We start from the raw sequence: 57,671 nt of genomic DNA, 5'->3' as shown, positions 1-57,671 counted from the left end.
CAGCCGGCGGAAGCGAGGGTCGACCAGCGGGCGAACGAGGTCGCCGAGGCGGGGCAGGGGACTCGTCCCGGAGTTACGCGTCGAACGGCTTGCAGCGCGCGGCTCGGCCACGCGAGCGAGCGGCAACGTGGCGAGCGCGCTCAACGCGGCGCCAAACGATGCGCACGCCGCGTAAGACTTCCACAGCAGTTCCGGCCGACCAATCGCCGTGCAGTGCCGCTGCCACGCCCAAGTAATCGCCGCCGCCGCGAATCCGCCGGCGACGAGTCCCGCGGTAAGCCACGCCTCGCGCCTCCCGACAAATCGCCCGCGCACCGCCGCGGGAACCAAATCTCCGAACCACGACCAGAGCGCGACAACGCCGATGAACTCCAGCGTCTGCGCGACGCTCCATGCGGAGCCGAGCGCCGCAAGCGACCAAGCAGAATCGCCGAATCTCCCAGGCGCCGCGACAAACGGTAACGCCGCGAGCGTCGCCGCACTCGCCAAAAACATCGCCACGCAAAATCGCCGCCGGCTCGCCACGCGATGCAACCACCACGGCGTACCAAGCCGCAACAGTCCCGCCAGCGACGGCGCCGCCAAAATCCAAGCGATCGCGGTTCCGCCGGCGTGGAGTTCTCGCGCGAAGTAAGCGATCAGCGAGACGCTCGCCAACCCGCTGCCGCCGCCCCACAGCGCGCCGTTCGCGTAAGCGAGCTTGAGTGATTTTCGCAGCGACGAAGCAGCGGGGCGTCCCATGCCGCCACGTTAGGCAGGCGCCAGCACCGTCGCAAGCAAATTCACACCCACCGACTCCGCATTCCGAAACTTCGCAACCATCTGGCGTTCGCCGCCGCGCCGCGGAATAATGTACAAATGTTTCATTGGGACCGAGGCCTGTTCTACAATCGCCCGCGACTGGCGCTCGACGTCTGCCGTCGGCAGCCGCATGGGTTCGTCTCGCACGCCCATGCCGACCACATTGGTCCGCACGAAGTTGCCTACTGCACGCCGGAGACGGGCCGTCTCTACAAGCTGCGGATGGGCGCCATGCGGCGCGTCGTGGAAGTTCCGTACCGCCGGCCATTCGAGTTCGGCGACGTCCGCCTAACGACGTACCCCGCGGGCCACTGTCTCGGCTCCGCGATGGCCCTCATTGAAAGCGACGAAGGCTCGCTTCTCTACACGGGCGACTTCAAGCTCGGTGAGTCGGCGACGGCGGAGCGCTGCGAACTACCGCGAGCCGACGTGCTGGTGATGGAATCGACCTTCGGCAAGCCGCGCTACCGCATGCCGCCGCGAAGCGAAACGGTCGAGCGGTTGCTCACGCTCGTGCGTGAGGCGATCGCCGACGGCGCCACGCCGGTGCTGCACGCCTATCCGCTCGGCAAGTCGCAGGAAGCAACCCGCATCCTCACCGCCGCCGGCATCCCGGTACTGCAGCATCCGACGATCTACGCCGTGAGCGAAGTCTACCGCCAGTGCGGCGTCGACCTCGGCGATATGCGACTCTACGACCCGGCGCTGCTGCCGGGCCGCGCCGTGATGACGCTACCGCAAGGCGCGCGCGACTTCCGCCTCGCCGGCATCCGCCGGCCGGTGAGCATCGCCATCACCGGCTGGGCGATCGACCCCGGCACGAAATACCGCTGGGGCGTCGACCACGCACTGCCGCTTTCCGATCACGCCGACTTCGACGAGTTGATGGAGACGGCCGAACGCGTCGGCGCTCGGGAGATCTACTGTACGCATGGGCCCGCGGAATTTGTGGGCCATCTGCAAGCGGCCGGCTTCAACGCGCTGCCAGTGAAGGGGAGTTACCAGAAGCGGCTGTTTTGAGCCCCTGCAGAGAAATGCCTGCCAACTGCTAATTGGGGCGATTGATCTAACCGCCAAATAGCGGTGCAGCCCCCCGCCCGAGGATGGTGAAACTTTGCCGTCTTTAACGCTGCTATCAGCGGCGAACCGTACCCGCGGGCCGCGCTTTTGCTGTCACCTGCGGTCGGCAACAGTCGAATTTTAGTTCCAGCAGAGGGGCGCGCAGGATGCGCGCTGGCGCCGGCTCCACGCCGGCACTTAGCCAGGGATGGGCGTACATGATCGAGGGTGACCTCCAACGCGTTGGGCGATGGCCGCGGCAAGCGTGCGCACTGGCGCTGTTGGCCGCGATCGGCTGCGGCGATGCTGGCGTCGAACGCGCCGAGCAATCGGGCGCAGCCGCTGCTGGCGCCTTCGCTCGCACTCCCCGACAGGCCGAAGTCGCCTGGGCTCGCCCGCTGCTGCCGCCAACGGCTGACAGCGTAGCACCGGCCGGCATGATGTCGCTGCCCGGCGAGCCGCGTCTGCAAACGCCGGCCGAGCCAGAGCTCACGCCGCTCCCGACCATCGAAGCGGAAGAAGCCGAGCAAGTGGTCGCGGCGCCGAGCGCAACCGCGGAACTCGACGCCGTCGAAATGCCCGCCGCCGGGCCGACGCTGCTGCCGCCGCAACCGCTCGAAGCAGGTTTTACCGAATGGCATGACGCCTCCGGAGCCACGCCCCTCGACGCGAGCACACCAGCTGACCAGTCGACTGAGTCTTCACTCGTCGCCACCGAGCCGCTAACCAACTACGAAATTCTACCGACGCCTGACGCCCCGAGCGCAGAAGCGTCGCTCGCACTCCCGCCGCGACTCAGTGATACCACGAGCACCCTCGGCGGCCCGCTCTCGCAAGAGGCGGAAGAACTGTTGGCCGACGCTGGCCCCACGGTTACCGGCCACATGACCGGCGCCATGGTCAGCGAGCAGGCTCTCGCCAAAATCCGCCGCGGCTACAAGCTCGCTCAGCGGGGCGCTTACTTCGCAGCTCGCGAACAGTTCATCGAAGTCTTGCGGATGATTGCCGAAGCGAAGGATCAAAAGCGCGGCGTGTCGCGGCGTTCGGTCGCGCTTGCCAACGGCTTGCGAGCCCTGGAAGAAGCAGCCGACTTCACGCCCCGCGGACCCGGCATCGACAATCGCCTCGACTTCGCCGTGATCATCGCCTCACACCGTACGCCGGTTGCGAAGAGTGGCGCCGGCGACCTAATGCCGCAGCAACTGGCCGATCTATACTACCGTTACGCCCAATTGCAACTTGGCGCCTCGGTCGCCGGCGAACCGGCCGGCTCGATGGCGCTCCACGCGCTCGGCAAGCTCTACAGCCAGATCGGCCGCGCTGAACCAGGGCGGATCGTGCAGGTCGAACGTCGCGCGTTCTCGCTGCAGCAAGCGGCGTTGCTAGCTCGCGAAGACAACCATCTCGCGGCCCACGAGCTCGGCGTGCTGCTAGCGGAAGCTGGGCACTACGTCGATTCCGAATACATCCTCGCCCAGGTGGCGGCCCGCGAACCTCACCCGGTCGTTTATCGCAACTTGGCCCGCATTCAACGGAAGCTCGGCCGCGAAGACTTGGCGACGGTTAGCGAGTCGCAAGCGCATCACTTGGCCGCGCAGGGGATGAGCAGCGTGAGCGGCGTGCAGTGGGTTGATCCGCAAACGCTGGCACGCACGGGCGATCCGCTGGCGCCGACAGCGCCGGCCCCGCAGGTCGCCTCCGGCCCGCCAATTCCGCAGCCTCGCCCCGCCGCAACCGCAACGAACCAAGCCCCGGCGCCAGCTCCTAGCGAGCCGGTTCACAACATCACTCGGCTGCCCGGAGGCTACTTCCGATGATCCTTCGCTGGCAACCGATGGCACTGAAGAAGCTGGCAGTCGCCGCCGTGGCGCTCACTGTCCTCACGTCGCTGACCGATCGCTCAACGCCGCGGCAGGTCGTTCCGTCCGCCACGGCCGAACGCGTGCGCGAGCGAATGGTGAAGCTCGCCACCGCGGAAGAGTTCGTGCTCTGCCAAGCGCTCAGCCCCGCAGCCCCATACCCGATCTGGGGCGTTGATAGCACCGTGAGCGCCGGCCAAGGCGAAGTCACCTGGGACGCCCGCGGCCCAGTCGATTGGCAAGCCTACGCTCAAGGCGAGTACATCGGCCACGCCCGCCTCGCGCACGTGCCGGAGTACCGCATCCGCGTCGACGATCGCATCATCTTCGTTTTCCGCCTGACGCGGGAGATGACGAGCTACCCATACGAATTGCAAGTTGGCGATAAGATCCGCGTTGAGTCGCTGACCGGCGACTCGGCCGCTGGCGGTATCGGCGGGACGCAGGACGACGTCCGCCGCGAGTTGGTGATTCAGCCAGACGGCACGATCACGCTGCCGCTGCTCGGCCAGGTTCGTGCCGCGAACATGACCGTCGACGGCCTGCGGCTCCACCTCGAAGAACGGTATACGAAGTACTACAAAGTGCCGGCGATCACCGTGACGCCGGTGGAAGTGAACACTCGCCTGCAGGACCTCATCAACGCGGTCGTCGCCCGCCAAGGCAACGGCGGCCAGCAACTCGAATCGACGGTGAATCCTGACGGCCGGCTCTTCCTGCCGGCCCTCGGCCCGATTTGCGCTCAAGGCCTCACCGTCGACGAGCTGAAGGTTGAAGTCGACGCCCGCTACGACGCCGCCATCCCCGGCGTCGACATCACGCCGGTCCTCACGCAACGGGCGCCGCGGTACGTCTTCATCGGCGGCGAAGTGCGGCAGCCAGGCCGGTTTGTGCTTGAAGGACCTACGACGCTGATGCAAGCCGTCACCATGGCCGGCGGCCATCTGAACGGCGGCAACCTCCGCCAAGTGGTCGTCTTCCGCCGCGGCGACGACTGGCGGCTGATGGCGTCGATGTTCGACATCCAAGGCGGCCTCTACGGCAAGCGCCCGACGCCCGCCGACGAGATCTGGCTGAACGACTCCGACATCGTCATCGTGCCGAAGACCCCGATCCGCGTCGCCGACGAATGGATCAGCGAGTTCTTCACGAACGGCCTCTACGCGATGTTCCCACAGTTCGCGTTCGGCAATTTGAACTTCAACAACTTCCGGTCGATTAGCAACTGATGCGACCGTCTTCTAGCCCCGGGCTCCGCCCGGGGGTCGGCATCCACGCCGATCGGCGTCGTCTAGCGTTGTGCGACCCCCGGGCGGAGCCCGGGGCTAGGACGTCTGCTCAGCTAGCCACTGCAAGTACGCCGCACTCCCCGCCACAATCGGCGTGGCGATAATCTCGGGGCACTCATACGAGTGCAACTCCCGAATCGCCGCTTCGACGGCGGCGTAGTGCTGTCGCGTCGTCTTGATCTGGCAGAGCCACTCCTCGCTACAGTCGACCTGCCCCTGCCAGCGATAAACGCTCTGCACTGGACCGACAATCTGCACGCAAGCCGCCAGGCGGCGCTCTACGAGCGCCGTGGCAATCGCGTCGGCTTCCTCGCGGCTGCCAGCGGTGGTGGTGACTTGTAAGTGCTCGTGCATGAGGTGCCTGCTAGCAATCGTTCACTGCGAGTAAAAATGCTCCGCCACGAGTTCGCAATGCAGCGGCAGCCAATGGCTGCGCGTATACGGCGCGTGCCCCAGGATATGCCGCCAGGGCATGCGGTGGGGGTCGTCGTAGTCGACCAGCAGCGTCGTTCCTTCGTCGTGGACGCGGACGCCCTGCTTGAGCCGCGAGCGGAGCCAGCCGCCGAGGTTCCGCTGCAGCAGGTTGCCGAGCCGCCAGTCGGCGAGGAACGTCCGTAGCGCGATCGGCAGCGGCGGGAGGTTCGTCCCCGCGATGCCAGCGTGCTGGATGTAGTCGCCATGCTCGGCCGCCAACACGTGATGCGGCCAGGGCGGGTAGGGGGCGCGGTGCTTGTGATGCTTCGAGTAGGGCCGGTGATTGATCACATGCAGCAAGTTGTGATAGGCGCCGGCGTCCCAGCCGTAGCGAACCGGCGTACCGTAGGTGATCACGTCGAGCTTTAACCGCCGCACGGGATGCTGCGGGTCGGCGAGAATCTGCTCGACTCGCTCCCAGACCGGCAGGTCGGGCTCAGCGGCGATCCATGGGCGGAAGAAGGTGCGCGAGGCGTGGAAGAACTCGTGCCGAGTCGCTTCGTCGGCGCCGAGGAGGTTCGTCAGCAGGGCGAAGACGTTGCCGCCGTGGCTGTGAGCCCAGAGCTGGACGCGAGGGTTATCCTGTGAGCTTGGCAGCTGTTCGCCAAACGTCGCCAGTTCACCCAGCAACCGCACCGCGCCATCAGCACGGCCGATGTGATGATTGAGACTCGACCAATGAAACAGTCGCACCGGCACGGGGCGCGGGGCGCTCGCGCTCAGCGCCGATTGCATCCGCTCAGCGAACGCCGGCGTGTAGTTCCCCGTCTCGCCAATGACGGCGTCGATCGCCCGCTTGCTCCAGCGGCGCAGCGGGCGGGCAACGCCTGGCGCCCAGCCCTCCAGCTCGGTAAACAACCCCAGAACGTCGTCGCCGCAGAACGTACCGTGAACGCAGTAGATCGCCGCGACGCCCGCTTGCGAGAACCGCGCGCCGGCCGCCGCCATCCGCTCGTCGAACTCAGCGGACGAAGGCTCCGTCGGCCGCCCGGACGTGAGTAGGCGGAAGGGCGAAATGGGGGGCTCGGATCGGTACGCTTGGTGTCGAAATCGGTTGTGGCGAGGCATCGCTCTTCATTCCCGAATCGACGCGCATCGTCACGCTTGCCAGCGGTGAGATGCCGAGCGTGCCCGACCAGGTTTCGTAAGGCCGGCCGCGGCGTTCGTCGTCTTTGAAAAAGGCCAGGTATGTCAGGGCGTCGGCGGCGATGAACTCTTGCTCATGCGGGGCGAAGCGAGTCTGCTCGTAAACCCGCCGCCACGTGCCGCTGTTAAAGTACGCCTGATTCAAGACATACCCTTCCGCGAAGCTCGCGTCCAGCGGCACCGTCTCGTGCGCGTGGGTGTGGCCGTACACAATATGCTTGGCCCGGCGGTTCCGGAAGTCTTGCTCCGAGAGAGCGTGCTGGTAATACGAGCTGTTGTCGGCCCCGCGGAGCTGCCACATCCATTGGGCAATCCAGCTGGCCCAACCGACGGAAAGCCGGCGGCTGAATTTAAGCGCCTTCTGCAGTCCGTCGACGATGTCGACTGGGCACCAGGTGTCGCGGTGCCGGACGAACGGGTGGTCGAGGAACTCGTCGGCCAGCTGATCCCACACCTTCTTCACCTGCTTGCGCACAGCGGGGTGGGGGCAGCTGCGCTCCAGCAAACCGTCGATCCAGACCGGCACGAGCAGCAGCGGACGGATGTTGTCGATCTCGCGGAGGCCCGAAAGGACCGTCTCGGGCAGATCGTTGGCCAGTTCCTTCTGCACCTGCACGCCGAAACGATTGAGCAGTTCGATAACGATCACGTCGCCCAGGCTGCTGGCGTTGCGGTCTCCCTCGTAGTTGAAGGGATCGTACACGTCGCCGTGACGAGCGAAGACCTTGTGCCGCCGCATCGTCTGCAGCAATTCGTTGCATTCCCACGCTTCGTGCGGGAATGGTGAATCCGGATTCGTGGCGAGGCCCATGTGCAGGGCGATCTGCCGCCGCAGACGCGAGTAGTTCTCGCCGGGCAGGTGGTAGAACCAGTCGTGGTTCCCCACCATGTAATGCGTGTGAACGGGAATCGGCAGCAGCTGGCGATCAGCCGGCCGGCCGTCGCGCGTCGCGGCGGGGATAGCGATCCCTTGCTGCGCGAGCTTGCGGAACTCGCCGAGCGCTTCTTCGTTGCGACGCAGAATGTCGGTAGTGATCTGCGAGACCATCTCGAAGAACGCTGGCGATTGCGGATCGTCCCACGGCCGAGCGCGGCCTGTCAGCCAGCGGCTCGAACGGATGACGTCGAGCACATCACCGAGCAGGAGTAAGTCGATCCGATCGATCGGCCGATAACTGCCATCGCGGCGCTGCGAGGCTCCCATCGCGAGATCGGCAATCCGTTCTCCCAACAGCTGAAAGGCGCCGGGCGAGATCGTCGATCCGCTCGTTCCATCCGTCAGGTGCAGGTCGCTGATGATGACCAACATGGGCGTCGCAGCATTTAACGGCAGGCGTCGTGCGGCAGTGCGCAGACTCATCGGGCAGTAAAGGAAAACTCCTTATGGGCTTCATCGGTAGGAATTGCGTGTTGCATGAGGATTCTTCCGTGCACGACGACTTCGCTTGAAGTGCTAGCAAGCCTAATGGGGTGCCACTGGCATCCTGCCAGTGCTGAAGCGGGAACACGCTCGGCACATCGCACTCGCCGCGGCGAGTGGCACACAAATGCTCCACCAATCGTCAGCGCATAAATAAGCCGCCTGTCAGCGTGTGCTGACAGGCGGCATGATGTCGTTCGCCACCCGCACAGTTCCTGGCGAGACGACCACATTCTTCATGTGCGAATTAGGCTGCGACGTTCGGCGCCGCACCGGATCGGGTTAGTAGCCGAAGCCGCCGATGCCGATCGAGATGCCAGGGCCGTAGAACCCACGACCGCCGTAGTAGCCTCCGCCGTAGAAGCCACCGCCGCCGTAAACGACGGGGCGATAGGCTGGGTACAGCACGGGACCGACCACCGGGCGAGCCACGGCGGCACGGGCGACGGGATAGGGTGGATAGGCGACGCGGCGAACCGGAGCGACCCGGCGGACGAAGATCCCGGCGTCTGCCTGAGGGGCGACGGCGAGCGTAGTTCCCGCGACAACGGCGACAGCTAACAGGATGCGCTTCAACATGACTGACTCCCTCTGAAACGATGTTCCTCGTTACGCGGCGGCTAGGTGGATGACACTCTTCCTGCGTTTTCCGCTGCTTGATGGAACTCAATTACGCAGCCGGCGTGCCAGTTGGGCCACGATTGCTGCAAGTTATTACGAAATATCCACTTAAGGCACCGCCGCCGCAGCTAGCGGGATTCGGCAGCTGACGATCTGCCGTCACTTTGACGCCAGCACGCTCAATCCGATACGGGCCGCTGCGGCCTGGAACCCGCATTGGACTGGCCGCTAAAGCGGCCAGTCCGAAGTGCTGGTAGACGCTGCTTAGAAGCCGAACGACACGCTCACGCCGCCGCGGCGATAGCTGGGGCCGTAGCAGCGCCCGCCGTATCCGTAGCCGCCGTAACCGCCATAGCCGCTAGTCGGGACGCGGTAGTAACTCTGATACGCCGGTCCGTAAATACTCCGAACTTGCGTCGGCCCGCTGTAGCCGAACCCATATCCGTAACCGCCGCGATAGCCGCTTTGGTAGTGGTGATGATGGTGGTCGTAGTGATCGTGATGTCCGCCATGATGACCGCCGCCGTGACCATGATCGGCTTGCGCGGTCGACGCGACGCCGAGGCCCAATCCCAAGGCCGCCACCGCGGCCAACGACAAACAGCACTTGCGTAACATGATGCTCTCCCTGGCCCGTGGCGGGCCCGATACAGATTCCACCGTTCGGGTTGCACCGGCGAAGAGCCGAGCGTCCGAAGCGTTCTGCAGGAGTAGGAGGCATCCGCTGTGCCAATCACGGCGCAGCGCGAAATAACGGCCATTTCAGGCCGATTTTGAAGCTCCGAGTTGCAATCGAACCGCTACGCAGCAGTTGCAATCTCGTCGAATCGACGGCAGTTGTCATCGAATCTGCAGCGCTGTGATGCGCGTGCTCTCGGTACAAGCGTCGGCCACTCGCCGATGCAACCGGAATTTTCAAACCTGCGGAAGCTGCTACCCTTCACCCAGCTTCTGCTTAATCGCCACCAACTGCTCGCGCTCCGGAATTCGCTTGTAGTACTCATCCAGCGGATAGCAGCCCGAAATAAGCCCATGCCGCGGCGCAGTAGTGCAGTCGCTGAACGTCCGGCACACCAGCTTCCGCTTCAACTTGCCGTCGACGAGACAATCGTGCGGCAACTCGGGGTAACTAAGCACCATCCGGCCGAGGCCGACGAAGTCGACCCAACCGTCGCGCACGGCGCCCTGCGCCGCGTGGGGGAGGTAGTCCTGCAGGTACGAGTAGCCGCTGCCGACGAGCGGCACGTCCGGCAGCGCCGCCTTGCATTGCCGCACCGCGTCGAGTTGCCGCCAGACGCCCACGAGCGGATCTTCCGGCGGCTGGTAGCCGTCGCTCGGCGGGAAGATCGCCGGCCGTTGGATGTGGGGGACGTAGTAAGGACTGCCGCAGGTGATGTTGATCATCGCCACGCCATGCGCGACGAGTCGCCGCATCAGCTCGATCGGCTCGGCCAAATCGAAGCGCAGCGGATCGCGCTCGTCGACGCCGAAGCCCCAGCCGTAGGGGAGCAGCTGCGCGTAGTCCATCGGTTGGCCGGCCTCGCGACTCGTGCGATACGGCACGGTGTCGAACACGCTGAGCCGCACGCCGATCATCAAGCTCGGTAGCTCGCTGCGAATGCGATCGATGATGGTGAACAACACGCGAGAGCGGCCGTCGAGGTCGCCGCCGAACCGCCCGGGGCGCGTCCGCGCGCTGAGGAACTCGTGCAGCAAGTAGCCGTGGCACGCCTTCACGTCGACGAACTGGTAGCCGACGTCGGCGGCTAGATGCGCCGCGGCGACGTAGTCGTCGATCAACTTTTCCAACTCGTCGTCGGTCAGCACGCAGGCGTCGTCGGCGGGATCGATCTTGAACTTCTCATCGAGCAACGGGTGATGGTACGCGATCCGCGGCGCCCACTTGGCGTGATCTGCCGGCTTGCAGAAGCGGCCCGAGTGGGTGAGCTGCAAACCGACGAGCAAGCCGTCGAGCGAACCGCACTGCTCGCGATGCCCGGCGTGGCACTCTTCGAGCAGCTGGGCAAGCCCGCGCTTGTTGTCTGCCGTGGCGAGCGTTTGGTTCGGATTCGCGCGGCCGTCGGGCTGCACCGCGGCCGCCTCGCCGCCCCAAATGAGCTTGGCGCCGCTGCGGCCGAAGTTCCGCCACCGCCGCAGCGTGTAGTCGCTCGGCGAGCCGTCGCGATGGGCGTCCCACCCTTCCATCGGATGAATGCACCACCGATTGCCGACGCGGAAGCCACCAACGTCGATCTGCTGCGCGAGCGGCGAACCGGCCGCGGCCGTTTGGATCTCGTCGCCGAGCGGTAGCGTGGCGTTCAGTTCCGCCAGCCGTGCACGCAGCGCGTCGACGCTCTTCAGTTGGGCGATCTTCGGGTACTTGTCGGCTTCGGTCGGCATAGTTGCGAATCAGCGAATGGAGACGGAAACTCGAAGCGGCCCAGTATCTCATATCTCGCGCAGCAGGTCAGCGGCAGGCGCGGCATCGGCCGGGCTGCTTATTCGGCAATGGCTTCTAGCGATTCGCGATCAGTGCCCGGAGGTAACCTTCAAACCGATCACCGCCACCAGCAGCATCGCGAGGAAGAACAGTCGGCTGAGCGTGACCGCTTCTCCCAATAGCACGATGCCAAGCGTCGCGGCGCCCGCGACGCCGATGCCGGTCCACACGGCGTAGGCAGTGCCGATGGGGATCGTCCGCGCGGCAAGCGAGAGCAAGACCATGCTGCCGACGATCGCCGCGGCGGTGAGCACGCTCGCGAGGGGCTTGGTAAAACCGTCGGTGTACTTCAGGCCGATGGCCCAACCGACTTCGAGCAATCCGGCAACGAGCAAATACCACCAATGCATGACGACGCCTCCTGAACGAGTGAGAAAGTTCGGAGCGTCGTCTTCGCGTGACCGGGTACGGCGCGTCTCGTCCGGGGCAGCAGTTGCCGGTTGAATGATAGCCGTTGAGGCGGGGATTTCAACTCTCGCTTGGGGCTGGGGATTGAACCGCCAAGGACGCCAAGAGCGCCAAGGAAATGCGGGGGAGGGACCGCGAATCACGCGAATTTGCGCGAATGGGAAGAGATCGATGGCCCTCTGTTTTATTCGCGCAGATTCGCGGTTAGTGCTTTCTTCTGCGCGGGTTGTTCGACGGGCATGTCGAAGCGTTGGCTCAGCGGTGAATCGCGATAGTCGAGCGTCCGTTCGATCGCTTGGCCTTCGATCATGCGATGGGCGGCGGTGATGCCCGACTGGCAGCCGGCGAGCACCATCGCGACAGCGAAAAGGAAAAGGGCTCGGCAAGTGGGTGCGAGGCGGCGACGCATCCGGCAGTTTGTACTCGTGTTGCGGCATTGGAGCTAGTTCATCTGACGCGATGCCAGCATTGCCTGCGGCGAGGTTCAAGCTTTGCCAAGCGCCGCGCGAAGCTTCTGCTCAAGCGTCTCGGCCTCGAGCAGCTTGGTAGTCCGTTCCGCGTAGGAGCCGCCCTTCTTCACGAAGGCGAATTTGGTTTTGAGGCAGTCGAGGGCTTCGATGAGCTGCTCGATTTCGTCGGAAGTGAGGTCGAGGGACATGAGTGATGCGGCGGTGGGTGTTTTGGTGAGTAGGTGTTTAAGTGAGTAAGTGAGTAGATGGCGCTGCGTCGTCGTGCGATGGCGGGTATGTGGCGCGCTGTGGGGCGCTGTGCGGTGAACTGAGTGTTCACGTTAGCAAAACAGGTGGCCCAGTTTCGACAACAAAGTTTGCGGAATTGTTGGGGCGGCGAGGGAAGGGGGCGGGGACGCTGCGCCCCCCCCCGGTTTGAAGAACCGGGGGCTAAGACGAAACCGATGCGTGGCCGATATGCGGAAGTTGGCTGTGCGCCGCGATATACTGGCCGCTCTATTCCGAACTCTTTTCAATGGCCTCGCAACCATGCCGGGCTCTAACGGGGAACGCGGCGATGATGATTCGCTTGATACCAAAAGTCTTCTTCGATCGGATGGAGGAGGGGCTCGATTTGTTCGTCGATGGATTGGGGTTTACGGTGCTGCATCACGACGGCGATTTGGCCGTCGTTGGCCGCGACGGCGCCAAGGCGTACGTCGTCGCGAGCGCGGAGTATGCCGCGAAGGATCGGCCGGAGATTTCGATCGAGACCGATACGATCGAAGAGATCCATCGCGAGGTCTCCGCAAAGCGGCCCGATTTGCTCCACCCGAACCTTCCGCGCGTGACGCAGAGGCCGTGGGGAGCGCTCGAATTCGCACTGCTCGACAAGACGGGCGTGTGCGTCGTCTTTCGGCAGTGGCCGGAGTAGTGGTCGGGAGCGCGAAGCACCTAGGGGTGCCTGTGGTCCCAAAGCCCGGGCCGCGGAGGGTTTCGCCGGATCACGCGAACGAGCGCCCACGCAGCCAAGCCCATCAGCCCAACCACTGCCAGGGCGAACACGATCATAACAACTAAAAAAATTGCCGGAATGTAGCTTTCCATCGATCGACCATCGGCGGAGATGAAAGTGGAGTTCCCCGCATTCTAACCGTCGGCGTGGAAATGCAATCTGGAAACGACCGGAAATTGGCAGTGTATCCCAAACCCGAGATGGAGGAGCCTCACCCCAGCCCATTGGTTCGCCGCATGCTCCTGTCGCGGCGGGCGATTTTCTTCGCGGCAGGGCAGGGCGAGAGGAAGTCGTGAAAGGCGGGTGCGAGTGCCCAGCCTACTTCATGATCTCGGCGACAGCGGCCTGCTCCGCGGCGAGGTTCACGGTTCCGCAGTTCATGCAGACCAGGGCGCGGACCTTGACCGAGCTAAACAGTGACAGAAACCGGCGAGATTCAGGCACGAAGCGAACTTGGTGATAGCCCCACAACTTTCCGGGCTGAAGTTCGGCGCTGCTGCAGCGGACGCAAGTGTTTGGATTCATGCCGGTATTCTAAAACGCTTTGTCACGGTTTGCGAGATTCGTCACTGCACTTCCCAAGCGGCGACCTGCGCAACGCCGGCGGCCGCGAGGACAAGCGAGCAGACGAGCACGATCCATCCCGAGACGCGGCCGGGGCCAAACCGCGCGGCCAGGCCGTCGAGAATCCAACCGAGAATGATGTCTTCGCCAAACATGCGATCTTATTCGCTGCTGAACGCCAATCTTGGCGATCAAAGCCCGGTCATCTTGGAAAACGGGCCCGTTACTTGGTGCGGGCGGCGATGCAGATGAAGGGGACGGCAGTAGAGTGCGGCACGCGATGGCGTCGCCGGAGATCAGACGCCCCACCCCAGCATGTAGAATAGTGCCAACGCCACGGTGCTGGCTAGCATCATCCAGTCGCCAGTGGTTAAGCGGTGCTTGTTCATCGCTTTGGATTATAGGCATCGACGTTGATCGGCATGCGTCGGTGACATGCTGCTCGCGAACTAGCCACCCGACTCTTGGCATCACGAAACATTCCCGCCTGAGATCAGCGGCGCTCCAGCATCTCGGCGGCAACTCGAAGCACGAGCTTGCGGCCTTCCGTCTGCACAACGACCGTCACGGGCAGCAGCATGCTGTGCTGCTTGGGGTTCACGGCGCCGACGACGTCGTGGGCTGACGTCGGGCTGGCGACGACGCCGTCGAGTCCGGCAAAGTCACCCGCTTTAATCCGCACCTGCTCGCCGACCTTGAAGATGGTGTAGCCCATCGCCCTAGTGTGGACGTGGTTTACCACGGATGCCATAGGACTTCATGGCATTTGTCTGACAAGTTTCTCTCCGGACGAGGGTTCAGCTGTCACGACCGTACTCCCCCAAAAGGGGCGTTAAGTCGTCATGAAGTCCCCTAACGATTCAGACTCCCGACCCGGCGCTGCGTTAGTCGCGGGCGTTCATCGCCAGAACAAGCAGCCACGCCCAGAGCGGCAGACTGAGCAGCCCCACCCCAAATGTTACCCCGCTAACCCATCCAGGTTGCCGGTGCTTAACGGCTGAGTGGATGAGGTTTAATGCAAGGGCCATATAGGCAAGCATAGCGAGAAGTCCCATGCCCCGCATTTTACCCGCCGGCGCGGGAATGCAAACGGCGATTAGCTAGGCAAGGCGTTCCGCGAGTCGACGGCGGCTACTGATGCGGCGCCATGTCGAATAGACTGCGGCGACAACAGACCATACGATGACGATCTCCAGAAGCCCGGGGCGTAGCATCGATCCGAGGAACGCGCCGCTGGCTAACGCGGCGAGCAACCAGTAAGGGAAAGACTGCATCGGATACTCCCAGAAGAGATGGTTCCGCAGCATTGTAGCTGAGGATCTTCAGGCCGCCATGCTTACTCGCGCCCCTCAGACTCCCGAGCAGGGTCAGCGGCGGGAGCATGGCTATCCAAGATCGTGATTTCCGACCACAAGCCCTTGAGCCCGAAGCGGGCGACAAAGTGGCTGAAATCTACGAAATTCCCTTTGCTGCTGATCTCGCTCGGCGACGACCAAACGGCATCGCATTCATCGCACAACCAGATGGCCAAGCCGTTCGCGTTGATACGAGCGGGGCGAATGACGCCTTGACCATCGCAGCGAGGGCATTTCATACCCGCATTCTAACTACCGGCGCCGGAATGCAATCTGGCGACGGGTGAAGTCAGCGATACTCTTCCCGATCGTCCTCGCGAACGAAACTCCAGAGGATCACGCCGACGAGCAGCACCAAGGGAGCTAATGCCCTGGCGCGGACGCTTACCGTCGCGGCGAGAAGAAGCGCTGGAACGACGATCCAGCAACCCACAACGAGCATTTGGCGGTATGTCATGGGGCGTCTTTTACGAAACGCCGCATCTCCGCACCAGTCAATTTGGGCAAGCTGCTCCACTCGCAGGGCAGGAACGGCACGCTTACTGGCCCCAATCTCACTCAGCCCCCAGACTCACGGCTGGGGTCAGGGGCGTTGCTTATGCGTCAGATATTGGGCGATCGCTATCCCAATGACTAATGCGACGCTCAAGAGGTAGATGGCAATCGCAACATAGGGCGACCATCCGAGAAGGGCCCCGATCCCCGCGATGGGCATGTAGACCGCAATCGCGAGCACGGGGTGGACTAGTACAACGGTGAATAAGGAGGGCCTGCTCATGCCCGCATTCTAACCGCCGGCGCGGTCGGGATCTGGGGCATCATTCCCAACGGGCATGAGCGAGGGGATCGGCCTCAGCGGAGATAGCTCCCCCCAGTCGAGCCCGAACAGGTGACTCCCGGCGCATCCTGCCAGCAGGCCAACCAGCGTGCTAAGTAGCAGCGTCTTTCGCATAGCGAACTTCTACGGATTTCCAGCGCCCTCAACAACGTCATCCAGCCGCCACACATAACCCCGCCCCCGGCCGGGGTCAGCAAGTGAATCGCCAAACAAAAACGAGGAGTGCTGCCAGCGCAGCCAAGATGAGGATCGCGCCGGCAGGAGCCGGCCCCGCTGCCGCGAGAGATCCCCCGATCGCCGCACCTAAGATAGCGGCTCCGCCAACCGCTTGGAGCGTCCTCTTCAGAAAGGGGTCAAGCTGTGGCATGCCCCGCATTCTAACCGGCGGCGTGGGAATGCAATCTCGGTGGCCAGAATGGTGCTCGCCGGACGAAGAAGTTGGTATGGAAGCCGACATCGCGCAAATGATCGCCGTGCCAATCATCTACCTTGTGGCCACGCCCTTCATTCTCGTCACCGCCCCGTTCCGACAGAGCGGCGTCCGAGGCGGCTATGCCGCTATTCACCGGTGGCTGTCGGAAGTGTTGCGCTGACCCGCCTTCTCTTTCGTGGGTCGCGCACTTACGGCCCCACTAGCCCGCACGCGAACTCCTGGCCGGGGTATGTAGAATGAGGCGATGAGAGAATTCGCTCACTGGTCGATCGGCCTGCCAATCGCCGCATCCACGCTCCCTGTGATGAGGCCGACGCCGGGGTTCATCGGATTTGCCTTGGTCGCGTGGGTTCTCTGGATAGTCTCGCGAGTACGTCGAGGCAGGATATCGCGTACAGGACGAGCGTTTGTCATCGGTGGGGGGATCCTGTCTGCACTGACGATTGCGTCCGCAATCACAGACGCCATGTCTCCCATCGGATCTCGTAGCATCTGGCCGATCGTCGGACTAGTTACTGGCGCGTCCGCGATGCTCGTTGGCTTTCTCTTCGTTGCCCCGCCGAGCGAATAGCCCCCGCCTAGAAGGGTCCCATATTACCTCCTCGTTCTCGCACTCCGCGTGGGAACGAGAGCTACGAGGTCACGCAGCGCGGCGGCTGCGGGCGGCTCGTTTTTTGGCGGCTTTGGCCTTCTTCGCCGCGGCGCGTTGCTGGCGGCGCTCGTTGCGGCGCTGACGGTCGAGGCCAGCGCCGGGCAATTGCAGTCGCTCGCGCGGGTCTTGCGCGGCGGGATGATCGACTTCTTCCGTATGGCGCCGCGCGTCGGGACATTCGTCGTCGCCCCTCCGCTTGAACGTCGCAACGACATGCTCCATGCGATCGGAGTTCGTCGAACTGGCCGCAGCGGGCTCTTTTGTCGCGTCGCATTCTGTCGCGTTGCATTTTGTCGTTTTTGCGATTTTTGGCGACACAATTCCCACGGGAGGCCGCTCGTCGCACGCTTGCTGACGGCGCTCTTCCGCGAGACGATCCCCTAGTTCCGCACGCTGCGCTTCCCGCGCGGCCTCCCGAGCCGGACTGGCGGCGACCTCCGCCGGAGCGATCGGCGGCGGCGCGATGACGTCGCCCTGTTCGTCGCGGTCGTGCACGACGCGGACGTGCTTGCGACACTCGACGTCGGCCAGCGGCGTCTCACAGGGAATTTTTTTCACCCGCGGATTGCCCCCCGGGCCGAGCAGCGGGAAGCAGCAGTCGACCGACTTTTCGATCGCGGCTTGCGTTTGCTGGTAGAGCGCCGCGCGGCACTCCTCGGGAACGGCCGCGAGCGCCGTCTCTTGGAGATAGTCGAACGCCGCGGCGACGAGTTTGAAGCTCGTCATGTTCGCCGGCTTGCGGGCGAACTCCTCAGGCTTCGTCCGCTCGAGCAGCCAGGCCGCGGCCCGCCAGTGCGTTCGCGCCGCTTCCACCATCAGCTTCCTCGGATTGGGTTTCTGTTGGAGGGCGAGCCGCAGTTCATCGTCGAAATCTTCATTGTGGCGGCGTTCGCGCTGCACGGTCCGTAGCGAGACGTCGAGCGACTCGGCCGCTTCTTCGACGCTGTAACTTTCCTTCGCAACGAGCTCGCAGAGGCGCGCCTGCTTCGCCTCGTCGAGCACCCGCCGCCGGCCGCGGAGGTGATTTTGCATGATCATGCTTTTCTCCTTTAGTTGAATTAATCGCGCTGGCGGCGCTCTTTCGCGCGCATGGAGTGATCTTTTGTTCACGTTAGCAGATTCGGTGGCCCAGTTTCTACAACGAAATTTGGCCGCGTGAGAAAATGGCGTCACGCCACGGGGTCGGGGACCTTTTGCCACTGGGGACCGTCAATTCAGTGGAACGCCGCCAGTGGCAAAAGGTCCCCGACCCCGTGGCGTGACGCATCGCACCCGGTTTGAAGAACCGGGGGCTAAGGAGAAAAAAGATGCGTGGCTGAAAATTGGGGCTTGCTGCGGTGCGGCGCGATTAACTCCTCGCCGCGGTGAGATGGGTTGCTGCCCTTAGCCCCAGACTCCCGGCCGGGGTCAGGAGGCTGGCCGGGGGCTGCGCTGCCACGGCGAATTCTCGTCTCTACGCCACGCAATCCATCCCGGTGGCAAGTCTGCAATCGCGAGAACAGTCGGGTCGCGCTCGGAAATTTCACTGAGAAGTACAACGGCGGCATCTTCAAACTCAGGCGTGCCACCGTCTAAGAACTGCCAAGCGTGATCGTCTTCGTCATGGGAGACGTAAAGAATTGGAACGTCGCCGAATACGATGGATCGCAGCGTAAGAGTGGCGCAATTAGGCGGTTGATCAAAGGGCCAAGCTTCGTTAGTCATGCCCCGCATTCTAACCGCCGGCACGGGAATGCAATCCGGCCGCGGTCAGGGCGCTATCGGTCCGCCGAGATTCTCCAGCCCGTCAACCGGAGAACCAGCGACTGAAATGCAACCGTAAGAAGGACCATCGCGAACATCTTCATGGCGAAGCTGTCGGTGTCGAGCCGCGACGCGAAGAGATAGGCAGTGAAGCCCCCGAGGAGTGTCGAGACGAAAATCTTGGCGTTGGTTTCCATGTCCCGCATTCTAACCGCCAGCGCAGTGCAATCACGAGCGGGCCTCGCTCCGCTTCCACTCGGAATTCACGGCGGCGCGTCGTGCAATCCAGCCCGGCGGCAAGTCAGCAACTTCGCGGAGGGTCGGATCATGGGCGACGACCGTGCCCAGCGAAACAACTGCGCCGTCTTCCTCTGGGAAATCTCCGCCCGGGAAAAATAGCCATCGATGGTCTTCCCTCCTGTGGCAGACCAGGAGAACTGGCACCCTCTCCAAAAGAATGGAGAGCATGGTGACTGAACGAGAGTTGGGTGGCTGGTCGAAAGGCCAAGGCAAGTCATTCATCGACGCATTTTAACCCCCACTTCGCGGGGCTGCACACTTACGACTTCACGACCCGCTCAGCCCCCAGGCTCCCGGCGGAGGTCAGCTCATGAGTGCAATGAGCCAAACGAGATAGAGCGCGAACGTGGCAACCATCACGGGAGCCGCCACGGCCCACGCTGGAAGTCGTGGGCAGCCCAACCATTCAGCCACTTTAACGCCGCCGAACAGAATGCCCCCGATGACGGCGCCATCCCTGAGCGGATACAGAATGTCGTAACTGTAGAGACTGCGAAACGCCAGTAATGCGGCGACTGCTGCTCCGGTGACTGAAAGTAGCGGCCTCATGCCCCGCATTCTAACCGCCGGCGCGGGAATGCAATCGGCCGGCTATGACTAAGGGCATGAAGACCCCTCGTGATCCCGCTCCCCTTTGTGCCGAAGTGAGTAGACGCTTGCTCTTGGTCTTCAAATACGACGACGACCTCGCCGAGGCCGAGCGATTGCTGGTTCATGAGTGCGGAAGAAATCTGCCCCACTCTGAGAATGCTTCCCCCGAAGATTTAGAGAGAGTGAGAGTTGCGGCCCTAAAACTTTCGGGAGGCAACATCGAATCACTCCGTAAGGCTATAGACTTAGCAAAGAGTGACTTTCGCGACCTACTTATGGCGGCCGGCTTTGCCTTCTCGATAACTGCCCATCTAGAGTGGTTGCCGCCCTACAAATCGCCCAAAGACCGTGCGTCACTTTCCTTCACCCCTCCGCTGGGGGTCGCACACTTGCGAACCCACGACCTTTAGAATTGGCGGCATGATGCTCGCAACTATGGTCTGGGACTGGAAGACTGACATCGGCCTAGTGCTCGGCGCGGCTGCCGTAATCTTCCTCGTTGCATGGGGATGTTGGTTGCTCCTAGATAATCGACCGCCCAAATAGCTCTTCCGCCGCCGCTTTCAGCCCGCCACACATAATCCCGCACCACCCAAGAAGGGGTGTCGGAGGTTTTGGCACGCTGGTTGCATTTAGTAGCTCGCCAAAGCCACCCAAGCATGCGGCTGTTAGTCGTGCCGGAACGCGACTAACCGGGGCCGAAACAGAGAAGAGTTTGCAAGGGGCCGGCAAAGAGAGGCAAGCGACGAGGCTCGTAAACGGTTAAGAGGCAAGAGTTTGCGGCGACTGGCAACCCTCCCTGCCAGAAGCCGCGGGAACGCCGAACGAGCCCCACAACAGGCGAGTCTGGGAAGCACTTCACAAGGCATCCCAGGCTCGCCTGTTCTTTTTGAGTGTTGCATAATTGAACAAGTGAGGCTTTTTGCAACAAGAGGGTTCGGGGGGGAGGGTTCGGGGTTCAGGCGGGGGGAAAAGGCTGCTACCGAGGGGTGACCGGGAGGTTGGTGGATAGTCTCTCGAGGGGCGGCGCGACCCCCGGGCGGAGCCCGGGGGTCTAGGGGGATCAGCAGGATTACTGGGCGATTGGCGGTGCGGATGCCAGGGTTCCACCCCTCCGCAACCCTCCCCTCAAGGGGGAGGGAGCCACACCATCTGCGTGGCAGCCGAGCAACTGACAACTGACGACGGACCACTGACGCTCCCGTTTCTTTGGTTGTTGGGCGTTGTCGCTTAGAATGAATCATTGAGCCGCGAGGCGCGGCGTTTCGACTCTCTTCTGATTCGCATTGAGGGCTTCATGACGGTGGCCCGTTTCGTTCATACCCTGGCCTGTCGGCGATGGCTCTGCGGATGCGGAGTCGCGGGGATGCTCTTCTTGTTGTCGGCGATCGTGCTGCCGACGCATGCCGCTGAGAAGCTCAATGTGGGCGATGCCGCAGACGCGGCTGACGCCAGCGCGAAGGCGGCAAGCGGCGGCGGCAAGGGCGAAGGCGAAAAGTTTCTGGCGGCGCCGGAGGCGGACGTTGTCGTCGCGCGGATCGATGCATTGCTGCGCGAGGGTTGGAAGGCTCACAACGTGCGGCCGTCGCGGGCGGCTTCAGATGGCGAGTGGTGCCGGCGGGTTTATCTTGATTTGCTGGGGCGGACGCCGACGGTGGCGGAGCTGGATGCGTATCTCGCACGGCGGAGCAAGACGAAGCGGGCGGAGCTCGTGAACCGGTTGCTGGGGCCCGAGTATGCAGACGACTTTGCCCGCAATTGGACGACCGTGTGGACCAACGTGCTCATCGGCCGCACCGGGGGGACGGATCGGCAGTCGATTACCAGCCGGGCGGGGATGAAGGCGTATCTGAGCGAGTGCTTTGCGGAGAATCGCCCCTACAACCAAATGGTGCGGGAGCTGATCACGGCGAGCGGCGATGCGCGGCCGGAGATGCCGGAGTTCAACGGCGCCGTCAATTTCCTGATCGAAAAGCTCGACGAGGGGGGCGTGCAGGCGGCGGCAAAGTCGGCGCAGATCTTTCTGGGGATGAGCGTGCAGTGCACGCAGTGCCACAACCATCCGTTCAACGAACATCGGCAAAATCAGTTCTGGGAGCTGAACGCCTTCTTTCGGCAGGCGCGGGTCGACGTCGAGCGGCCGGACGACGATGATCCGCGGCGGCTGGCGACGCTCAGCGACGCCGACATTGCCGGCGAAGGGAAGATGCTCGGCCGCGACAATCGCAGCGGCATTTACCTGGAGATGAAAGATGGCAAGCTGGTCGATCGCGATCAGGGGGAGCTGTACTCGGCGCCGTTGTTTTACGAGCTGCGGAACGGGCAATTGCAGGTCGCTTATCCGGCGTTCGTCGATGGGCGGTCGCTGGCGGAGATGTTTAACGAGCAGGGGCCGGAGTTTGGCAACAGCGGGCGGCTCGCGCAGGTGAATCGGCGGGCCGAGCTGGCGAAGCTGATGCTCGCGGCGCCGGAGCTGGAGCGGGCGGCGGTGAATCGGCTGTGGGCCCACTTCATGGGGTACGGATTCACGAAGCCGATCGACGACATGGGTTCGCACAATCCGGCCTCGCATCCGGAGCTGCTGGAGGAGCTGGCGAACGACTTCCGCGCTTCGGGCTTCGACATGAAGCAGCTGATGCGGTGGATCGCGCTGAGCGAGGCGTACGGGCTGAGCAGCGAGATTGGCGCCGGCAACAATGAGGACGATCCGGAGCAGGGCCGGCCGCCGCAGTTCAGCCGGTTTTACACGCGGCAAATGGGGCCGGAGCAGTTGTACGAGTCGCTGCTGACCGCGACGCGGGCCGACGCGGGGCTGAAGAAGGGGGAGCGCGAGCGGCTCAAGGAGCAGTGGCTCGAGCAGTTCAACACGGCGAGCGGCAACGACGAGGGGACCGAGACGACGAGTTTCAATGGTTCGATCCCGCAGGCGCTGACGATGATGAACGGCGAGCTAGTGCGGCGGGCGTGCAGTGCGGACAGCGGCGGGTTCCTGGCGACCGTGGCGAACAACGCCGAGCTGTCGGATCGCGAGAAGATTAACTACCTCTACCGGGCGGCGCTGGGGCGGCTGCCGGGGAAGGATGAGACGAACGTTTGCAACGAGCTGCTGGCTGCGCGGTATGGCAACGTCGTGGAGACGCTGCAGGATGTGTGGTGGGCGGTGTTGAATAGTAATGAGTTTATTTTGAATCACTAGAGACTTGCGAGAACCTTGTCATTCCGAGGTACTCCGAGGAATCCGGTTGGCGGGCCGGACCCCTCGGAGTACCTCGGGGTGACAGGGTTTAGGCGACTAAATCTGGATCCATCGACATGAATTTCACCACTCCCCACGGCATGTCTCGGCGGCACTTTATGCAGCACCTGGCGGGGGCTTCGGCGCTCGCGGGGCCGGCGCTGGCGCTCACGCATTCGTTGCGGGCGAACGCGGCGGAGCTGAAGCGGAATCATAAATCGTGCATTCTGCTGTGGATGGGGGGCGGGCCGCCGACGATTGACATGTGGGACATGAAGCCGGGGGCGGCGACCGGCGGGAAGTTCAAGGCGATCTCGACCGCAGGCGAGGGGCAGATCAACGAGCTGTTGCCGCAGGTCGCGCAGCAGATGAAGCATCTGTCGATCGTGCGGTCGATGAGCACCCGCGAGGCGGACCACACGCGCGGGACGTACTACCTGCACACGGGGTTCGTGCCGAATCCGAACGTGATTCATCCCGGCTACGGATCGGTGGTGGCCCACGAGCTGGCGGCGAAGACGGCGGGACTGGAGATTCCGCCGTTCGTGTCGGTCGGCGGCGGGAGCGAAGGGCCCGGGTTCCTCGGCATGGGGTACGCGCCGTTTCAGGTAGATTCGAACGGGCGCGTCCGAAATCTCGACACGCCGGCGGAGAAGGGCCGGATGCGCGATCGGATGGAATTGCTCGGGATGCTTGAGCGGCGGTTCATCGACCAGAATCGCGGCAGCGCGGCGGGCGAACATGCGAAGGTGCTGCGGAACACGATTGAGTTGATGTCGAGCCAACAGATGGAGGCGTTCAAGGTCGACAGCGAACCGCAGGCGATGAAGGATCGCTACGGCACGGGCGGCTTTGGTCGCGGCTGTTTGATGGCCCGGCGGCTGGTGGAGACGGGCGTGCCGTTCGTCGAGGTCTCGATGGGGGGCTGGGACCTGCATCAAAATTGCTTCACGACGCTCGAGCAGAAGCTGCCGGAACTCGATAAGGCGATGAGTGCGCTGGTGGAGGATCTCGACGAGCGCGGGCTGCTCGACGACACGGTCATCTTGTGGATGGGCGAGTTCGGGCGGACGCCGCGGATCAACGAGACGGCGGGCCGCGATCACTGGGCGCGAAGCTGGAGCGTGGTGCTGGGCGGCGGCGGAATCCCCGGCGGGAAGGTGATTGGCGCCACGAACGAAGATGGCACCGCGGTGACGACCGAGCCGTACAGCAGCGAAGACCTGATGGCGACCGTATGCCGGGCGATGGGGATCTCGCTGGAGACGGTCTTCACGGCGAGCAATGGGCGGCCGATGAAGATTGCGAATGGGGGGAAGGTGATTTCTGAGCTGGTGTAACTGGCTTGGCTTGCAAGTTTCTCGCAGAGGCGATCTTTTAAGTCTCTCGCAGAGGCGCAAAGGCGCAGAGGAACGCAAAGAAGAAATTAATAAAGAGCGCGTGAGAACGGATGGATTCCGACTCTTCAGATAATGCGATGGTTGGCGCGGGGGCTTCAGGATCGGCCGCTGTGCATGAGCCCGATTGGGTGGCGATTGAGCGCGAAGAGGCGCGGCGAGCCCGACTGCCGATTTACATTGCGCTCGGCGTCTGCGCGGTACTGCTGCTCCCGATAGCGGCGTTTGGCTTCCTTGCCCTCGCCGCTTTGGGGTTCAGTATGACGCGATCCGCTCTCGTTCATCGCGGCGAAGGCTGGCTGTTTGGCGCCGGTCTGGGGGCGTTCTTTATGTTGATTTCCGTTCCATTGCTGTTGTTGATGGTCGTTGGTCGGTTCTTTGGTTGAGTTGATTTCTCTCGCAGAGGCGCAAAGGCGCAGAGAAACGCAAAGAAGGCGGCGGAGCCTTCTCCATACATCCTTTCCTTCATCAGTCCTTCATTCTTCCTCCTTTGCGATCCTCTGCGCCTTTGCGCCTCTGCGAGAGACTTATCCGCCTGCCAATTCGCGGGAGAATCGGCCCGCATAACCCCTACAGCTGCAATCGTTTGCATTCTTTGTAGCAGGCAACGAGAATCGATTGGGTAGCTTGCCTCCGGCGGTTTTTGCCCGCTGTTCGCCCCGCGCGTCGTGATCTTGGGGAGGGGCGTTGTCCGTCGCGTCGATCCCGTGGGTGCGTCTCGGTGAACCGTTTGAATTTCAATTCCGCACCGGCCGCGCTCGTTTGCTTGATCGGTCTGCTCGCATGTTCCGTCGATCGCGCTGCGGCGGAAGCGGAGGAGGCGTTCTTTGCGGAGCAGCGGAGTTCGCTCACGCCGCTCGTGCCGCTCGAGCAAGGTTGGGACGACCCGCCGCGCGAGGCGCGGACGCGGTGTTGGTGGTGGTGGCTTAACGGCAACGTGACGGCCGAGGCGATCACGCGCGATCTGGAAGAGATGAAGGCCAAGGGGTTCGGCGGCGCCAACATCATCGACGCCGGCGGCGCCACGCAGACGGGGCACGATCCGGTGCCGCATGGGCCCGACTTCGGTTCGCCCGAGTGGCGAGTGTTGTTTCTGCATGCGTTGGCGGAAGCCGACCGGCTGGGGCTGGAGATCGGCGTCAACATCGTCAGCGGTTGGAACATGGGCGGGCCGACGGTGACGCCCGAGCAGGCGTCTAAGAAGTTGACGTGGACATGGACCACCGTCGATGGCGGCGAGTTGGGCGCTGCGATCGATGTGCAGTTGGAACAACCGCCGACCGTGGGCGACTACTATCGCGGCGTTAAGGTGATCGCGTTCCCCGATCCGGGCGAAGCGCCGGCGACGATCGAGCGGTTTCGGCCGAAGGCGTATCACGACTATCCGGGCGGCTCGAACGCGAACGACGCGGGCTGGCTGCTGCACCCAGGCGGCGGCAGCGCGGCGAGCGTCGTCGATCCGCAAAGCGTGCGCGATATCTCCAGCGCAGTCGACGAACAGGGACGTCTGCAGTGGCACGCGCCGCCGGGACAGTGGCGAGTGGTTCGGCTCGGCTACACGCTTTCGAATTCAATCGTCTCGACTTCGAGCGATGGGTGGAACGGTTGGGCGATCGACTATCTCGACCGACATGCGTTCGACAAATACTGGGAAGACGTCGTCGCGCCGATTCTAGACGAAGCGAAGCCGTACCTCGGCAAGACGCTGCGTTATCTGCAAACAGACAGCTGGGAACTCGGCCCCGTGAACTGGACGCCGCAACTGCCGGCGGAGTTCGCGAAGCGACGCGGCTACGAGCTGGATTCAATGCTGCCGGCGCTCGCGGGATACGTTGTGGGCGATCGCGCGACTTCGAATCGGTTCTTGGCCGACTTCCGCCGGACGCTAGCCGAGTTGATTGCCGAGAACAACTACGGCGCGTTCGCGGAACATGCGCACGCGAACGGGCTGGGGATTCATCCAGAGTCGGGCGGGCCGCACGCGGCGCCGATCGACGCGCTGCTGTGCCTGAGCAAGAGCGACGTCATGATGGGCGAGTTTTGGGGACAATCGCCGCATCGCCCGACCGACGACTCGCGATTCTTCACGAAGCAACCGGCGTCGGCCGCGCATCTGTACGGTCGGCGAACGGTGCTGGCCGAGGCCTTCACAACCATCGGCCCGCACTGGGAAGAGGGCCCGCGCGAGCTGAAGCCGGTGTTCGATCGCGCGGCGTGCGAAGGCTTGAACCTCACGATGCTGCACACGTTCGATTGCTCGCCGCCGGAGATGGGGTTGCCGGGGCAGGCGTACTTTGCGGGGACGCATATCAATCCGAACAACACGTGGTGGCATGCATCGGGGCCGTTCTTCGCGTATCTGAATCGCTGCCAATTTCTGCTGCAGCAAGGATTGCCGGCGAACGACGTGCTCTACTTCTACGGCGAGAACGTGCCGAGCTTTGTGCGCGTGAAAGAAAACGATCCGGCCCGCGTGCTGCCGGGCTACGACTACGACGTAACGAACGCTGATGCGCTGATCTCGCGCACGCGGGTCGAAGCGGGACGAATCACGCTGCCTGACGGGACGAGCTATGCGGCGCTCGTGCTGCCTGCGTGCGGCAACGGCTACGGGCTGGAAGCGCTGCGGCACGTCGCGACCCTGGTCGACGGCGGGGCGACGGTAATTGGTGAAAAACCGAGCACGCCGATCGGGCTGGCAGGCGGAGCTCAAGCGGCGGCGGAGTTCGCGGCGCTAACGGAGCGGCTGTGGCCGCAAGAACTGGCGAAAGACGCCGCAGGGCAGGGGGGCGCTGCAGCGAACCGCGTGATCGCTGGCAAGCCGACGCGCGAGGTTTTGCGGCAGCTGGGCGTTTCGCAAGACTTCGAGTTCCTCTCGCCGACGGGAGACCAACAGGTCGACTTTATCCATCGGCGGACAAGCGAAGGCGATTTGTACTTTGTCGCCAATCGACTCGATCGTTGGGAGACGGGCAAGGCGATGTTCCGCGTCACGGGCCGGCAGCCGGAGTTGTGGGATCCAGTGAGCGGCGAGCGTCGCGACGCGACGGCGTTCACGCAAAATGAAAACGAAGGGCGAACCGTCGTCCCGCTGATGTTGCCGCCGCATGGCTCGACGTTCGTCTTGTTCCGACGACCGGTCGCCGAGGAGGTAGCTAGCGAAGCGGCGCCGCATGAGCGGTTCTATCGGTCGATCATGAAGATCATTGGACCGTGGCGAGTTTACTTCGATCCGGCGCGCGGCGGGACGGGCGAAGTCACCTTCGGCGCTCCGGGAAGTTGGACGTGGCGCACCGAGGAGGGGAACAAGCATTACTCGGGGCCGGTCGACTATCGGATCACGTTCGAGATGCCGCCGGGAAGCGTCGCCGCCGCGAAGAAAGCGGGGCGTTCGTTTTGGCTCGACCTCGGCGAGGTGAAGAACATCGCCGAGGCGGAACTCAATGGCAAGCCGATCGGCACGGTATGGACGGCGCCATTTCGTTTCAACGCAACGCCTGCCATGCGCGAAGGGGCGAACGAGCTGAAGGTCACCGTTACCAACTTGTGGCCCAATCGATTGATCGGCGACGCGAAGCTGCCGCCGGAGCAGCGAATCACGCGGACGAACATTCGGAAGTTCAAGGCCGATAGCCCGCTGATGCTGTCGGGGATGCTCGGTCCAGTGCAGGTGCTGGAGCGGGAGTGAACTTAGCTAAGAAAGCGATGCGAGAGCTCTGGGCTCACGACAGTCCCGTAGGGACGCGCTATGAGAGCCCAGGGCGCAGCCCTGGGTGGTTAGCCCCGAAATCACGGTAGCCCTGAAAGGGCGCGCTTCGATTGCAGCATCACGACTAAGCGCGCCCTTTCAGGGCTACCGATCCAATTCACATCGTATACCCAGGGCTTCGCCCTGGGCTTTCACAGCGCGGCCCTTCAGGCCTCAGTTTCGGCCTCAGCGACGACGCGCCGCGATCAACGAAGTTGCCGCGACAAGCAGAAGAGCCGTGGTCGCGGGTTCTGGGACGGCGGTTTGGGCGATCGCGGCGGCGGGCGACCAGGTCTGGCCGTAGTGGCGTTGCCACACGAGGAAGTCGGCGCCATCGCTGACGCCGTCGCCGTTGGCGTCGGCGGCGTTCGTCGTACCGAAGGCGCCGCGCCAGATGGCGAGGTCGGCGGCATTCACCGAGCCGTTCAGGTCGAAGTCGCCAGGGATTTGGTAGACGACCTCGCCCATAAGCGGCGTCGAATCGCCGGCGAGTAGGAACTGAAACGCGAGGTCGGTCGCGCCGTTCGGATCGAACAAGGCGCCAAGCGTGAAGGCGGCGTGCTTGTTGAACGCCATCGCGCCGCTCATCAGCAGCTCAGAAACTCGCGTGGCTGAGGCGTTCGCTTCGAACCACTGCCCGCCGCTGGCGTTCTGATCGTCGAGGCTAAGCCAATCGCCGGCGCCTGGTTCGAGCGAGCCGTCGGCTGAGCTGATTGTGTAGCCGTCGATCGCGACGTCGAAGTTCGACATGTTGCGGACGGTCGCCTCGCCGGTGAGCGGATTCACGAACATCACGAGGTTGTTGTAGCCGACGTACTCGACGACGCCGTTGCGAGTGCGGGCGGCGGTGGTGTACTCAAATTTCAGGTCGCTCGACTGAATCGCTTGGGCGAGTGACGCGGCGTTGGTCGCCATGGCGTGGCCAAGAGTCGCCGTCGCGGCGTTGTTCAGTTGGAGCGAGTTGAACGGATTCAATTCGCTGAGCCGAGTCGCTAGGTTGTTCGCTTCCTGCCAACCGGGGCGCGATTGATCGGCGAGACTCGACCAACCAGCGGGGTTGAGCGAACCCGCGGCGGAACTGATCGAGTAGCCGTCGACGGCGACAGTCTCGCCCGTGGCGTTGCGAATCGTCGCGAGGCCGGTGCTGCGATCAACGACCAGGTGGAGCTTCGGCGCCGTGAGGTCGGCGAAGAAGGCGTTGGCGTCCCATTCAAGGACTTCAATCGGCGAACCAGTTTGGCCCAGGCCACTCGGCTGATAGAGGAAGCTGAGGACGCGATCTTCGCGCCAGCGGTTGATGTCGTAGGTCGGCTCCCAGTTGCCGAGGTCTTCGGTCGTGAGATCGAGCGTTTGCCAATCGTTCCGTTGCGGGCTGACGCTGTAAGCGATCGTGAGCCCGTTGGCGTCTTGGTTGTCGCGGTAGGCGACGATCGCGCGGTTGGCGTCGTCGATGACGACGATCGGCCGAGCCATGTCGCGGACGACGGCCTCGGTCGTCTTCGCAGGGCCGTCGATCGTGCGGTGACTGATCTGCGAGGTCTTCCACTGCGAGTGCGACTGATCGTACCAGGCGAACATGTACTGGCGGGCGTGGTCTCCTTGCGGGGCGCCCGGAGCGTACCAAGTGGCGAGCACCGGCTGGCCGAGCTTGTCGACCGCCATCGCCGTGGTGTTGATCAGGCTGCTCCCTTCGGGCAGGTTGATCGCGACCTCGGCGTTTGATTCGTAAATGGGCGTCGTGTACGGGACGCCGGCCATGTTGGTCCAGGTGGCGCCGTAGTCGTTCGAGCGGGCGTAATTAATGTTGTGATTGGTTTGAAAACCGGGCTCGCCGGTGGTCGTGTCGCCGCCGGTGCGCCAGGTCCAGGTGGCGTGCATCTCGCCGTTGGGACCGAAGGCGAGTTCGTTGGGGTAAGCGTTGACGTCGGGCGACGTGCTGCCGGGGGCGTTCTTGCCAATCCAAATGTCATTGGGCCCGGCGCCGAGTTCGCTCCACGAGTCGGTCGCGGTGTCGTAGCGACGCATGCGGTAGTCGCCGCTGCCGGAGGCGCCGTTGCGATAGGCGAAGAGCAGGTCGCCGTCGGGGAGATTGTAGAAGTCGGGGTAAGTGACGGCCGTGTTGTAGAGGCCGGTCATCGAGTTGGGCGCCGCGGCATTGCCGACGGAGCCGCCGATGAGATTGATCGGATTCGAATTGAGGACCGACGAGGTCGACTTGGTGTAGAGGAAATTGTTCGAGTGCATCCCCCACGACATGTGGAAGATGCCGTCGCCGTCGACTCCGATGCTGCTGATGTCGTGATCGTCGTTGATGTTGTAGGCGGTGAACTCGGTGCGAAAGATATCCCAGGTCGATTGGCCGGTACGGCGGCGGCCGATGGCGATCTTGCCGTCTTGCTGGTAGTAGCTGGTGAACTGGTAATCGCCGACGGTGGTGAGGGCGTTGCGCTTGATGGGGACGGCGTTGATGTTGGTGTTCGCGCGAGCGAAGTCGTTCGTCGCGGGGTTATCGTCTTGGATGATGCTGCGCGTGACGAAGTTTTCTGCGTGCGCGACGGGGGCGATTGCGATGAGCGCGAAACCGCACACCATTGGGCGGAGTTTGCGGAGCAGGCGCTCCGATCGTTGCAATGAAGTTTGTGTCATTCCGCAGAGTCGCGCGTGAGGGTCAATCAAAGGGCTGTTCTGGCTCCCTCCCCCTTGAGGGGAGGGCTGGGGAGGGGACCACACGGTTCTAGTTTCTTAGAATCTGTTGCGAGATCGTTGTTGAAGCGTCTTCAGGTAGCCCTGCGCGCAGCGAGGTCTATCGGCGTGGAAACCGACCCCCGGGCGGAGCCCGGGGCTAGGGTGCGTGCGGGTTTGCGGCGTGACTTAGAACTTCTCGACGAACGGCTTGCCGCCGTCCCAGGTGAGTTCGAAGTTGAGGTCGTCGCGCGGGACTTCGACGGTGGCGGTGAGGCCAGACGCCGTTGGATCGCTGAATTTTTTCGGAGCGTGCCAGCGATGAGAGGTTTCGCTGAGTTGTTCATTCCCGGAAATGGTGACGACGTAGTCGCCGGCGATGGCGCCGTCGCCGCGCTCGTACGTTGACAGCACATAGCGACCGTCGGCGTCCAAACGGCCGCTTGATGCGCGGCCTGTCGCTGGTTTGAAGACGACGACGCCGAACTTCAACGGCTGCCCATCGACGGTAATTTTTCCGGAAATGGGGACCCGTGTGGGCCGACCGTCGCCGCATCCGAGCAGGCCGCATGCCAGGAAGGCAACGAGGAGCGATGATCTCAACTGGTACGCAAACACGCTGCTATCCGTTTGGGTTCTGGGAACGTCTGTCGTAATAAAGCGAGCGGCTTACCGTCGTGACGAGACTTGCCGTGCCCCGAATTTAATTGACCACCGCAATGTCGCCGTCGGCACGAGTCGAGAGATACATGTAAGCATTCGCGTCGATGCCTTCGTTCAGGAAGGTGGCATGCGCGTCACCGAAAACGAAGACAGCGCCGCCGGCATGGCGACTGGCGAAACCGCCATTAGTGCGGTTGCCGGCCACGTCGATCACGCCGCCGACGCCGCCCGGTTCGCCGGGAATGGAATTGATTTGAGTGGCTGTCGTTCGCAAACTCGAGTTCCAACGATTGCCGTTGGTCCAAATGTTGGAATTGACGACCTTTCCGTCGGTAGCCATTTCACCGTAACCGTTGATGACTTCACCAGCGAAAATGGTGTTGCTGAGGCCGTCTGATATTTCGGCTGCCTTCATCTGACGTGCGTAGAAAAAGACGCCGTCGCCGTTCCACTTGTAATCGAACGGGGGAGTCGGACTAAGGAGAGGATTTGCTCCGGACTTATTGATCGAAGTAACGCTGCCCGAGCATAAGGCGTAGCTACCGGTGGCATACTGATAGCGCGTCGGTGCAACGTGGGCGTAGTCGGCAAATTCCTTGTTGTCGCCATCCGAAGGACAAGCCATTAATTCAGGACGTTGCCGAACGCCTTGCTGGACGCCCGTATCGACAATCCAATCGGTCGCACCAGTCGTGGCCGACCAGAGGGGAAATTGCTCGGGCTGCAGCAAATTGTAGAGGGCTTGCTGTTCAACGTACGGGAGGATGAAGACGAATCCGCTGGCGCCGCTGCCTGCCATCTCCACGCCCTTGGAACTCTTGCGCGAGGAGCAGTCGACGCCGTCGAAGGCGGTCACTCCGGTGGCGCTCTCGCAACCTTTGCGTGCTGCAGGAAAGCGCTTCTTGGCGTCTTCGACGCCAATCAGCCCGAGGCCGACTTGGCGCAGGTTATTAATGCACTGCGAGCGCCGAGCCGCTTCGCGAGCCGCTTGGACGGCGGGGAGCAGTAGAGCGACTAAGACGCCGATGATGGCGATGACCACCAACAGTTCGACGAGCGTGAATCCTGCGGCGCGACGTTTCATCTTCCTATTCCTCGGACGCTGGGGGACGTTCCGTTGTACGTTCCGCAGCAACGCTGCGGCTCTCGACTAAAACTGCTCGCAAGCCGACGCCGCCCCTAGCTGCCCCCAACCGGGGGCGACGGTCGACTTACGCTGACTCGCTGACTACTTCCGCCGCCGTGATGCGGCGACGGCGCCGATCATGCCGACCGCGGCGAGCGACAACGCCGCCGGCTCGGGGACGACCGACAATTCAAAGTTGCTGACCACGCCGCCCGTGCCGGCAGTCGTGTTGCTCGTGCGACTGAACCCGACGCCGCCAATTCCCGTGTTGGCGCCCGCGGGCAGATTTTGCGTCGTGCCGCGCTGAACGCCGTTGAGGAAATAGGTTGCGGTCCAGGTCGCCGCCGTCGTGTCGAGGACGATCTTCACGTCAACCGGCGCCAGCGGGCTGACCAGATCGCCGTTCACGCCGGTGAGCGGATTGGTTGTATTGATGCCGTTGAAAAACTCTTGGTCGTTAGCCGTCGCGTTGTTGCGCGTCAGGCCCCAGGCGTAGGCGCTCGCGTTGGAGTGCCGCATGCTGGCGTTGGTCGCGGTCCAACTGCCGCCCGCAGGAACGGCCGGGAAGAACCCGACGGCGATCCAATCGGCGAACGTGTTGAGGACCGTGGCCTTTAACGTGTAGACCGTGCCGCTTTGCGGTGCGAACGGCAGATGAGCCGCTTGCCCGGTAGCGTTACCGACCACGGTGCCGACAGTTCCGTTATCGAGGTAGACGGAACCCGCGGCCCAGTTGGCTGCGGTCGGCCCGACTGCCTTTCCATTGAGGGCGGCTCCAGTTCCACTGAAGTTTTCCTGGTAAATGACGGCTGCCGCCGCCTGACTCGCCGCGAGCGCAATCGTCGCCGCCCATGCGAGTCCCAAAAGTCGTTTCATTAGGCGTCTCCCAAGTTGCTTCGTTCAAGACAAGGTGCACTAGGAACGTTGATGCCTCTTCGCTTGTTGCCGTAACTTCTGCTCTGTCCTCTTGAGGCGCGACCTTTCGCTCAGCGGCTGCGACGGGCGCCAACCGCCGCAAGGCCAATGGCTCCGAGCAGCAGCGCCGCGGTCGCAGGTTCCGGTACGGCGGCCGAAGCGACCGTCGCGGCGCCAGCGCCGAAGTTGCGTTGCCAGATCAGGAAGTCGGCGCCGTCGCTCTTGCCGTCGCCGTTGGCGTCGGAGTTCGCGTTGACGCCGTAGTCGCCCTTCCACTTCGTCAGATCGGCGGCGTTGACCAGGCCGTTGCCGTCGAAGTCGCCGGGAACCGACGGCGCGGTGATCGTTCCGTAGACCACGGCGCCGGTGCGGGCCGTCGTTTCGCCGCTGAGGAGGAACTGGAACGTCAGATCCTTCTTGCCGGACGTTTCGTTGTAGGCGCTGCCGATCGGGAGCGACTGGTTCGTCGTGAGGTTGACCGATCCGCCGAACTTCAACTCCGAAATGCGGTTCGCGCTGACGTTCGCTTCCTGCCAATCGCCGCCGGCGGCGTTCTGGTCGTCGAGGCTGCTCCACTGGGCCGTGTCGAGGGCGCCGAACGTCGAGGCAACCGTGTAGCCGTCGAGCGAGATCGGGAAGTTCGACGTGTTGCGAATCTGCGTCTGACCGGTCGCCGGATCGACGAGCAGCGTCAGGTTGTTGACCTTTTGCGAGCCGATGTAGTTGATAATGCCGGTGCGAGTAACGCCGCCGTCGGTGTAGGTGAAGGCGAGGTCTTCGGTGGCGTCGCCCAGTGCGACTGGCGTCGGAGCCTGGAACAGGTTGCCGAGGGCCTGCGACCCGCCGCCCGTAATGTTGAGCGTGCCGCTGGGATTCAGTTGGCTGATGCGGTTCGCACTGGAGTTGGCCGTCTGCCAGGTTCCGCCGACGGGAGTGAAGTTAGCCAAGTTCAAGGCGCCGAGGGTCGCCGATGAAACGGAGAAGCCGTCGAGCGCGATGGCCGAGCCGCCGGGATTGCTGATCGCGACCGCGCCGGTGCCGCGATTGACGTTGAGCACCAGCCGCTGCTCGATGCCCAGTTGGACCAGCTTGCCGTTCGTGCCGCCAGCTTGCGTCCGGGTGGCGAAGACCTGGCCGAGCGGAAGGTCCTTCGCTTTCGAGGCGTCGATCGCCGCGAATTCGCCGGCAACATTGTTAACGTCGAACAGGTTCCAGGCGTTGCCGATGGTTGGCGTGATGCCTGCGGCGAACTCCAGGGCCAGCGTGCCGTTCATGCCGACCGTATTGGCCTTCAGAGCCGAGTGGCTCGTGCCGCCGGCGACTGCGGCGCCGGTGATCTGTGCAATGAGCGTGCTGGTGCTTTGAAATCCAATCGTGTCAGTCGCCGTAAAACTGACGTTCGGCCCGATGACTCGCGTCGTGCGGGCGAGCGTTGCGTTGCCGACGTTAACGGTCGCCGAACCGGAACCCGTCGTGCCGCCGAGGGTGATCAACGAGCTCGTGTTGCCGCCACTACTCAGGTTGAGCGCCGTAAGCGACGCGCCGCGATTGACGGTGAGGGTGCCGCGGCCGGTGGTCGCCTGGCCGACGATGAGGTTGCCATTGGAAGCGGGAAAACCAGGATCGAATACAGCGGTGAGACTCGCGCCGGAGTTCATCGTGAGTTGACCGGTCTGATTGTCGGCATTGCCGAGAATGAGTCCACCGATCGTCGGGGCGGCGGCTGCAAGGGTCGCCTGGCCGCCGTTGGTGATCCGCGCGATGTCGGAGTTTGCGGCCAAGTCGGGAACGACGGCGAGGTTCCAATTGGCGCCATTCATCCAGTCGGCTGGCGTCGCGGCGGCGGCAGTCCAATCGTCGAATACAGCGATTTGCGCGTGAGTGGTGGCGGCCGTCCACTGAACGCCCAGCAGGGCGGCGACGGCCAAGAGTCGTGCAAAATATTTCATGGCAGACTAACTCCCAGTAGTGATCGTTTTCAGCGTTGGTTGATGAGAACTAGATTCGATCAGAACAGAGAGTGAGTTAAGCCGATTGGACCGAGCGGCGACGAAGCGCGATCAGCCCCAGCCCGGCGACCGCCGCCAATCCGCACGTTGCCGGCTCGGGAACGGGGAACGCGCCAACCTCGGCGAGGACTTCAGCGCTGGCGGCGCCCTTCCAAATGCGGAAATCGCCAAAATTGACCACGCCGTCGCTATTCAGGTCGCCGAGCGAGCGAGTCGTGACGCTGGTGAACAAGTTGTCGCGAATGATGTTGAAGTCCAGCGCGTTCACGGCGCCATTGCCGTCGACGTCGCCGAGGATGAAAACTTGCCCGCTGGTTTCGAGGGTGAATTTGGTGATTTTCGCATCGATCAGGTTCGCGGCGGCGCTCGTGGCGAAGCCGACGGAGGCAATGTCGGTAGCGGTGAGCGGGAGATTGCTCGACGAAACCTGCGTGTAAGAGGGATCATCGGGCCGCTTGGCGAAGAACGTTACGTTGTACGCGGCGGTCGTGTCGAGGACGATCTTCAGGTCGATGTCGCCGCCGTACATTTCCGGGCCGGTCCAATCGAGCTGATTGGCGGGGAAGGTGCCGGTGCTCGCGTCGCCGCGCTGGGTTTGGTTCTTGGTGGTCGCCGAGTTGCTCAGGCCGCGAAACAGCATCCACGCCTTACCGACGCCCGCGCCACTGAGGAACCGATAGTCGTTGCCGGCCGTCGTGGCGGTGTTGGCCGGAATACCTTCGGCAAAGCCAATGGCCACCCAGTTGGTGTTGCCGGTGACGCTCTTCAGGCTTGCCGACAGCGTATAGATGTTGCCGGCAGTCGGGATGAACGGCAGAAAGGCGCCGGTACCGCCGGTCACGGGGGTCATGTTGCCGTCGGCGGTGTAGTTGGTATGGGCAGTCCAGGCGTTCAGGCCGCCGTTGTTGTCGACGTCGGGAGCTTGGCCGTTGAGGGTCGACGACGGCAAGCCGGTGAAGTTTTCGTCGTAGAGGACGGCGGCGCGAGTCGAGGCGCTGTTTCCAGCCACGATGCAAGCAGAGAAGAGGGCGAGGCAAGCGGCGATGCGACGTCGTGAGGCCATCAATGCGTCTCCTAGATGGAACGTGTGCCTGATCTGCCGGCGTCGAGGCAACAGACGCCGAGGGAGGCAGTTTCGACTGTGAATTGCACAAGGTGAAAAGACCGCGGTACGTCGCCCGGAAGCGACGGCGTCCTAGCCGCACAGAGAAGGGGAGCTGCCAGGACGTTTCCTATTACACTCAGAAACGGCCACATTAGCGAGCGGTTTCATCCCTTGTTTTAAGACCGGCCTCGTGGGCAATTTCCCGAACATTCCCGCCCCTCGGCGGAGGGGAGCCTTTCATTCCGGCCTCGGCTGAGGGGAACTCCGTATTTCGCCATCCTAGAACTTGCGCAATAGGAATGCTGAAAAGCCCTGCAGGGTGGAACCGCACTCTAGCCCCGGGCTCCGCCCGGGGGTCGGCGCCATACGCGACGATGCCTACCGGAATGGAAGCCCACCCCCGGGCGGAGCCTGGGGCCTAATTTGCCGCTTCCGTGGGCGAATGTTGCGTTCGCTCTTGCCGATAGACGGAGGGCGACGCCCCCTCCTGTTCAACGAATAGCACCCGCATTCGTTCGACGCTGGAGAAGCCCGCCAAGTACGAGACGGTTTTGATCGGCAGCGTCGTTTCCACAAGCAGCCGCTTCGCCCTACTGACACGGCAGGCGTTGATTTCGTCGAGCACGCTGCGACCCGTCGCCGCGGTAAAGCGACGGTCGAGCGTGCGGCGGGTGACGGGCAACTGCTTGGCGATGTCGTTCACCGAAATCGGCCGATGACTGTGGGTCCAAATGATTTCCATCGCCTGGCGAGTAATCGGATCGTCGAGCCCTTGCTCTGCGCCTTGCGGCCCCGCGACCGCTTCGCCGGCGGACGGCGCGAGCGCCTGCAGGGCGTCGGCGACGAGTCCCAAGCCGTGAAGCGAAAGCAAGATCGAGTTCTGAATCGGGTTGGAGACGACCTGCTCGAGCAGCGCGTCGAACTGCGCCGTCAGCTTCGCGGTCGCGTGGACGCTCGAGAGGGGCTTTTTTGGAGAAAGAAGGCCTAAATTGGCGAGACGGTGCGCGATCTCGCCGTTAAAGCAAATCCAGCGCTCGGTCCAACCGGTCGAGGGCTCAGGACGATAGCGATGCCACACGCCGGGGAAGAGGAATATCGCAGTCGGCTCGCGAAACTGCTGCGCGCCGGTTTGTTCCGTTTCAAACATCCCGGCGCCCGCGCTGATAAATACCAGCGCGAACTCAGGCAACACGCGGCCGCGACGCCAATCGAAATGGTAGACGGCGGGGTGCCCCTTCGGCGGGTACGATTGCTTCGGCGCGATCGTCATCTTGCCGGCGCTGGTGAGGTACGCGCCCCAGTTCATCGCGTCGTCGTTCACCGGCAAGTAGTGATGAAAATCTTGCATGTCGACTCGCGATGAAAAACGGCGGGAAAGCTATCTGCCCGACGGGGCGCTGCGCGGAGCACGCGCTGCCGCGGCGGCGGCGGAACCGTGCCGCGTGCGCCGGGAACGAAATTCGGAGGGCGACATGCCCTCGCGGCGGCCGAAGAGCAGGCCCATTCGCTCGGGGCTGCTGAAGCCGACTTGGTTGGCAATCGAGCGGAGCGAGAGGTCGGTTTCGGCCAGCAAACGCTTCGCGCGGTTCAACCGACAATCGTTGATCTCTTCCAAAATCGATCGGCCGGTGGCGGCGGCGAAACGGCGATCGAGCGTTCGCCGAGCGACGGCGAGTTCTTCCGCGACGTCGTCGATGGAGATCGCGCGATGCGAGCGTGTGCGGATAATCTCGAGAGCATCGACGACCACCGGGTCTTCGAGCCGCTGCGACGCGGGACTTTCAGCGGCCGACGCATCGTTCGCCGCGGCGACCGCCTCGATCGCTTCGGCTACCAGCCGCAGTACTTGCAGCGAATGGAGCGAGGTTTGCGACATCGTGTTCGCGCGAATTTGTTCGAGCTGCGTTTCGAATTTGTCGACAAGCGTCGACTTCGGCCCCAGCGGCGCGACGGCCCGTGCGGGATCGATCATGCCTTGCGCCCACAGGCGGTGGACGAGTTCGCCGTTGTATGAGAACCAGCGTTCGTTCCAGCCGACGCTTTGCACGGGGCGGTAACGATGCCACACGCCGGGGAAGAGCCACAGCAAGGTCGGTCCAGTGAAGCGGACGGCGGGGGTGAATTCAGATTCGAAGTCGCCGGCGCCCTGGGCGACGAGCACCATCTGAAACTCGGGCAACGTGCGACCGCGACGCCAGTCGAAATGATATAGCGCGGGGTGGCCGAAAGGAGGGTAGGGGGCGCCCGGAAGAATCGTCGCCGCCCCGGCCCCAGTAACGTACGCACCGCACCGCAGCAGGTCGTCGTCGACCGGGAAATACCGAAAGAAACTCTCTAGCTGGGCCATGTTAGCGCGCCGTCCCAGACGAATGCGTAATCGACGAGTGGAGGCCGCGGCAGTCTCAAATCAAGGGAATTGGCGAGACGGCCGCCATCTCTCTTGTAAACAGCGGGGCGACTCGCCGCAACCCTGCCATAGGCTTGAGCAGGGGCCTCGGTCGTGAATTCGACGAGCAATACAGGCAACGAACGCACGATAGCCAAGGCAACGTCCCAGCGGGACGACCGACGATAGCCCAGCAATGAATTGCTGGACTATTCTCAAGTCTCCCTCTGGGAGAGGAAGACGCAACTCGCCCGAAACATACTTTTGGGACGAAGCCTGGGACAACGCCCTAGGCAACGATGAAAGCAGGCCTTCGGCCCGAGGACTGCGAACGACTATTTCTGCAGATTTGGGACTTTGTTCGTTAAATCCGGCGAGGCTATTTCGCCGAAGCCGACTTCGCCCCAGCCTTCGCGTGGGCAATCGCGAAGTCGACGAGTTCCTGGCACTTGAAGAACGACTCGTCGAAATTATGGCCTTGGCCTGCAATCACTTTCACTTCAACGCAATCGCCCGCGCCGGCAGCTTTGAATTTCTCGGCCACAGCGGCGGAGTTCGATTTGAGCGGCACCACTTCATCGACGTCGCCGTGAACCATGAACATCGGCGTGCGGGCGTCGATGAGGGGCTGCACGCGGGCGACTGGATTGTGTTCGTCGAGCTGCTGCGCTAACTCCGCCTCTGTGATGCCGTACGCTGGCGCCGCCTTCGCGAGACTTGGATATGCAGAGAGGTCGAACACCGGGTAAATCCCCGCGATTCCAGCCACCTTGGCGGGGTTCTCCACAGCCCAATTGGTGACCCACAGGCCGCCGCGGCTACGGCCGAGTAGGCAAGGTTTGCGGGCGAAATCGCGCCGTTCGACGAGTTGGTCGTAGAGTTTCGTGAGCGCCTCGCAACCGGCTGGACTGCCGTATGCCTCACCGGCGTCGATGCCCGCAACCGCAATGCCAGCGTCGAGAAACTGCTGGTGCATCCAGGCTTCGCTGGCGTCGGGATAAGCGGGGAGGGCGGGGGCGTACAGAATCCAAGGTTGCGGCGTCTGCTGCTTCTCGGCCGGCGGCAGCATGACGAAGGCTGGCTTGCCATCGACTTCCAGGTTGACGACATGCACGCCAAGCCGCTTGGAAAGTTCAGCGCCATAGTTCTCCTCGGCCGTCCAACCGACGCTCGGCGACGCCAACATCACGCCAAATGCCAGCGCGAGCCCCGCGAGGCGTGAGAGACTAATTGCTGTCATCGGAATGCTCCCTCGTTATGAGTCAGGCGTGCGCTGGATGATGCGACGACGATTATCTTGGCGTATGAGTCGCGCCGGTCGGTTTTAAGTTTTAACGCGAAAAATGTTCGGAATCTCACCCTTTTCGAATAATCGACGGCGCGATGTTGGCGGCCTGCAGGTTCTGTTAAACTCAAGTTGTACACGATGGCGGATGGCGCCGAGAGCATGAGTCGCGCGACTCGCTAACGAATGCTCGCACGGCGTGCAACGCGCTACACTAGTCTCAACGACGCTGGTCTCGACAATTACGCTTATCAGATCGCGAACGTCGACTCGCTTCTCATACGCACGACGGTCCAATAGCATTCGCTCCTAGTTGAACTTAGGGAGTTAATTGATGACTCGCATTTCTTCGCGCCTGCCACGACGCGGTTTCTTGAAGAAAGCCTTAACGACGACGGCGGCGGCCATCGCGGCGCCGATGGTGATACCTGGTTCGGCGCTCGGCCTCGACGGCGCGACGGCGCCAAGCGAGCGGATCACGGTCGGCGGCATCGGCATCGGCAATCGCGGCACGTACGACCTCGGTTGCTTTCTCGAACAGAAAGACGTCCAGTTTCTCGCCGTGGCCGATGTGAAGCAGGCCCGCCGCGATGCGGTGAAGGGGATCGCCGACAAGCACCACGGCAACGGCGACTGCGACACTTATCGCGACTTCCGCGACCTGCTCGCCCGCGACGACATCGACGCGGTGCTGATCGCTACCGGCCCGAACTGGCATGCGACCGCGGCAATGTACGCGGCCCGCGCCGGCAAGGACATGTACTGCGAGAAGCCGTGCACGAAGAACATCGCTCAGAGCATCAACCTCGTCGACACGATGCGGCGGACGGGGCGGGTGTTCCAGGTCGGCACGCAACGGCGGAATCTTCCGCACTTCGCGTTCGCCTGCGAACTCGCTCGCACTGGCAAGCTTGGCAAGCTCAAGCGGGTCTACGCTCACCCGATGGGCATGTCGGCGATGATGAGCGGCTGGCTCCCCGCCGAATCGACTCCGGACAAGAATGTCGTCGATTGGAACATGTACCTCGGCCCGGCGTCGTGGCGGCCGTACAATCCCGCCCAGCTTGACGGGTTTAATTTCGAAAAGGGTGGCGGACTGGTCGGCGGCGGCGTCCTTGAATGGGGCTCGCACTGCGTCGATCTCTGCCAATGGGCGGTCGACGCCGACGGCCAAGCGCCCGTCGAATACGAACCGCCGGCGAACAAGCAGATCGTCGCGCGGTATGCGAACGGCGTCGAGCTGATCTTCCGCGAAGAGGGGTGGATGCCGCTCGGTTCGTGCCCGGTGCGGTTCGAAGGCGAGACGGGTTGGGTTGAAACGGGCGACAGCGGCAAGCTGGTGCTCAGCTCGCCGGAACTGCTCGCGGGCCGCGAGGTCGCCGAAATCGGCGGCTACCCGGCGACGTTCCATGTGCGCGACTTCCTCGACTGCGTGAAGACCCGCAGCCAGCCGAAGGGGAACGCCGAAGCGGCGTGCTTTGCTCATATTGCCTGCCACGCAACAAACATCGCGTTGGCGCTCAATCGCAAGCTGAACTACGACCTCGCGAAGCATGAGTTCGTCAACGACGACCAAGCGAACCGGCTGCGTTCGGAAGCGCTGCGGGAACCTTGGCGGATTTAATCAACTCGTACCCTCTGCGTCTCCGCGCCTCTGCGAGAAGTCTTGGGAGACGAGAATGTCTCTCGCAGAGGCGCGGAGACGCAGAGGGGATTTGGCAGCGAGAGACTTTATAAATTAGCTCACTCCAGGTTTGGAGAGATTTGATCATGGTGATTCGGATGCCGCTTCTTCGTGCGTTGGCGCTTGTGTTGCCGCTAGTGGTCGCTTCGGCGGCGCGGGCGGAGAATCTGTTTGATACCAACGAGGCCGCGCTGATTGAGGTGCTCAAGACGGGTGAGCCGGCGGCGAAGGCGATTGCTTGCAAGAAGCTCGCCGTGCTGGGGACGAAGGATTCGGTGCCGCTGCTGGCGCCGCTGCTCGAAGACGAGCAACTCGCTTCGTGGGCGCGGTTGGCGCTCGAAGTGATTGACGATCCGTCGGCCGATGCGGCCCTGCGGGACGCGGCGAGCAAGGCGAACGGCCAGCTTGCGATTGGCGCCATCAATTCACTCGGGGCTCGCCGTGATCAACAGGCGGCGAAGCTTATCGTTGATGCCTTCGCGGCGGCGATGAAGGCCGATGATATCGAAGCGGTCGACGCCGCGGCCTGGGCGCTCGGTCGCATCGGCGGCGACAACGCCGTCGCAACGCTGCGCGGGGCGCTGAAGAACGAATCGCCGGCCGTGCGAAATGCGGCCGCGCAAGGACTTGTCCTTGCTGCGGAAGGCTTGCTGAAAGCTGGACAGCAGACCGCCGCCGCTCAGATTTACGATGAAGCCCGCGGGGCAGAAGTGCCGGTGCAGCGGCAGCTCGAAGCGACGCGCGGGGCGATTCTGGCCCGCGGCGAAGCTGGCATTCCGCTCTTGGTCGAACAGCTTCGCAGCGACAACAAGAAGTTCGTGCAGCTGGGCCTCGGCACGGCGCGAGAACTTCCTGGCGCCCAGGTGGCGGCTGCACTCGTGAAAGAACTTGAAACGGCTTCGCCTGAACGGGCGCCGCTACTCATTTATGCCCTTGCCGATCGTAAGGAACTGGTCGATGCGCCGGCGATCTTCCGCGCGGCGGTCGAAGGGGATGACTCGATTCAACTCGCGGCGATCAAGGTGCTCGCTCGTGCGGATGCCCCGCAGCGAATCGACGCACTGCTGCAAGCCGCGGCCGATGACAATGCCGACGTCTCGCTCGCCGCAGCGACGGCGCTGGCCGACATGCAGGGAACTCGCGTCAACGGACATCTGGTCGAACTGCTGCCGACCGCCAATGGAAAGCAATTGGCCGTCCTCTTGAACCTCGTCGGCAAGCGGCGACTCGAAGCGACCAATGCCGTCACCAAGGCGCTCGCCAACGACGACGCGGCCGTGCGGCAAGCGGCCCTCGCCGCGTTCGGCGAAACGGTGACGCCCGCCCAGTTGCCGCTGCTCGTGAAAGAATGCGTCGCCGCCCGCGATGCGGCCGACGGCAAGGTCGCATGGCGAGCGTTGAAGTCGGCCGCGGTGCGGATGCCTGACCGCGAAGCGTGTGCGGAGCAACTCGCCGCCGCGCTCGCAGGCGCCGACGCCGACGATCAAGCCCAGCTCGTGGACATCCTCGGCGCCGTCGGCGGCAAGCAAGCGATCGACGCGATGGCCGGCGTGATGCAGCAAGGTTCCGACGCGGTCCTCGACGCCGGCACCCGGGCGCTCGGCAACTGGATGGAAGTCGACGCGGCGCCGGTGATGCTCGAACTCGCCACGAGCATCAAGGGCGACAAGTACCAGGTGCGGGCCCTTCGCTCGTACATCCGCTTGGCTCGGCAATTCAAAATGTCCGACGCGGCCCGCGCCGAAATGTGCGAAAAAGCGCTCGATGCGGCCACTCGCAACGACGAACGCGAACTCGTCTTCGCCGTACTCGAACGCTATCCCAACGAGCACTCCCTCCGCGTCGCCAAAGCGGCCACCGCGCAGCCTGAACTCAAAGAACGGGCCGTAAGAGTGGCGGAAGCGATTGAACAAAACTCTCCAGGCAATTGAGACTCGTCGGCGGTAGCGCGCAATGAAGTGGTGGAAATGCCCTAAAAATCGGCGGCATTCCCCGATCGCGGCGCGAAACCATTCCGCGCTAGCGTGCTAACCAATCTCATTGATCGTCGCTCGCGTGAGGCGAATGATGGAAGAGTTGGATCCTCTTCCACTCCTCGATTTGGGCGGCGGCTATGCGTTCATTATTGGCGGCATGTGTGGCGTTGTTGGCATTTGGCTCTCAGGCTTACGCCGATGAGAAGCCGCGGGCTTCGGCGGCTGAGCTCCATGCGACGCCGATCGTCGCGCCGGCAACGCCGCTGGTGACCTGCGATCCCTACTTCAGCATTTGGTCGCCGGCCGACCGGTTGACCGACGCCGACACGGCGCACTGGACCGGCAAGCCGCATCGGCTCACGAGCCTCGCGTCGATCGACGGCAAGGTCTTTCGCCTGATGGGCAAGGAACCGGCCGACGCGCCGGCGCTCGAGCAGAAGAGCGTCACAATCTCGATGACGCAAACGACCTACGAGTTTGCCGGCGAAGGCGTGAAGCTGACGCTGACGTTCACGACGCCCGCGCTGCCGGAAGACATTGACCTCTTGTCGCGGCCGATCACCTACGTCACCTACAAGGCGCAAGCCGAAGATGGCAAGTCGCACGACGTGCGGTTGATGTTCGAGGCGTCGGCTGAGCTGACGGTCGACGTGCCCGAGCAAGGCGTCGTCGGCAACGTCGAAGCGATCGACGGCCTCACCGCGGTGCGACTCGGTTCGAAAGAGCAAAACACGCTCCGCAAGAAGGGCGACGACATTCGGATTGATTGGGGCTACCTCTACCTAGCGGCGCCGAAGAGCGAAGACGCCGTCACGGCAATTGGAGCGCCGGCGGAACTCCGCGGCGCGTTCGCCGGCAACGCCAAAGCGGCCGCCGCATCCGCTGCCGACAAGTCCGCCGATCGCGCCACTAATCTGGCCGCGGCGGTGACGTTCGATCTGCCGAAGGTTGGCGCCGAGCCAGTCGAGCGGTTCCTCGTGATCGCGTACGACGACCTGCTCTCGATTGAATACATGCACCGCCCGCTGAAGGCTTTCTGGCGGCGGAACGGCCTCGAAGCCGCGGGCCTGCTGACCGAAGCGGTGCGCGACTACGCGACGATCACGGAGCGTTGCGACAAGTTCGACGCCGAGTTGCAAAAAGATCTGACCGCCGCGGGCGGCAACGACTACTACGCGATCGGGGCGCTCGCCTACCGGCAATGCTTCGCGGCGGGCAAGTTCGTCGCCGACGCCAACGGCCAGCCGCTGCAGTTCAGCAAAGAGAATCACTCGAACGGCTGCATCGCGACGTCGGATATTTTCTACCCGATGTCGCCGCAGTTCATGCTGTTCGGCCCGTCGCTAACGAAGTCGTTCCTCACGCCGTTCATGAACTACGCGGCGAGCGAGCGTTGGAAGTTCCCGTTCGCTCCGCATGACCTCGGTACCTACCCGAAGGCGAACGGCCAGGTGTACGGCGGCGGCGAGTTGACCGAAGACAACCAGATGCCGGTCGAAGAGAGCGGCAACGTGCTGCTGCTGATGGCGGCGCTCGCGAAGATGGAAGGGAACGCCGACTACGCGTCGCTCTATTGGCCGACGCTCGTGAAGTGGGCCGAGTACCTCAAGGAGCAAGGTTTCGACCCGCCGAATCAGCTGTGCACCGACGACTTCGCCGGGCACATGGCTCACAACGTGAACCTGTCAGCGAAGGCAATTTGCGGCCTCGGAGCATTCGCGCAACTGTGCGAAATGCGCGGCGAAACGAAGCTGGCCCAGGAGTATCGTCAAATTGCGGAGCAGTACGCCGCACGTTGGGTAAAGGAAGCGGCCGACGGCGACCATTTCCGGCTAGCGTTCGACAAGCCCGACACCTGGAGCCAAAAGTACAACCTCGTGTGGGACAAGCTGCTCGGCCTGGAGCTGTTCCCAGACGACGTGCGTCGCAAGGAAATGGACTTCTACTTGAAGTCGCAGAACGAGTACGGCCTGCCGCTCGACAACCGGAACGTCTACACGAAGCTCGATTGGATCTTGTGGACGGCGACGCTCACGCAAGATCGGAAGGACTTCGACGCCCTCGCGGCGCCGGTTTATAAGTTCCTGAGCGCCACCCCGAGCCGTTCGCCGATGAACGACTGGTTCCGGACGAACGACGCCACGAAGGTCGGCTTCACCGCGCGGCCGGTGGTGGGCGGCGTCTTCCTGCAGTTGCTTTACAACTACGGCGTGTGGAAGAAGTACGCCAGCCGCGACGTCACGAAGGCGAAGGACTTCGCCCCGATGCCGAAGCCGCCGAAGATCACCACCGTGTTGCCGGCCGCCATCAGCAAGCCGGTCGTGTGGCGCTACACCACGACGAAGCCGGCCGAAGGTTGGCAGGGCGTGAAGTTCGACGACGCGAAGTGGAAAGAAGGCAAGTCGGGCTTCGGCACGCGCGGCACGCCGGGAGCGATCATCGGCACCGTGTGGGATTCGCCGGAGATCTGGATTCGCCGCGAGTTCAACTTGCGGAAGGGCGCCAACCTCGCCGAGGTGCAGCTGTACGTCAACCACGACGAAGATGCCGAGATTTACGTCAACGGCGTCCTCGCCGCGACGTGCAACGGCTACAACGGCCAGTACGAAGCGATGCAGATGCGCGACGAAGCCCGCGCGACGCTGAAGCCGACCGGCAACACGCTGGCGGTGAAGTGCCGGCAGTCGACCGGCGGGCAGTATATCGACGTCGGCATGGTGACGGTCGAGCAGGTGGATGATGCGAAGACGGCGGCGGTGCAGCGGTAGGCTGGAGTTCTAGAGCCGCCGCCGGTTAACAGAAGCGCGTTCTACGCGAATCGAAGAATTTGGAGGCTCGTTTGAGCTACAAGATCCCTCGTTTCGCTCAAGATGACAGACGCTACGCTTAACTCCAACGATTGCCCGCCCGCATTGACCAGCTTCGATTCGATGTGGTTTTTACGATGCGGCATTGAAAACCCCAACGGGGTTTCATCTTCCAGCCCGGGGTTGATTGCGAACAGCAATCTACCCCGGGTATCGACGCCTAGCTTAGATCCTCAACCCTGAAAGGGTTGCAGCCCCGCTCTCTGTCAACCATTTCGCCATCGACTGATGCAACCCTTGCAGGATTGCGGCGCCGAGGACGGGCCTTATCCCGGGGTAGATCGCCGCGCGATCAACCCCGGGCTGGAAGACGGAACGCCTGCAGCGTTCACCGATGATGCACCCGTGATAGCACGGGGTTGCGCGCTCTGGCTCCGCTGGGGGCATTCCACTAGAATCCCGCCCCGCCTCCGTTTGCCGGAGGGTTTCAACTGCTTGAGGGTGCGCGCTGTCGGACGCTCAGAACCTTGAACACCACTCGCCAATCAACTGCGCCGGCCTCTGCGCCGCCTTCGTTTTTAGAACGCCATCTCGTCGCGTTCACGATCCTGGCCATTCTCCAGGGTTGCGCGATCTGCATTTGGGCGCCGTCGGCCGAGACGTTTCTCGAAGGGCTGCGGTTCGGCCAGACGAACATTCCGATCGCCGTCGGGCTCATCGTGATGATGTACCCCTCGCTGGCGAAGATCCGCTTCGAGGAAGTTGGCTCGCTCGTGCCGCACCTGAGCGGGTTGCGGTGGACGCTGCTGCAGCATTGGCTGCTCGGCCCGCTGCTGATGACGCTGCTGGCGACGTTGTTTCTGCGCAATGAACCAGAGTACGCGGTTGGGCTCATCCTGATCGGGCTCGCGCGCGGTTTGGGCGGCATTTCCGTTTGGACGAAGTTAGCCGAAGGGGACCAGCAGTACGCGAACAGCATCGTCACGCTCAACGCGTTGTTTCAGCTCATTCTTTACCCGCTGCTGGCGTGGTTTTTCGTCTCGATGCTGCCGCCAATGATCGGCATGGGGACCGCCGCGTTCGATGCGGAGATCTACCAGTATTACGGCGCCGTCGCGATCTACCTCGGCATTCCGCTGACGATCGCCGTCGGCGTGCGACTGCTGTTGGTGAAGTGGCGCGGTCGGGAGTGGTACGAAGCGTCGTTCGTGCCGTGCATCGCTCCGCTCCGACCCGCGGCGATTTTGTTTACCTCGGTCGTGATCTTCTCGCTCAAGACGGACGAGCTGCTCGCGATGCCGCTGCAGCTACTACAAGTCGGCGCCCCGCTGGCGATTTACTTTTGCGTGATGTTCTTGTGGTCGTTCTTCAGCGAGACGAAGCGCGGGGCCTCGTACTCGCGGACGTCGACGATCGCCATTTCGAGCGCGAGCAGCAACATCGAGCTTGCCGTCGCAATGGCGGTGACGCTCTTCGGCATCGACTCGGCCCAAGCGTTCGCCACCGTGGCGGGACCGCTGGTGGAGATCCCGGCGATGGTCGGCTGCGTGAGCGCGGCGTGGTATTTCCAGCGGCGATATTTCTCGGCGCCGGAGGGAATTCACCGACTGCCGGCAGAGACGGTGGTGACCGGTTCAAGCCGTTGGAAGCGGCCGTTGAGTTCGACCTCTTCGACGCCTTAGTGGCTTGGCTGGTCGATTGAGGCTTGACTAACGAAATTGGCCCTAGGGACGCCTCGCACAGAATCGCTCGGTTGGTACGCTAGAACGATGCCTAGCGTCACCAACATTGCCGGTTATCAGTTCGTTCCCCTGAGTGATCTCGCCTCGTTGCGGCAGCAGTTGCTGCGCGACTGCAAAGCTTGGGGGCTGCGTGGCTCCATTCTGATTAGCCCTGAAGGAATCAACCTGTTCGTCGCCGGCGGCGAGGCGGCGATTGAGTCGCTGCTCGCGGCGGTGCGAGCGCTGCCGGGACTGGCCGACTTCACGCCGAAGGTCAGCCTCAGCGACGATCAACCGTTTCGGCGGATGCTCGTTCGCATCAAGAAAGAGATCATCGCGTTCGGCGTGCCGGGGATCGAACCGGGCCGGCGCACGTCGCCGAAGTTGCCGCCGCACGAGCTCAAGCGGTGGCTCGACGAAGGTCGGCCGGTGACGCTGCTCGACACCCGCAACGAGTACGAAGTTCGGCTCGGCACGTTCACGAACGCGAAGACGCTCGGCATCAATCACTTTCGCGATTTCCCCGCGGCAGTGGCGGAACTGCCCGTCGAGATGAAGCAGCAGCCGATCGTGATGTTCTGCACCGGCGGCATTCGCTGCGAAAAGGCGGGACCGTACATGGAGCGCGAGGGGTTCGAGCAGATCTTTCAGCTCGACGGCGGCATCCTCAAATACTTTGAAGATTGCGGCGGCGATCACTACGACGGCGAATGTTTTGTGTTCGATCGCCGCGTCGGCCTCGATGCGGGTCTCGTCGAAACGGCGAACGCCCAGTGCTACTCGTGCCTGGCGCCGCTGACGCCCGCCGACCAGCGCGACGAGCGTTACGAACCGGGAAAGACGTGTCCGTACTGCTACGTTGCCGCGGGCGAGCAACTCGAGCGAACGCTATCCGAGCGGGCGGCCGCCATCGCCGCTGCGACGACGCCGCTGCCGGGAAGCGCGCCGTACGACAACTACCGGCCGATCAGCATCTCGGCGAAGTACGATGGCCGCGAGCTCTTGGCGATGTTGTGCGAAGTCTTTCCGCACCTCTCGCGGGAGTATTGGCAGGAGCGGTTTGAGCGCGGGCTGCTGCTCAACGACAAGCATCAACCGGTCGCTGCGACGCAACCGGTGCGGGCCGGCGAGCGGTATCTCAATTCGACGCCGGCGATGTCCGAACCGGATGTGAGCGACGACATTCGCGTGTTGTACGAAGATGCGGCGATCGTCGTCATCAACAAACCAGCGCCGTTGCCGCTGCACCCTTCGGGTCGATTCAATCGCAACACGCTGCAGGCGATTCTCAACGGGGTTTACCAGCCGCAGAAGCTGCGGCCGGTCCATCGGCTCGATGCGAACACGACCGGCGTGGTGGTGTTCGCACGAACCGGCGCGTGGGCGTCGCGGCTTCAGCCGCAGTTCGCGGCGGGCGGGGTGGAGAAAGTTTATTTAGCGAGAATTCAGGGAACGCCGCCGAAGGAAGAGTTCGTCTGCGAGGCCCCCATTGGAACCGAGACGACTGACCTCGGCGGCCGCGCGATCGACGAGCAAGGCCAAGCGGCGCGGACTGAGTTCCGCCCACTGCAGACGTTCACCGACGGCACATCGCTCGTCGAGGCGCGGCCGATTACGGGCCGCACGAACCAGATCCGCGTCCATCTGTGGCATCTCGGCTGGCCGATCGTCGGTGAGCAGGCGTATCTGCCGGGGCGGCAACTGGGCGAAACGCAGACGCATGACGTCGACGATCCTCCGCTTTGCTTGCACGCGCTGCGGATTGCGTTTGAGCATCCGCAGACTGGGGAGCGGGTGGCGTTCGAAGCGCCGACGCCGAGTTGGACGTACTAAGTCAGCATGGATGGCATGCTCTCGCCCTGAAGGCGTGAGCATGTGAAGTCCGCAGCTTTTAACTAGTTCGCTCCGGCGGGTCGTTGACCCGCAGCTACTTTTTCTGCGTCGCTTCTAGGATTTCCTTGCGGCCGCCGAGGCCCGGTTGCCACTGCAGCGTCATGCGGTTTTCGAACTCTGCGGCGCTCGCGGCGAGTTCGTGAAGCCACGGCGTCGGGGCGTAGAACATCGCCGGGACGATGAGGACGTTGCGGCGGTTTTCGCCTTCGAGTTTCTTCAGGACGCTCGGCAGCGCGAGTTCGCCGTCGTGCGTCGCGATGCGGGTGCGATGGAAACGGCTCGCCTTCGTGAGGGGATCGTCCGCTTCGAGCTTCTTCCACGCAGCGATTTCTTCCGTTGAAACGCCAGCGGGCAGCACAATAACTGTCGTGCCGCCAAAGGGGCCAGGGCACTTTGGCAGTGCACCGGGACGAGCGGCGGCGGGCGGCGTGATTGCAATGGAGATCGTTTCGCCTTCAGCGGCAGACGGCGCTACTGAGGCAACCGCGACGGGCGTGCCGAGTTGCTCCGACAGCCAACGCGATTGCAAACGGCCCCAGTGTTGCGCGCGGGCCGATGGCTCGGGAACGACGAGCACTTTGCCGGCGAGTTTCTCGCTAACATCGGCCGTGGGTTTCCCGAGCGCAGCCGCAAGCAAGCCGTCTTGCTCCGCTTCGCGTTGCCAGGGATCGGTCGCCGCGACGACAAACCGGCTCGGGACGCCAACCTCGGTGTACGCGGCCAGCTCTTCTTGCCACCACTTCTCGGAGTCAGCCGGGCCAGTGACGACGAGCGAGCGTTTGGGCCGCGCCGATTCAAGTCGATACTCCGGCAGCGGCAACGGAATATCCTTTAACTTTGCATAGTGCCGCGGATTGATCGCGACGGCGCTCGCGCTCAGTCGGTCGGTTTGCAGGATGACGGCGGCGACGACGGTCGCGCCGGAGCCTTCGCCCGCGAGCGCGACATGCTGCGGATCGATCGGAAAGTGTCGCAGCAAGTAGGCCCAAGTCTCTTCGACGCCCCCGAACAGCCCGCCGATGTCTTCGGTAAACGTCGCCGGCAAGAACCAACGGCCGCCGATCGCGAGATCAAACTGCCGCTCTTGCGTCGGCGCCTCGATGACGGCGATCGCCGCCGCATCGCCGAAGCGTTGGCGACAAAGCTCCATCCCTTCTTCCGCGGTGAGGCCGTCATCGCTGAGCCAGATCAACAGCGGCACGCGTTTCTCGGGCGAGGCATCCTTCGGCATGTGGAGCAAATAGGAGAGCGAGCCGCCGATGGCGACGCTCCGCTTACCTTGATCGATGTTCGAGGCTCGCGCTTCGACGAGCGCTTCGTAGTCGGCCGACGGCGTCCCCGCGTTGCGATGCGAGATCGGATTTGACGTCGGCACGATGGCGACCGTTTTTACTTTCGCGTCGGGATTGCGTTGCCGAAACTGGTCGACGACGCCCTGCCAGTAGGCGGAATGAAAGCCGCCATTCACGTGCAACACCGCGTGCCCCGGATGTTGCTTGAGAGCGTCGGCGCACGCCTCGCCCATCGAGTTGTCCCACAGCGACTGCGTCGAATGAAGGCGCTCCTCGGCGGTCTCCGCGGTGCTCATCATCCCGGCGTGGCCGCGGATGGCGTTGTCCATGCGTTTCCAATACTCGGGCGAATTGGCGAGATACTCGCGCGGCGTGACGGCGCGATCTTCGGCAGAGAGCGACTCCCACGCCTCGGGACCGGCCATCATCAATCGCTGCCGCACCGGCGCCGGGAAGTTGGCCGCAATCACCGGAATGCCGGCTTGCTTCGCGCGCTCGACGAGCGGCCGGTAGGCTTCGTGGTAGTTGCCCCACGGGCAGGCCTTGGCGAGGAAGGTTTCTTCGTCGATCTCCCCGGCGAGGTAACGATTGAGTTCTGGCTGCACGTCGCGGTCGAACATTTCGAGCGACAGCACGACGCGACTGTCGCGGTTCGTGATCAAGCAGTCGAGAATTTCCAACTGCAGCCGATGAGTCGTTTCGTCGGTGTGCTGCTCGCCCAAGAACACGGCGTCGGCCTGACCGAGTTGGCTGATGAATTCGCCCTGCGACACATCGGCGTCGGTGCGGCCATCGCGAATGGCAATCGAGCGCTCGATGGGGGGAGCGTCCCAAGGCTCCGCGAACACCGCCGTCCGAGCGGCGCAGAGAAAGAGTAAGATGAGAAGCCCGCTGAAGGCTCGCATCGCTCGTTGCCGAAGGCTCGAAGTTACGGGCAACCGTTTTTCTGCAGGATTTGGCAATTGGCTGAACGACATGATGCGCTCGCGTGGTGAGTTGTCCGTAAGGGGTGCAGGTTACCTTAGTCCATCGCACAGCGATCTCAAGAGCGTACAGCCTCAGGCGAAAAACATCGCCCGGCCCCCGAGTCATCGCGGGCCGGGCGCGTTGGCTATATCGGATTCGTCGCGTACTACTTGCGTCGGCGCCGCGCCGCAAGGCAAGCCACGCCGCCACAAGCCGCCAGCGCTAGCGTGGCCGGTTCCGGCACCGCGGCGCGAGCGATCGTGTCGACTTGCGTTCCCTTGAAACTTGTTGAAGTGCCGAGAGCAGTCGCGTTCAGCGTGTAGCTCGCAACGTTGCCGGGCAGCGTCCATTCGAAGAGGTAGCCCTTCGTGTAATCGGGGCCTTCGCCGTAGCCTGCCGCGACGCCGGCGAAGAGGCCGAGGTCATGAAAGCTGCCGGTGCCGGTCGACGTCGTGAACACCGTCGGGGTCAGCCATGTCGACGTCGCGTCGTCGTAAATTTTTGTGACGTACTCGATGCCGCTGGCGAGGCCGACCGGCGTGCCGCCGAGCGGGGTCACGGTGACGGTGTTGAGATCGAGCCACTCGCCGATGCGGTCGATCGAAAGCTGCCAACGAATCGTCGTGTTGTAGCCAGCGCCGAGGTTGTAGTCAGGCACGGTGGCTGTCGGCTGGATCTTGGCGCTGAAGCTGTAGATGCCGTAGGTGCTGGTCATGAAGCCGACCGCGCTGCCGGCCTTGGCCGTGCCGTTCGGATTCGCCGGGGCGTACTGCGCCTGCAACGCGGCGAGTTCGCTGGGGCTGGTGGGGGTTTGCTACGCTTCCTTGGCGCCGTTCGCGCGATAACCGGGCGAATTGTTGGCGCCAGCGGCGGCGAAACCGTTGACCCATTCTTGATACGTCGAATTTGGTTGGCCCTGCCAGCTCGGGTCGATGAACCCGTCGTTGTAGAGGGCGGCCGGCACGCTCGAAACGAGCCCCAGCGTTAACAGCATCGCGGCAAGCGCCGCGGTCATCATCTTCTTCACGAGACGTTTCCTTTCACAGAGGTGAGAAAAACCACAGAGGTACGGAACACACAACACAAAACTATTTGCGGCTAGCCATGGCCCTTCGCGTTGCGACGCCGCGGAGCGCGACGGCGGCCAAGCCGCTGAGCCCCAACGCAAACGCGCTCGCTTCGGGAACTGCCGCGACGGCGCCGGTGCTCGAACCGTTCACGACCGGCAGCGAGGCGCCAAAATTTGCTTTCCAGTCTTCAAGCTGCTCGCTCGTGTACGTCGTTCCAACGCCGCGCTGCCAGGCGAGGAAGTCGGCGCCGTCGACGACGCCGTCGGTGTTAAAGTCGCCGGCCAGTCCAGGCTCAGTCGGCGGGCCAACGACAAAGTTCGCGAGCGAGGGTTCGCCGTTCATGCTGCCGATCGCCGTGTCGAGACGGGCCGCGCTGAAGGCGCCATGGTTGACGTTGCCGTATTGCACGCGGAAATCGCCGGTCCACTCGGGCATCCAAATCGACCAGAGGTTTTCTTGCCACGGAATTTCGCCGTGCGGACTTGGCTCGCTGATCGCTTGGAAGTTCAGTCCCCAGTGCAGAATCGAAACGCCGCCGGGAATGGGCGAACCGTCGTGGAGCGTGATCTCGATGCCCAGCGGGTCGTAGCCTTCTTCATACGTGCCGTCGGGGTTGCCAATGGCGAACATGGGACGCACGTCAGGGTTCGCAGCGGAGGAAGTTTGCAACAGCGCGAGCGTGCCGCCCGCGCGACTCCCCGTGGCGCCGCCGTAGTTGCCGGCGAGGATCGTGCCGGTGAAATCGCCGGTGTAGGCGTAGAAGTTGCCGCTGGTGGTGATGTACCCCGGCGCCGACGCGGTGATCGTGCCGCTGAACACGGGCCCGCTGCCGTCCGTTTGCAAGCCGCCGATCGCATCGACTTGCGCCGAGCGCGAATTCAAACGACGGGCATAAAGGTCCGACCACTCTTGCCGCGTCGTGTGGGCGTCGCCCAGCGTCCACAGATCGGTGGTCGAGGTGACGTCGGGCGTGCCGGCGCTCTCCACGCCAAAAACGTTGCCGGGGCCGTCGCCGAACGTCGGGATGTAGTTGTTCGGGCCGTAGCTCGGCACGGCCGAAGGCTCGGCGAAATGTTTTGAACCGTCGATCGCCGCATCGGCAGCCGTCGACAGCGCCAATAGCAGGGCCACGGCGAGCGCGACGCCGCGTAGTCGTCTAAGTGTGTGGTGATGCATGGTGGGTTCCTGCGTGTCGGTAGTCGCCAAGCTTCTGCTTCGCGGAGTCGTTAGGGGGTCGATTTCAATTCGAAGTCGAAGTCGCCGCCGCCTTGCTCGTCGACTTCCACCTGCAGCGGCGTCGACGTGGCGTACACCTCCGGCAACAGGCGGCGCGGTTCGCGTTCCGCAGCGGGCAGATCGGGATCGACGTCGGGCGGGTCATCGACGATTTGCACCTGGTAACGGCCCGGCAACAGGCCGACGTCGGCGAGCAGGCGGTAGGTTCCGTTCTTCACGAGGCAGCCGGTTTTCTTTTGCCCCTCGGCCGTCGGCACGAACAGAACTCGCGCTTCGCTGAGCGGCTGACCGTCGAGCGTGACGGCTCCTTCCACGGCGTGTTTCGTCGGACCGCCGCAACCGAGGCAACAGGCGAATGCGATCGCCAATGCAAACGTCTTTCGATGCAAGGTCGTGCAAATCACGGCGCCGCTCCCGTCTCGCCATCGTCGCGCTGCGCGAGGCGTTGGAGCGTCACGTCGGCGGTCGTTTCCGCGATGAAACGAACCGCGCCGTCGACCAGCGCCATGTTGACGCCGCCCGGATGATCGCTGCGGAACGTAACCCACTCGTCGCAGCCGGTGATCAGTCGATCGGCGTTGAATACGCCGCTGAAGCCCCCTTGGTTGGCGTTCATCGGGTAATAGTCGTACCAGAGCGGGCAGCCGTAGCCGGGGACCGTACCACCCGTTTCGACGTCGACGCCGCACAGGACCGTATCGGGCGGCGCGACCGCGGGCGGATAGATCAGCCCCGCATCCATATCGCCAAGAAGAAAGGTGTTCGAGCTGCCGTCGAGCGACGCAATCAGCGAGACGCTGGTCTTCTTCGCCAGCGAACTCTTCGGATCGACGATGGCGCCGTTGTGGTAGGTTTGTTTTGGCTGGCCGCTGCCTGTGCAGCACTTGCCGAAGTGGGGGTAGCCGCTGCCGGTGCTCATCGCGTAGCCCGACCAAGCGTAGTTCGGCTCAGCGCCAACGAAGGTCATCGAGGGGCAACGGTAGGCGGGAATCGCAGTGTTGCGGACCTGCGAGTTCTCGGCGTGGCCGATCGCTCGTTTGACGTTGTACGTGGCGAACAGCGCTTGCTGCTCCATGTACGGCAAAATCGGAATGAACGCGCTGCCGCCGGTGAACGTGCGGAGCGAACCGGAGCCGTACGACGTTTCCGTCCCGGGCAATTGCTTGTGAACGGCGTCGTGCTGATGGAGCGCGAGTGCGATCTGCTTCACGTTGTTGACGCACTGAGCGCGTCGCGACGCTTCGCGAGCGGCCTGAACCGCCGGCAGCAGCAGCGCGACAAGCAGGCCGATGATCGCGATCACCACCAGCAGTTCGACGAGCGTGAACGCACGGCGTTGCGATTGAAGCACGCAGTGCAGCGACGGACGCATCGAGCACGGGCTTCGTAGCGGTGTGCGGCCATACAGGCGCACAAATAGGCAAACCATGAGAACCAGCCAGTAACGCAAATAGCTGGAGCACGACGCCGCCTAAACTCCTCGCGATTCGGAGGAGTAGGGACGTGAGAATCCGCCAGCAAGACTATCGGAGGAACGAGTCGACCGCAGAAGACTCGTATGCTGGCGGGCGAAGAGGCGCTGGCTAGCAAGCAATGAAGTGAGATTAAATCTCAGGTATCTAAGTACCTTATTTCAGTTCGAGAGCGTCGTCAACCGTGGAGCCAGATAACTTCTCAGTTTTCAGAGACGCTCAGCCGACTCTCTTCTCTTTTTTTATGCCAATTAGCGGCAGCGTCCGCGCGGCGATGGAGCGCTCGCCTAACGCTGCAAAATCAATTTGTTGTTACGCGTTAGCAGCAGACGATAGACTTTGCCGTCGTGGTGAATGCAGGCCATTCTCTGGCCCTGAAACAGCTCCTCGGACGAAACCGAACGCGGGGCAGGGGGCGGTTCGGGACGCTCAGGCAGCGAAGGCGCGGTCATCATCATCTTTCACTGAAGTGGGAGGCCAAGGGAGAGTTCAGCCGCTGAAGATCGCGGTGCGAAACCGCGATCTTCAGCGACGATGCGTTTGCGGTGAGATTAGACTTCTGCGCCGACGTCGAAACCGAGCTCTTGCACCAGTTGCAGCAGCCACGCGTGGATGCGGTCGTCGGTCAGCCCCGGTTCGTTGTCTTCGTCGAGGCCAAGGCCGAGAAAGTGGTCGTCGTCGAACATGCCGGTCGATTCGTGGAAGTCGTAGCCGTCGGTCGGCCAGACGCCGATCAGCGAGGCGCCGCGGGACTCGACCTTCTGCCACAGTTCGCCGAGGGCGTCGAGAAAGTTGTAGGGGTAGCCGACCGCGTCGCCCATCGCGAACATGGCCACCTTCTTACCGGTAAGATCGACCTGATCGAGCTTCGGCAAGAAATCGGCCCAGTCGTCTTGCATCTCGCCGATGTTCCAGGTGGAGCAACCGAGCAGCAGGATGTCGTATTCAGCGAGCTCTGCCGGCGCGGCCTTGGCAACGTCCCGCACGGGATCGGGAATCAGCTCGCCGAGTTCCGCCTTAATCTTGTTGGCGGCCATCTCGGTGTTGCCGGTGTTGGAACCGTAGAAGATGCCAATTCGCATCGAAGATCTCCTTGTCGTCGTATGTCGGTGTGAGAAACGCGTCTTCTGCAGGGACGCGCGGTTGGCGGGATTGGTTCGTGGGTTTAGTTGTCGCTATCGGGCGAAGACCAGTCGCTGGCGAGGATGGCTAATCGTTGGCGGCAGACGTTGGCATTCGTTTCGTCGCCAACGCTGTCGAAGATCGTTTGCATGAGCGTCAGGCAACGGATGCAGCTGAACTCTTCGCAGTCGACCCCTTCAAGCAGGTAGGCGCCGGCAGCGGAGCAGCCCGATTCGTGGAGCATCCACGCCAAGCGGACGCGGTACTCGACGTTTTCGGGTTCGAGATGATGCGCACGGAACATGCTCGGCAGGATCTGCTTCACCGGCCGGCGGAGTCGTCGCATGTAATGGACGATGCCAAG

Annotated in this window: 51 protein-coding genes and 1 riboswitch (2 of these 52 running past the window's edge); of the genes, 14 read left to right on the top strand and 37 right to left on the bottom strand. The window is 63.2% G+C overall.

The features are described from left to right. On the bottom strand, positions 1-741 hold the 5' portion of the coding sequence (locus tag ACQY7R_RS22385) for an MFS transporter (RefSeq protein ID WP_428307773.1). The gene continues 597 nt to the left of window position 1, outside the view; only the first 741 of its 1,338 coding nucleotides appear in the window; it begins with the start codon at positions 739-741; the stop codon falls past the left edge of the window. 117 nt (positions 742-858) lie between these two features. On the opposite strand from ACQY7R_RS22385, the gene ACQY7R_RS22380 reads away from it, so the two are divergent. The 3 genes from ACQY7R_RS22380 (at position 859) to ACQY7R_RS22370 (ending at position 4,948) form a co-directional block, all read left to right on the top strand. Next, positions 859-1,821 (top strand): MBL fold metallo-hydrolase, encoded by a 963-nt coding sequence (locus ACQY7R_RS22380; RefSeq protein WP_428307772.1) that lies wholly within the window; start codon positions 859-861, stop codon positions 1,819-1,821. 257 nt (positions 1,822-2,078) lie between these two features. Next, positions 2,079-3,677, top strand: coding sequence for a hypothetical protein (locus tag ACQY7R_RS22375; RefSeq protein WP_428307771.1), 1,599 nt, complete (start codon positions 2,079-2,081; stop codon positions 3,675-3,677). Then, a complete protein-coding gene (locus tag ACQY7R_RS22370) occupies positions 3,674-4,948 on the top strand; it encodes a polysaccharide biosynthesis/export family protein (protein ID WP_428307770.1) in 1,275 nt (424 codons plus the stop codon). The genes ACQY7R_RS22375 and ACQY7R_RS22370 overlap by 4 nt, the downstream gene beginning before the upstream one ends. Before the next feature lie 96 nt (positions 4,949-5,044). Here the strand turns inward: ACQY7R_RS22370 and cutA are convergent, their stop codons facing one another. From cutA to ACQY7R_RS22325, 9 genes are all read right to left on the bottom strand, one after another. Then, positions 5,045-5,362, bottom strand: coding sequence for a divalent-cation tolerance protein CutA (gene cutA, locus ACQY7R_RS22365; protein ID WP_428307769.1), 318 nt, complete (start codon positions 5,360-5,362; stop codon positions 5,045-5,047). Positions 5,363-5,383: 21 nt separating this feature from the next. Next, positions 5,384-6,430, bottom strand: coding sequence for a hypothetical protein (locus ACQY7R_RS22360; RefSeq protein WP_428307768.1), 1,047 nt, complete (start codon positions 6,428-6,430; stop codon positions 5,384-5,386). A 13-nt stretch (positions 6,431-6,443) separates the two neighbouring features. Continuing rightward, complete coding sequence (locus ACQY7R_RS22355) at positions 6,444-7,937, bottom strand: hypothetical protein (RefSeq protein WP_428307767.1); 1,494 nt, start codon at positions 7,935-7,937, stop codon at positions 6,444-6,446. A gap of 393 nt (positions 7,938-8,330) precedes the next feature. Continuing rightward, on the bottom strand, positions 8,331-8,627 hold the full coding sequence (locus tag ACQY7R_RS22350; protein WP_428307766.1) for a hypothetical protein: 297 nt from the start codon (positions 8,625-8,627) through the stop codon (positions 8,331-8,333). 306 nt (positions 8,628-8,933) lie between these two features. After that, positions 8,934-9,287, bottom strand: a complete 354-nt coding sequence (locus tag ACQY7R_RS22345; protein ID WP_428307765.1) for a hypothetical protein — start codon at positions 9,285-9,287, stop codon at positions 8,934-8,936. 315 nt (positions 9,288-9,602) lie between these two features. Continuing rightward, positions 9,603-11,069 carry an NADH:flavin oxidoreductase gene (locus ACQY7R_RS22340; protein WP_428307764.1) on the bottom strand — a complete coding sequence of 489 codons (1,467 nt, stop codon included), beginning with the start codon at positions 11,067-11,069 and terminating at the stop codon, positions 9,603-9,605. A gap of 129 nt (positions 11,070-11,198) precedes the next feature. Beyond that, positions 11,199-11,519, bottom strand: coding sequence for a DMT family transporter (locus tag ACQY7R_RS22335; RefSeq protein WP_152097105.1), 321 nt, complete (start codon positions 11,517-11,519; stop codon positions 11,199-11,201). A gap of 31 nt (positions 11,520-11,550) precedes the next feature. After that, positions 11,551-11,613: riboswitch (guanidine-III (ykkC-III) riboswitch) on the bottom strand. Positions 11,614-11,761: 148 nt separating this feature from the next. Continuing rightward, entirely contained in the window at positions 11,762-11,932 is a 171-nt protein-coding gene (locus ACQY7R_RS22330) for a hypothetical protein (protein WP_428307763.1), read from the bottom strand. Between the two features lie 129 nt (positions 11,933-12,061). Next, positions 12,062-12,235, bottom strand: a complete 174-nt coding sequence (locus ACQY7R_RS22325) for a hypothetical protein (protein ID WP_428307762.1) — start codon at positions 12,233-12,235, stop codon at positions 12,062-12,064. Positions 12,236-12,603: 368 nt separating this feature from the next. Between ACQY7R_RS22325 and ACQY7R_RS22320 the strand changes: the two genes are divergently transcribed. Next, entirely contained in the window at positions 12,604-12,960 is a 357-nt protein-coding gene (locus ACQY7R_RS22320; protein ID WP_428307761.1) for a hypothetical protein, read from the top strand. 399 nt (positions 12,961-13,359) lie between these two features. Here the strand turns inward: ACQY7R_RS22320 and ACQY7R_RS22315 are convergent, their stop codons facing one another. The 6 genes from ACQY7R_RS22315 to ACQY7R_RS22290 form a co-directional block, all read right to left on the bottom strand. Beyond that, positions 13,360-13,566: a hypothetical protein gene (locus ACQY7R_RS22315; protein ID WP_428307760.1), complete on the bottom strand. Its 207-nt coding sequence runs from the start codon at positions 13,564-13,566 to the stop codon at positions 13,360-13,362. 41 nt (positions 13,567-13,607) lie between these two features. Then, on the bottom strand, positions 13,608-13,760 hold the full coding sequence (locus ACQY7R_RS22310) for a hypothetical protein (RefSeq protein ID WP_428307759.1): 153 nt from the start codon (positions 13,758-13,760) through the stop codon (positions 13,608-13,610). Between the two features lie 338 nt (positions 13,761-14,098). Then, the gene (locus ACQY7R_RS22305; protein ID WP_428307758.1) at positions 14,099-14,356 is read right to left on the bottom strand and encodes a hypothetical protein; all 258 of its coding nucleotides are present in this window, start codon (positions 14,354-14,356) and stop codon (positions 14,099-14,101) included. 349 nt (positions 14,357-14,705) lie between these two features. After that, positions 14,706-14,879, bottom strand: a complete 174-nt coding sequence (locus ACQY7R_RS22300; protein WP_428307757.1) for a hypothetical protein — start codon at positions 14,877-14,879, stop codon at positions 14,706-14,708. A 62-nt stretch (positions 14,880-14,941) separates the two neighbouring features. Next, entirely contained in the window at positions 14,942-15,199 is a 258-nt protein-coding gene (locus ACQY7R_RS22295) for a hypothetical protein (protein WP_428307756.1), read from the bottom strand. A 50-nt stretch (positions 15,200-15,249) separates the two neighbouring features. Beyond that, the gene (locus ACQY7R_RS22290; protein ID WP_428307755.1) at positions 15,250-15,417 is read right to left on the bottom strand and encodes a hypothetical protein; all 168 of its coding nucleotides are present in this window, start codon (positions 15,415-15,417) and stop codon (positions 15,250-15,252) included. A gap of 824 nt (positions 15,418-16,241) precedes the next feature. Between ACQY7R_RS22290 and ACQY7R_RS22285 the strand changes: the two genes are divergently transcribed. Continuing rightward, positions 16,242-16,391 (top strand): hypothetical protein, encoded by a 150-nt coding sequence (locus tag ACQY7R_RS22285; protein WP_428307754.1) that lies wholly within the window; start codon positions 16,242-16,244, stop codon positions 16,389-16,391. Positions 16,392-16,871: 480 nt separating this feature from the next. Here the strand turns inward: ACQY7R_RS22285 and ACQY7R_RS22280 are convergent, their stop codons facing one another. The 3 genes from ACQY7R_RS22280 to ACQY7R_RS22270 form a co-directional block, all read right to left on the bottom strand. Next, positions 16,872-17,921, bottom strand: coding sequence for a hypothetical protein (locus ACQY7R_RS22280; protein WP_428307753.1), 1,050 nt, complete (start codon positions 17,919-17,921; stop codon positions 16,872-16,874). A 719-nt stretch (positions 17,922-18,640) separates the two neighbouring features. Continuing rightward, a complete protein-coding gene (locus tag ACQY7R_RS22275; protein WP_428307752.1) occupies positions 18,641-18,823 on the bottom strand; it encodes a hypothetical protein in 183 nt (60 codons plus the stop codon). Between the two features lie 406 nt (positions 18,824-19,229). Further along, positions 19,230-19,475: a hypothetical protein gene (locus tag ACQY7R_RS22270; protein WP_428307751.1), complete on the bottom strand. Its 246-nt coding sequence runs from the start codon at positions 19,473-19,475 to the stop codon at positions 19,230-19,232. A gap of 1,408 nt (positions 19,476-20,883) precedes the next feature. Here ACQY7R_RS22270 and ACQY7R_RS22265 point away from each other — a divergent pair. From ACQY7R_RS22265 to ACQY7R_RS22250, 4 genes are all read left to right on the top strand, one after another. Beyond that, entirely contained in the window at positions 20,884-22,713 is a 1,830-nt protein-coding gene (locus ACQY7R_RS22265) for a DUF1549 and DUF1553 domain-containing protein (protein WP_428307750.1), read from the top strand. Positions 22,714-22,829: 116 nt separating this feature from the next. Further along, on the top strand, positions 22,830-24,092 hold the full coding sequence (locus ACQY7R_RS22260) for a DUF1501 domain-containing protein (protein ID WP_428307749.1): 1,263 nt from the start codon (positions 22,830-22,832) through the stop codon (positions 24,090-24,092). Between the two features lie 170 nt (positions 24,093-24,262). Further along, positions 24,263-24,535, top strand: coding sequence for a hypothetical protein (locus tag ACQY7R_RS22255; RefSeq protein WP_428307748.1), 273 nt, complete (start codon positions 24,263-24,265; stop codon positions 24,533-24,535). A gap of 335 nt (positions 24,536-24,870) precedes the next feature. Then, a complete protein-coding gene (locus ACQY7R_RS22250; RefSeq protein ID WP_428307747.1) occupies positions 24,871-27,837 on the top strand; it encodes a glycosyl hydrolase in 2,967 nt (988 codons plus the stop codon). A gap of 246 nt (positions 27,838-28,083) precedes the next feature. Here the strand turns inward: ACQY7R_RS22250 and ACQY7R_RS22245 are convergent, their stop codons facing one another. From ACQY7R_RS22245 to ACQY7R_RS22205, 9 genes are all read right to left on the bottom strand, one after another. Beyond that, positions 28,084-30,489, bottom strand: coding sequence for a BNR-4 repeat-containing protein (locus ACQY7R_RS22245; RefSeq protein ID WP_428307746.1), 2,406 nt, complete (start codon positions 30,487-30,489; stop codon positions 28,084-28,086). A gap of 279 nt (positions 30,490-30,768) precedes the next feature. Beyond that, positions 30,769-31,197, bottom strand: coding sequence for a hypothetical protein (locus ACQY7R_RS22240; protein ID WP_428307745.1), 429 nt, complete (start codon positions 31,195-31,197; stop codon positions 30,769-30,771). Between the two features lie 85 nt (positions 31,198-31,282). Then, positions 31,283-32,326: a DUF1559 domain-containing protein gene (locus ACQY7R_RS22235; protein WP_428307744.1), complete on the bottom strand. Its 1,044-nt coding sequence runs from the start codon at positions 32,324-32,326 to the stop codon at positions 31,283-31,285. A 144-nt stretch (positions 32,327-32,470) separates the two neighbouring features. Next, positions 32,471-33,244 carry a PEP-CTERM sorting domain-containing protein gene (locus ACQY7R_RS22230; RefSeq protein ID WP_428307743.1) on the bottom strand — a complete coding sequence of 258 codons (774 nt, stop codon included), beginning with the start codon at positions 33,242-33,244 and terminating at the stop codon, positions 32,471-32,473. A 110-nt stretch (positions 33,245-33,354) separates the two neighbouring features. Further along, a complete protein-coding gene (locus ACQY7R_RS22225) occupies positions 33,355-35,232 on the bottom strand; it encodes a PEP-CTERM sorting domain-containing protein (protein ID WP_428307742.1) in 1,878 nt (625 codons plus the stop codon). Between the two features lie 76 nt (positions 35,233-35,308). After that, the gene (locus ACQY7R_RS22220; RefSeq protein ID WP_428307741.1) at positions 35,309-36,355 is read right to left on the bottom strand and encodes a dockerin type I domain-containing protein; all 1,047 of its coding nucleotides are present in this window, start codon (positions 36,353-36,355) and stop codon (positions 35,309-35,311) included. Positions 36,356-36,815: 460 nt separating this feature from the next. Beyond that, positions 36,816-37,745, bottom strand: coding sequence for a helix-turn-helix domain-containing protein (locus ACQY7R_RS22215; protein ID WP_428307740.1), 930 nt, complete (start codon positions 37,743-37,745; stop codon positions 36,816-36,818). A 30-nt stretch (positions 37,746-37,775) separates the two neighbouring features. Beyond that, entirely contained in the window at positions 37,776-38,744 is a 969-nt protein-coding gene (locus ACQY7R_RS22210) for a helix-turn-helix domain-containing protein (protein WP_428307739.1), read from the bottom strand. 418 nt (positions 38,745-39,162) lie between these two features. Further along, on the bottom strand, positions 39,163-40,023 hold the full coding sequence (locus tag ACQY7R_RS22205; RefSeq protein WP_428307738.1) for an alpha/beta hydrolase family protein: 861 nt from the start codon (positions 40,021-40,023) through the stop codon (positions 39,163-39,165). 379 nt (positions 40,024-40,402) lie between these two features. Here ACQY7R_RS22205 and ACQY7R_RS22200 point away from each other — a divergent pair, with 379 nt between their 5' ends. From ACQY7R_RS22200 to ACQY7R_RS22180, 5 genes are all read left to right on the top strand, one after another. After that, complete coding sequence (locus ACQY7R_RS22200; RefSeq protein ID WP_428307737.1) at positions 40,403-41,692, top strand: Gfo/Idh/MocA family protein; 1,290 nt, start codon at positions 40,403-40,405, stop codon at positions 41,690-41,692. 158 nt (positions 41,693-41,850) lie between these two features. Then, positions 41,851-43,683 carry a HEAT repeat domain-containing protein gene (locus ACQY7R_RS22195; RefSeq protein ID WP_428307736.1) on the top strand — a complete coding sequence of 611 codons (1,833 nt, stop codon included), beginning with the start codon at positions 41,851-41,853 and terminating at the stop codon, positions 43,681-43,683. 182 nt (positions 43,684-43,865) lie between these two features. After that, positions 43,866-46,496 (top strand): glutaminase domain-containing protein, encoded by a 2,631-nt coding sequence (locus ACQY7R_RS22190; RefSeq protein ID WP_428307735.1) that lies wholly within the window; start codon positions 43,866-43,868, stop codon positions 46,494-46,496. Between the two features lie 566 nt (positions 46,497-47,062). Beyond that, a complete protein-coding gene (gene arsB / locus ACQY7R_RS22185; protein ID WP_428307734.1) occupies positions 47,063-48,217 on the top strand; it encodes an ACR3 family arsenite efflux transporter in 1,155 nt (384 codons plus the stop codon). Positions 48,218-48,304: 87 nt separating this feature from the next. After that, positions 48,305-50,089, top strand: coding sequence for an RluA family pseudouridine synthase (locus ACQY7R_RS22180; RefSeq protein ID WP_428307733.1), 1,785 nt, complete (start codon positions 48,305-48,307; stop codon positions 50,087-50,089). A gap of 94 nt (positions 50,090-50,183) precedes the next feature. Here the strand turns inward: ACQY7R_RS22180 and ACQY7R_RS22175 are convergent, their stop codons facing one another. The 9 genes from ACQY7R_RS22175 to ACQY7R_RS22135 form a co-directional block, all read right to left on the bottom strand. Beyond that, positions 50,184-52,346 (bottom strand): ChaN family lipoprotein, encoded by a 2,163-nt coding sequence (locus tag ACQY7R_RS22175; protein ID WP_428307732.1) that lies wholly within the window; start codon positions 52,344-52,346, stop codon positions 50,184-50,186. Positions 52,347-52,573: 227 nt separating this feature from the next. Then, the gene (locus ACQY7R_RS22170; protein ID WP_428307731.1) at positions 52,574-53,188 is read right to left on the bottom strand and encodes a PEP-CTERM sorting domain-containing protein; all 615 of its coding nucleotides are present in this window, start codon (positions 53,186-53,188) and stop codon (positions 52,574-52,576) included. Between the two features lie 33 nt (positions 53,189-53,221). Beyond that, positions 53,222-53,434 carry a hypothetical protein gene (locus tag ACQY7R_RS22165; protein ID WP_428307730.1) on the bottom strand — a complete coding sequence of 71 codons (213 nt, stop codon included), beginning with the start codon at positions 53,432-53,434 and terminating at the stop codon, positions 53,222-53,224. Between the two features lie 61 nt (positions 53,435-53,495). Further along, positions 53,496-54,653 carry a hypothetical protein gene (locus ACQY7R_RS22160; RefSeq protein WP_428307729.1) on the bottom strand — a complete coding sequence of 386 codons (1,158 nt, stop codon included), beginning with the start codon at positions 54,651-54,653 and terminating at the stop codon, positions 53,496-53,498. A gap of 50 nt (positions 54,654-54,703) precedes the next feature. After that, positions 54,704-55,117 (bottom strand): hypothetical protein, encoded by a 414-nt coding sequence (locus tag ACQY7R_RS22155; RefSeq protein ID WP_428307728.1) that lies wholly within the window; start codon positions 55,115-55,117, stop codon positions 54,704-54,706. Beyond that, positions 55,114-56,085, bottom strand: coding sequence for a DUF1559 domain-containing protein (locus ACQY7R_RS22150; RefSeq protein WP_428307727.1), 972 nt, complete (start codon positions 56,083-56,085; stop codon positions 55,114-55,116). Before ACQY7R_RS22150 ends, ACQY7R_RS22155 begins: the two co-directional genes overlap by 4 nt. A 387-nt stretch (positions 56,086-56,472) precedes the next feature. Further along, complete coding sequence (gene hemP, locus ACQY7R_RS22145; protein WP_428307726.1) at positions 56,473-56,637, bottom strand: hemin uptake protein HemP; 165 nt, start codon at positions 56,635-56,637, stop codon at positions 56,473-56,475. A 99-nt stretch (positions 56,638-56,736) separates the two neighbouring features. Next, on the bottom strand, positions 56,737-57,267 hold the full coding sequence (locus ACQY7R_RS22140) for a flavodoxin (protein ID WP_428307725.1): 531 nt from the start codon (positions 57,265-57,267) through the stop codon (positions 56,737-56,739). Positions 57,268-57,350: 83 nt separating this feature from the next. Further along, positions 57,351-57,671, bottom strand: the end of a protein-coding gene (locus ACQY7R_RS22135; RefSeq protein WP_428307724.1) for a tetratricopeptide repeat protein. It continues 435 nt past the right edge of the window; the window shows 321 of its 756 coding nt (coding positions 436-756); its start codon lies off the right edge, out of view; the stop codon is at positions 57,351-57,353.

The sequence above is a fragment of the Lacipirellula sp. genome (assembly GCF_965279485.1).
Lineage (GTDB): Bacteria > Planctomycetota > Planctomycetia > Pirellulales > Lacipirellulaceae > Lacipirellula.
This window is presented reverse-complemented; position numbering and strand designations above follow the sequence as displayed.

Coding starts and splice junctions, on each gene's coding strand:
- ACQY7R_RS22315 (WP_428307760.1), bottom strand. CDS start 13,566: ATGAATCCAAACACTTGCGTCCGCTGCAGCAGCGCCGAACTTCAGCCC.
- ACQY7R_RS22175 (WP_428307732.1), bottom strand. CDS start 52,346: ATGCGAGCCTTCAGCGGGCTTCTCATCTTACTCTTTCTCTGCGCCGCT.
- ACQY7R_RS22270 (WP_428307751.1), bottom strand. CDS start 19,475: ATGAGGCCGCTACTTTCAGTCACCGGAGCAGCAGTCGCCGCATTACTG.
- ACQY7R_RS22200 (WP_428307737.1), top strand. CDS start 40,403: ATGACTCGCATTTCTTCGCGCCTGCCACGACGCGGTTTCTTGAAGAAA.
- ACQY7R_RS22335 (WP_152097105.1), bottom strand. CDS start 11,519: ATGCATTGGTGGTATTTGCTCGTTGCCGGATTGCTCGAAGTCGGTTGG.
- ACQY7R_RS22290 (WP_428307755.1), bottom strand. CDS start 15,417: ATGACATACCGCCAAATGCTCGTTGTGGGTTGCTGGATCGTCGTTCCA.
- ACQY7R_RS22305 (WP_428307758.1), bottom strand. CDS start 14,356: ATGGCATCCGTGGTAAACCACGTCCACACTAGGGCGATGGGCTACACC.
- ACQY7R_RS22265 (WP_428307750.1), top strand. CDS start 20,884: ATGCTCTTCTTGTTGTCGGCGATCGTGCTGCCGACGCATGCCGCTGAG.
- ACQY7R_RS22220 (WP_428307741.1), bottom strand. CDS start 36,355: ATGGCCTCACGACGTCGCATCGCCGCTTGCCTCGCCCTCTTCTCTGCT.
- ACQY7R_RS22245 (WP_428307746.1), bottom strand. CDS start 30,489: ATGGTGTGCGGTTTCGCGCTCATCGCAATCGCCCCCGTCGCGCACGCA.
- cutA (WP_428307769.1), bottom strand. CDS start 5,362: ATGCACGAGCACTTACAAGTCACCACCACCGCTGGCAGCCGCGAGGAA.
- ACQY7R_RS22320 (WP_428307761.1), top strand. CDS start 12,604: ATGATGATTCGCTTGATACCAAAAGTCTTCTTCGATCGGATGGAGGAG.
- ACQY7R_RS22345 (WP_428307765.1), bottom strand. CDS start 9,287: ATGTTACGCAAGTGCTGTTTGTCGTTGGCCGCGGTGGCGGCCTTGGGA.
- ACQY7R_RS22295 (WP_428307756.1), bottom strand. CDS start 15,199: ATGAAATGCCCTCGCTGCGATGGTCAAGGCGTCATTCGCCCCGCTCGT.
- ACQY7R_RS22210 (WP_428307739.1), bottom strand. CDS start 38,744: ATGGCCCAGCTAGAGAGTTTCTTTCGGTATTTCCCGGTCGACGACGAC.
- ACQY7R_RS22275 (WP_428307752.1), bottom strand. CDS start 18,823: ATGGAAACCAACGCCAAGATTTTCGTCTCGACACTCCTCGGGGGCTTC.
- ACQY7R_RS22225 (WP_428307742.1), bottom strand. CDS start 35,232: ATGAAATATTTTGCACGACTCTTGGCCGTCGCCGCCCTGCTGGGCGTT.
- ACQY7R_RS22230 (WP_428307743.1), bottom strand. CDS start 33,244: ATGAAACGACTTTTGGGACTCGCATGGGCGGCGACGATTGCGCTCGCG.
- ACQY7R_RS22215 (WP_428307740.1), bottom strand. CDS start 37,745: ATGCAAGATTTTCATCACTACTTGCCGGTGAACGACGACGCGATGAAC.
- ACQY7R_RS22180 (WP_428307733.1), top strand. CDS start 48,305: ATGCCTAGCGTCACCAACATTGCCGGTTATCAGTTCGTTCCCCTGAGT.
- ACQY7R_RS22375 (WP_428307771.1), top strand. CDS start 2,079: ATGATCGAGGGTGACCTCCAACGCGTTGGGCGATGGCCGCGGCAAGCG.
- ACQY7R_RS22150 (WP_428307727.1), bottom strand. CDS start 56,085: ATGCGTCCGTCGCTGCACTGCGTGCTTCAATCGCAACGCCGTGCGTTC.
- ACQY7R_RS22355 (WP_428307767.1), bottom strand. CDS start 7,937: ATGTTGGTCATCATCAGCGACCTGCACCTGACGGATGGAACGAGCGGA.
- ACQY7R_RS22350 (WP_428307766.1), bottom strand. CDS start 8,627: ATGTTGAAGCGCATCCTGTTAGCTGTCGCCGTTGTCGCGGGAACTACG.
- ACQY7R_RS22300 (WP_428307757.1), bottom strand. CDS start 14,879: ATGCAGTCTTTCCCTTACTGGTTGCTCGCCGCGTTAGCCAGCGGCGCG.
- ACQY7R_RS22285 (WP_428307754.1), top strand. CDS start 16,242: ATGGAAGCCGACATCGCGCAAATGATCGCCGTGCCAATCATCTACCTT.
- ACQY7R_RS22325 (WP_428307762.1), bottom strand. CDS start 12,235: ATGTCCCTCGACCTCACTTCCGACGAAATCGAGCAGCTCATCGAAGCC.
- ACQY7R_RS22190 (WP_428307735.1), top strand. CDS start 43,866: ATGCGTTCATTATTGGCGGCATGTGTGGCGTTGTTGGCATTTGGCTCT.
- ACQY7R_RS22380 (WP_428307772.1), top strand. CDS start 859: ATGTTTCATTGGGACCGAGGCCTGTTCTACAATCGCCCGCGACTGGCG.
- ACQY7R_RS22370 (WP_428307770.1), top strand. CDS start 3,674: ATGATCCTTCGCTGGCAACCGATGGCACTGAAGAAGCTGGCAGTCGCC.
- ACQY7R_RS22280 (WP_428307753.1), bottom strand. CDS start 17,921: ATGATCATGCAAAATCACCTCCGCGGCCGGCGGCGGGTGCTCGACGAG.
- hemP (WP_428307726.1), bottom strand. CDS start 56,637: ATGACCGCGCCTTCGCTGCCTGAGCGTCCCGAACCGCCCCCTGCCCCG.
- ACQY7R_RS22195 (WP_428307736.1), top strand. CDS start 41,851: ATGCCGCTTCTTCGTGCGTTGGCGCTTGTGTTGCCGCTAGTGGTCGCT.
- ACQY7R_RS22160 (WP_428307729.1), bottom strand. CDS start 54,653: ATGCATCACCACACACTTAGACGACTACGCGGCGTCGCGCTCGCCGTG.
- ACQY7R_RS22360 (WP_428307768.1), bottom strand. CDS start 6,430: ATGGCGGCGGCCGGCGCGCGGTTCTCGCAAGCGGGCGTCGCGGCGATC.
- ACQY7R_RS22340 (WP_428307764.1), bottom strand. CDS start 11,069: ATGCCGACCGAAGCCGACAAGTACCCGAAGATCGCCCAACTGAAGAGC.
- ACQY7R_RS22260 (WP_428307749.1), top strand. CDS start 22,830: ATGAATTTCACCACTCCCCACGGCATGTCTCGGCGGCACTTTATGCAG.
- ACQY7R_RS22140 (WP_428307725.1), bottom strand. CDS start 57,267: ATGCGAATTGGCATCTTCTACGGTTCCAACACCGGCAACACCGAGATG.
- ACQY7R_RS22310 (WP_428307759.1), bottom strand. CDS start 13,760: ATGTTTGGCGAAGACATCATTCTCGGTTGGATTCTCGACGGCCTGGCC.
- ACQY7R_RS22205 (WP_428307738.1), bottom strand. CDS start 40,023: ATGACAGCAATTAGTCTCTCACGCCTCGCGGGGCTCGCGCTGGCATTT.
- ACQY7R_RS22330 (WP_428307763.1), bottom strand. CDS start 11,932: ATGGTGCTCGCCGGCTGCCAGTCGGGCATCACCGCCGCCCATCGCATG.
- ACQY7R_RS22235 (WP_428307744.1), bottom strand. CDS start 32,326: ATGAAACGTCGCGCCGCAGGATTCACGCTCGTCGAACTGTTGGTGGTC.